Source organism: Micromonospora sp. R311 (genome assembly GCF_056780015.1).
Genome location: NZ_JBSWCE010000024.1, coordinates 56,242 through 113,458, shown reverse-complemented (window position 1 = coordinate 113,458; position 57,217 = coordinate 56,242). Strand labels below are relative to the sequence as shown.

Sequence of the window (57,217 nt, the reverse complement as noted above, 5' to 3'; positions counted from 1 at the left end):
GAGGAGTTGCGGCTCGCCCGGGCCACCAGTGGCATGTCCCAGGCCGCGCTGGCCGAGGCGCTGAGCTATTCGGGCGCCCTGGTCGCCAAGGTGGAGACGTGCGAGCGCCGGCCGAGCCTCGACTTCGCCCGCCGGTGCGACACCGTGTTCGGGGCGGACGGGCGGTTCGAGCGCATCCAGCGACGGATCAGCCGGGAGACCGTGGTGCCCTGGTTCCGCGACTGGGCCGGGATTGAGCAGGAGGCCACAGCGCTGCGCACGTTCGAGCCGTTGTGCGTGCCCGGCCTGTTGCAGACCGAGGGCTACGCCCGAGCGCTGCTGGCCGGCGGCGGGCTGTTCGCGCCGGACGAGATCGAGCAGCAGGTGGCGACCCGGATTGACCGCCAAGCGCTGCTCACCCGCGACCGACCTCCGCTGCTGACTGCCGTCGTTGACGAGTACGTGCTGCGTCGCCGCGTCGGCGGGCCGGGAGTGATGCGCGAGCAAATGGAGCACTTGGTGAAACTCGGGTCGGCGTTCCCCAGGGTTCGGATACAGGTCGTACCGATCCCCGCCGGTGCCTACGCTGGGCTCGGCGGACCCTTTGTGATCGCTACCTCGCCGCAGGGGGAGGACCTTGTCTACCTCGCCGGACAGCGCCACGGCCAGGTGATCGACCGCGCCGAGTACGTGCGGCAGATGGTCGAGGTGTGGGAGTCGATCCGTGGTGAGGCACTATCGCAGCAGCAATCCCTTGAGTTGATGGCGGAAGTGGCGGAGACATGGATCTGACCGGCGCCCGGTGGCGCAAGAGCACCCGCAGCAACGGCAGCGGCGGCAACTGCGTGGAGGTGGCCGACAATCTGCCCGGCGTGGTGGCCGTACGCGATTCCACGGACCCGGGCGGCCCGGCGCTGACCTTCGATCCCGCCGCGTGGCGGGCGTTCGTCGGCCGCGTCGCCCGGCGGTAGCGCGCCCACTCCGTCGCCTGCCGGTCCGACGCGGCCAGCCCGGAGGACGTAGCGGCGTCCACCCGGGAGGACGTATTCGCGTACCTCGCCGTGCTCGCCCCGCAGGTCGCTGGTCCGGGCGGCCGGCGGCGGAGCGGTCGCCGGTCAGCCGGCGATGAGCAGCCCGACGCCCGCCAGCAGGGTCGCGGCGAACACGGCGGCGAGAGTGGCGGCGCGACGGCGGGCGTGCGTGCCGCCGATCAGCTTCAGGGCGAGGGCGAGCGGGCCGATGGGCTGCATGGCGTGAGGTCCTTTCGGGCTGGTGGCGGCGATCCGGACGGCGGCGCCGAGGGTGCCCGCGGCGAGCCGCAGGGGTGACATGCCGAGGTCGGCGGCGCCGTGGACGTCCGCCTGCCACTGTTCGAGATGACGGGCGCGGGAGGCGGCGGGGAGCAGCGCCGCGGCGCAGCGCACGAGGGCGAGCGCGGCCCGGGTGGGGGTCATCGTGCCTCCCGCAGTCGGGCCGGGCGGTGGTGCGCCGCCCGGGCGTCGGCCTGGGCGCAGACCCGGCGGGCGGCCGGCGCGCCGTCGGCGGTGAGCTGGTACATCCGCCGCCGTGGGCCGCGGCGGTCGGTCTCGTCCTCCCAGTGCGAGGTCACCCAGCCGTTGCGCTCCAGCCGTTCCAGCAGGGGATAGACGCTGCCGGACGGGCGGCCGGTGGCCTTGATGATCTCCAACCCCCAGCGCGGCCGGTCGCTGTCGACCAGCACCCGCAGGACGTCGACCGTCGCCGCACCGATGCGTCCGAGTGGTTCCACGACGCTAAGGCTACCTATGTAGATTAAGCCTGTCCAGGGAACGGAGGGGCCCCGCCCCGGGCGGAAACTGACACGACAGGTGCGGACGCCGGTCGTAGGGTGGCCACGGCCTGTCGTACCCCCGGGGTAGGAAGGCCGTGGTGGACGGTGGCGACGGGGGTGATCGCGTGAGCGTGGCGCAACAGGCGCGGGAGCGGGCGCGACCAGCGCTGCCCCGGGTGCCGGCGCTCGCGGTGCTGGCGCACTACCTGGTGGGCTACCGGCGCACCTGGCGGGCGGGGGTCTTCTCGTCGTTCCTGCTGCCGGTGCTGACCGTGGTCGGCTTCGGGCTCGGCGTCGGGGCCTACATCGACCAGGGCGTCGGCGGGGTGCCCTACCTCGACTGGCTGGTGCCGGGGTTGCTCGCCTCGACCGCGTTGCAGGTGGCCATCGGCGAGTCGACCTGGCCGGTGTTCAGCAACTTCCAGTGGATCAAGACCTACTTCGCGCAGAGCGCGGCACCGCTGCGGGTGGCCGACATCCTCACCGGCCACCTGGCCTTCGTGCTGTTCCGGGTGCTCACCACGATCGCCGCGTTCCTGGTGGTCACGGCCCTGTTCGGGGCGCTGCGCTCGCCCTGGGCGCTGGTCGTGCCGGCGGTGGTGGCGCTGCTCGGCCTGGCGGTGGCCGCGCCGACCTTCGCGTACGCGTCGGCGGTGGGCACCGACAGTTGGCTGGCCATGCTGTTCCGCTTCGCGGTCATCCCGATGACGCTCTTCGCCGGGGTGTTCTTCCCGGTCGAGTCGCTGCCCGAGGCGCTGCGCTGGGTGGCGTACGCGACCCCGCTCTGGCACGGCGTCGACCTGTGCCGGGCCGCGACCCTCGGGGTGGCTCCGCAGTGGTCGGTCGCCGGCCACCTGCTCTACCTCGCGGCCTGGGCGCTCGGCGGCTGGCTGCTGGCCCACCGCGCGTTCCGCCGCAAGCTGGTCGTCTGAGGAAGGCTGTCGTGGTCACTCTCGTGCTGCCCCGGCTGGTCGACGTCTCCGCCGCCACCCGGCGGTCCGTGTCGGTCGCCGAGCGCAACGTCGCGGCGCTCAAGTCGGTCTACTGGCTGCTGCTCATCTCCGGCTTCGTCGAGCCGCTGCTCTACCTGCTCTCCATCGGGGTCGGGGTGGGCGCCCTGGTCGGCGACCTCACCCTGCCCGGCGGGCAGGTCGTCTCGTACGCGGCGTTCGTGGCCCCGGCGATGCTCGCCTCCTCGGCGATGACCGGCGCGCTGGCCGAGACCACCTTCAACTTCTTCGGGAAGATGAAGTACATGAAGCTGTACGACGGGGTGATCGCCACCCCGGTGCAGCCGTTCGAGATCGCCCTCGGCGAGCTGGGCTGGGCGATGCTGCGGGGCAGTGCCTACTCGGCCGCCTTCCTCGGCGTGATGTTGGCGATGGACCTCACCACCGCCGCGCGGGCGCTGGTCGCGTTCCCGGCCGCGGTGCTGGTCGGCTTCGCCTTCGGAGCGCTCGGTATGGCGATCTCCACCTGCATGCGCAGCTGGCAGGATTTCGACCTGATGGGATCGGCGCAGTTCACCCTCTTCCTCTTCTCCGGCACGTTCGTCCCGGCCGAGGCATACCCGGCGGTGCTGCGCTGGCTGGTCGAGGTGACCCCGCTCTACCGGGCGGTGCACCTGATCCGGGGCGTCACCGTCGGCACCTCCGGCTGGTCGTGGCTGCCCGACGTGCTCTACCTGCTCGCGGTGATGGCCGTCGGGTTGCTGGTGGCTTCGCGCCGGATGGGCAGGTTGCTCTACAAGTAGGCGGTTCACCGACGCCCGAGTCGACGCTCGCGGTGTGTCGTCCGTCATGCCCGCGCTAATTGCTTGACTGGTCAAGGACGACACATAATTGACGCGTCAAGTTTCGGCCGCGAGTTCGCCCCGCGCGTCCGGGAACTACTCACCCTGGAGGGCAGCCATGCCTGATCTCGAGTTCGGACTCGACACCTTCGGTGACGTCCCGCAGGACGACTCCGGTGCGCCAATCTCGTACGCCGCCGCGATCCGGCAGGTCGTCGACGAAGCGGTGCTGGCCGAGCAGGTCGGCGTCGACGTCATCGCCCTCGGCGAGCACCACCGGCCCGAGTACTCCGTCTCGACCCCGGAGACCGTGCTCGCCGGCATCGCCACCCGCACCTCCCGGATCCGTCTCGCCTCCGGGGTGACGGTGCTGAGCTCCGACGACCCGGTCCGGGTGTTCCAGCGCTTCGCCACCGTGGACGCGTTGTCGAACGGCCGCGCCGAGGTCATCCTCGGCCGTGGCTCGTTCACCGAGTCCTTCCCCCTGTTCGGCTACGACCTGAGCGACTACGACGTGTTGTTCGAGGAGAAGATCGACCTGTTCGTCAAGCTGCTCGACGAGAAGCCGGTGACCTGGAGCGGCACCAAGCGCGCCCCGCTCGAGAACGCCGACGTCTTCCCGAAGACGGAGTCGGGGCGCCTCACCACCTGGGTGGGCGTCGGCGGCACGCCGCAGTCGGTCGTCCGCACCGCCCACTACGGCCTGCCGCTCATGCTCGCCATCATCGGCGGCCAACCGGGACGCTTCGCCCCCTACATCGACCTGTACCGCCGCGCGAGCGCGCAGTTCGGCACGACAGCGCACCCGGTCGGCATGCACTCCCCGGGCTTCATCGCCGACACCGACGAGGAGGCCAAGGAGATCTACTGGCCGCACTACCGGATCATGCGCGACCGGATCGGCGCGCTCCGCGGCTGGCCGCCCATCCGCCGGGCGGAGTTCGACTCCGAGGTCGACCAGGGCTCCCTCTACATCGGTTCACCGGAGACCGTCGCCCGCAAGATCGCCCGCGCGGTCAGCACCCTCGGCGTCTCCCGGTTCGACCTCATCTACACCGCGGGCGCCCAGCCGATCAGCGCGCGGCTGCGGGCCGTCGAGCTCTACGGCACCAGGGTGATCCCCATGGTCCGCGACATCCTCGCCGGCTGACGCGCGCGACAGCATCCGGCAGTGGAGAAGGAAGACCCGGAGAAAGACATGAACGACGTCGTCCAGCAGGGCCCGCAGACCCTCGGCATCCTCGGCGCCGGCAAGGTGGGCACCGTGCTCGCCCGCCTCGCCCTGGCCGCCGGTTACCAGGTGCTCATCGCGGGCTCCGGCGACCCCGCGAAGATCGCCCTCACCGTCGACGTGCTCACGCCGGGAGCGGTCGCCGTCACCGCCGCCGAGGCCGCTGCCCGCGCGGACCTCGTCGTCCTCGCCCTTCCGCTCGGCAGGTACCGCACCGTCCCGGTGGACGCGCTGCACGGCAAGCTGGTCGTCGACGCGATGAACTACTGGTGGGAGGTCGACGGCATCCGCGACGACCTCACCGACCCGCGCACCTCGTCCAGCGAGACCGTCCAGGCCTTCCTGCCGGGGTCCCGGGTGGTCAAGGCGTTCAACCACATGGGCTACCACGACCTGGAGGATGAGGCCCGTCCCGCCGGCGCAGCCGGCCGCAAGGCCCTCGCAATCGCCGGTGACGACCCCGCCGACCTCGACACGGTCGCCGCGCTGGTCGACGCGCTCGGCTTCGATCCGGTCGTTGCCGGCCCCCTCGCGGCCGGCGTCAGTCTCGAACCGGGCACCGACCTCTTCGGCGCCAACGTCGACGCCGACGAGGTCCGCGCCAGACTCGACCGGTTTCCGCAGTCGGAACGCGGGCAACTCATCGCCCGCGCGCGTGCCTGAAGCCGGCACGCGCTGACCGGTCGCCGCCAGGTGGTTAACCGGCCCCTGCCTCGGGGCATGTCGGGGGATGACGCCGACGACGAGGGAGGGGCGATGGCCGCCGACGAATCTTCCGCCCGCGAGGGGCGGGACCGTGCCGGGCCGGTCGGGCCGGGCGACGGGCCGGAGAGCCCCGCCCAGCTGCCGGGCACGGGTTGGAAGGCGGCGCTGCGCCGCACGGTCCGGGAGTTCCGGGACGACAGCCTCATCGACTGGGCGGCCGCCCTGACCTACTACGGCGTGCTCTCCATCTTCCCGGGCCTGCTGGTGCTGGTTTCGATCCTGGGCCTGCTCGGCGATCGGGCCACCGAGGGCGTCCGGGACACGGTCACCCAGACGGTGCCGCAGGAGAACATCCGGGAGATCATCGAGAGCGCCATCGACCAGGCGACGCGGAGCGGCGGCTTCGCCGGCCTCGCGGCGATACTCGGTCTGCTGGCGGCGTTCTGGTCCGCCTCCGGCTACATCGCCGCGTTCATGCGCGCCTCGAACACCATCTACGACGTGCCGGAGGGGCGGCCGATCTGGAAGACGCTGCCGATCCGGATCGGCGTCACCGCGGTGATCGGGGTGATGCTGCTGGCCAGCGCGGTGATCGTGGTCTTCACCGGCGGCCTGGCCGAGACGGTCGGCGAGGCGATCGGGCTCGGTTCCACGGTGGTGACGGTCTGGAACATCGCCAAGTGGCCGGTGCTGCTGATCCTGGTGAGCCTGATGTTCGCCATCCTCTACTGGGCCTCGCCGAACGCCCGGCACGGCGGGTTCCGCTGGGTCAGCCCCGGTGGGGTGCTGGCCGTGGTGATCTGGCTGGTGGTCTCCGGCCTGTTCGCGCTCTACGTGAGCAACTTCGGCTCGTACAACAAGACGTACGGGGCGCTGGCCGGCGTGATCATCTTCCTGGTCTGGCTCTGGCTCAGCAACATCGCGATCCTGCTCGGCGCCGAGTTCGACGCCGAACTGGAGCGCAGCCGCGCGATCTCGGCCGGGCACTCGGCCGACGAGGAGCCGTACGTCGAGTTGCGCGACGACCGCAAGCTCCGCAAGAAGCGCAACGCCGGCCGCCGCTGACCCCCGGGGCGCCCATGTCGCCCCCGCACCGACTCCCTGCCCCGGCAGGTTGATGCCTCAGAGTCATCACAATGACTCTGAGGCATCAACCTTGTCTCCGCATCGCCCTCCGGGCCGCGCCCGGACGTCGGCTCGTCGCGGCGTCCCCGCCTCCGGAGGTTGACCGGCAGGTCGGGGCGGTGCGGACGCCCCTAGCCAACCGGCGCTTCTTTTCTTGATCCACTATTAGCTTTTGTTCGGACGGACAAAAGTTGGAGTCAGATTGGCCGAAGCTCTGGACACGTGGCACGGAACGCTCCTACTGTGTCGGACACAACACCTCGGCGTTACGCCGACGTGGACGAGCCCCTGAAGAGGTGAGCCCGGTGCGGTCCGTCGACCCCCTGCACGTACGGCTGTTGCGGTTGCTCCGCGACGAGGGGGCGGTGTCCCGGGCCGAGCTGGCCGACCGGTTGCAGATGCCCCGTCCCCGCCTGCTCGCCGAACTGGAACGCCTGGTCGGCCTCGGCTACGTCGCCGAGGCGGGGCTGGCCGCCTCCCGGGGCGGCCGCCGGTCCACTCTGGTCGAACTCAGCCCGCACCTGCGGTTCGCCGCGGTCGATCTGGGCGCCAGCTCGATCGACGTCGAGGTGGTCAACGGCCGGCTGGAACCGGTCGCCGCGTACGCCGAACCGGCCGACATCCGCTCCGGCCCGAAGCTGATCCTGCAGCGGGTCAACGAGCTGCTGCACAAGGCCAAGGTGGACGGCGCCTACGAACGCCTCGACGCGGTCGGCATCGGCGTGCCCGGGCCGGTCAGCTTCCGCGACGGCGTGCCGGTCTCGCCGCCGATCATGCCCGGCTGGGACCGCTTCCCGGTGCGCGAGCTGCTGACGCGCGAGCACGGCTGCCCGGCGGTGGTCGACAACGACGTGAACATCATGGCGATCGGGGAGCGGCACGGCGGAGTCGCGCACTCGGTGGACGACTTCCTCTTCGTCAAGATCGGCACCGGCATCGGCTGCGGGATCTACCTCAGCGGCGAGGTCTACCGGGGCACCGACGGCTGCGCCGGGGACATCGGCCACATCCAGGTCGACTCGCACGGCCCGATGTGCTCCTGCGGCAACGTCGGCTGCCTGGAGGCGCTGTTCAGCGGCGCCGCGCTGGCCAAGGACGCGACCGCCGCCGCGCGCAGCGGGGCCTCGCCCGCGCTGGCCGAGCGGCTGGCCGCCCGGGGTGAGGTGACCGCGCTGGACGTCGCCGAGGGCGCTGTCGAGGGGGACGTCACCTGCATCCAGTTGATCCGCGACGGCGGGCGGCGGGTCGGCGGGGTGCTGGCCGGGCTGGTCAGCTTCACCAACCCGTCGATGATCGTGATCGGCGGCGGCCTCGCCCAGCTCGGTCACATCCTGCTCGCCGAGATCCGCAGCGTGGTCTACCGCCGGTCGCTGCCGCTGGCCACCGGCAACCTCCCGGTCGTCCTGTCCGAGCTGGGGCCGCGCGCCGGGGTGGCCGGCGCCGCCGTCCTCGCCAGCGACGTGGCCTTCGGCGAGGCGTCATGAGCGAGCAGACCGAGCAACCCGAGGAGGCCGTGGTGACAGATGCTCCGCTGGTCGAGGCGCCCGCCGACGCCGTCGCGGGCGAGGTGGTGCTGCGCCTCACCGACGTGGTCAAGACGTTCCCGGGCGTACGGGCCCTGGACGGGGTGCAGCTGGAGGTGCGCGCCGGCGAGGTGCACTGCCTGCTCGGGCAGAACGGCGCCGGCAAGTCCACCCTGATCAAGGTGCTCGCCGGGGTGCACCGGCCCGACTCCGGTCAGGTCGAGTGGCGCGGCGAGCCGGCCACCTTCGCCAACCCGCAGGCCGCCATGCGTGCCGGCATCGCCACCATCTACCAGGAACTCGACCTGGTCGAGGACCTCTCGGTCGCGGAGAACACCTTCCTCGGCCACGAGCCGCGCCGGTTCGGCTTCGTCCGCCGCGGGCACATGGCCCGGCGTACCCGGCAGATCCTCGGCCGGCTCGGCCACGCCGAGATCCCGCCCGGGCGGATGGTCCGCGCCCTGCCGGCCGCCGGCAAGCAGGTGGTCAGCATGGCCCGCGCGCTCTCGCACGAGGCACGACTGATCATCATGGACGAGCCGAGCGCCGTGCTGGCGCACGACGAGGTGGGCAACCTCTTCCGGATCATCCGCGAGCTGACCGCCCAGGGCATCGCGGTCATCTACATCTCGCACCGGCTGGAGGAGATCCGCGAGATCGGCGACCGGGTCACCGTGCTCAAGGACGGCCGGACCACGGCGGCGAACCTGCCGGCCCGGGACACCCCGACCCGGGACCTGGTCAGCCGGATGACCGGCCGCACCATCGAGTACGTCTTCCCGGACCGCCCGGCCGCCGACAGCGCCGGCGAGGAACTGCTGCGGGTCGAGGGGCTGACCCGGGCGGGGGAGTTCGCCGACGTCTCGCTCACCGTCCGGGCCGGGGAGATCGTGGGCATCGCCGGGCTGGTCGGCTCAGGCCGCTCCGAGCTGCTGGAGACCATCTACGGCGCCCGCCGGGCCGAAGCCGGCACCGTCACCATGGCCGGCCGGGCGCTGCGTCCGGGCAGCGTCGGCGCGGCGGTACGGGCCGGCATGGGTATGGCCCCGGAGGAGCGCAAGAGCCAGGCCCTGCTGCTCGGCGAGCCGATCTACCGCAACGTCACGCTGGCCACCTTCGGCCGGTACGCCCGGTTCGGCTTCACCGACGTCGGGGCGGAGCGGGCCGAGGCGGACCGGATCGCGGCGAGCCTGGAGCTGCGGCCCCGCGACGTCCGCCGGCCGGTGCGCACCCTCTCCGGCGGCAACCAGCAGAAGGTGGTGGTCGGGCGCTGGCTGCTCGGCGACACCAGGCTGCTGCTGCTCGACGAACCGACCCGGGGCGTGGACGTGGGCGCCCGCTCCGAGCTGTACCAGGTCATCCGGGCCCTGGCGGCCCGCGGCGTCGGGGTGCTGCTGGTCTCCAGCGAGGTGCCCGAGGTGCTCGGTCTGGCCGACCGGGTGCTGGTCATGCGGGAGGGGCGGGTCGTCCGCGAAGCCCCGGCCGGCGAACTCGACGAGAACACCGTGCTCGACCTCGTCATGGCGGGGTCCCTGATGGAAGGCGCACCGGCATGAGCGATGTGACTCCCACTCCCACCGCGACGCCGGAGCGGGCGGCGCAGCTGCCGGCGCAGTCACCGCCGGTGGATCCGGCGGAGACCGCGGCGGTCGCCGGGAAGGCGACCACCGGCCGGCTCTCCTGGTGGCGCGGCGACGGCGGCGAGGGCGCCCGCCGCAACCTCGCGCTGATCGGGGTGCTGCTGGTGCTGATCGTGATCGGCGCGGTCACCCGCTCCGACCTCTACTCCAACCCCGACTGGGTGTGGGACAACGTCCTGAGCATCCTCAAGCTGGCCTCGGTGGTCGGCGTGGTCACCGTCGGGATGACCTTCGTGATCATCGGCGGCGGCATCGACCTCTCGGTCGGCGCGATCGTGGCGCTCGCCGGGGTCTGGTGCACCACGGTCGCCACGCAGAGCTACGGCGCCGGCGGCATGATCTTCAGCGCCCTCACCGTCGGGCTCGCGGTCGGCCTGGTCAACGGGCTGCTCATCTCGTACGGCCGGCTGGTGCCGTTCATCGCCACGCTGGCGATGCTGGTGGCCGCCCGCGGCCTGGCCGCCGAGATCTCCGACAAGCAGACCCAGGTCTCCGACAACACCTTCATCAACGGCCTGGCCAGCAACAGCCTGCTCGGCATCCCGCTGCTGGTCTACATCCTCGCCGCGGTGGTCGCCGCCGGCTGGGTGCTGCTCAACCGCACCACCTTCGGCCGGCGCACGGTCGCCGTCGGCGGCAACCCGGAGGCGGCCCGGCTCGCCGGCATCAACGTCAAGCGGCACACCCTGATGCTCTACGCGCTCTCCGGGCTCTGCTGCGGGATCGCCGCCATCATGCTCACCGCCCAGGCCAACTCCGCCCAGGCGGCGATGGCGAACCTCTACGAACTGGACGCGATCGCCGCCGCGATCATCGGCGGCACGCTGCTCAGCGGCGGGCGGGGCACCATCATCGGTTCCCTGCTCGGGGTGGTCATCTTCGCCACCATCACCAACCTCTTCGCCATCAACGGCCTCTCCACCGAGGCCCAGAACATGGTCAAGGGCGGCATCATCGTCGCGGCCGTCCTGGTCCAGCAGGTCAAGTTCCGCAGCCTCACCCAGTTCCTGGGCCGCAACCGGCCCACCACCACCTGACCCACCCCCGCACCACCGACCCACGCACCATCCGGGCCACCAGAGAGACGGTGGCCGGGCCCCGCACACCCTTTTTCCTGCACGCGAACCCCGTTCCCTCCACCACCGCGAACACAGGAGGTCGTCATGACCCAGCACAGTCGCGACCTGTCGCGCCGCCGACTGCTCTTCGGCGGGGCCGCCGTGGGCGCCGGCGTACTTCTCGCCGGGTGCACCAGCAACGAGGAACAGCCGACCGAGGCGCAGACCAAGGCGGCCGGCGCGCCCGGCGGCAACAGCGAGCCCGGCAAGCGGGTGACGATCGGCTTCTCCGCGCCGGCCGCGGACCACGGCTGGATCGCCGCCATCACCAACAACGCCAAGGCGCAGGCCGGGACGTACTCCGACGTGGAGTTCAAGACGGTCGAGGCCGGCGCGGACGCGGCGGCCCAGCGGGCGGCGCTGTCCACCCTGATCTCGCAGAAGCCGGACGTGATCGTGCTGCTGCCGCACGACGGCAAGGAGCTCAACGCCTTCGGCCTGGAGGCGATGAACGCCGGCATCCCGGTGGTCAACCTGGACCGGGCGTTCCCGGACGCGCGGGCCTACCGCCTGCAGATCAAGGGCGACAACTACGGCATGGGGGTGGCCGCCGCCACCTACATGATCGCGCAGTTCAAGGCGAAGGGCGTCAGCAACCCGGTGATCGCCGAGATCGCCGGCATCGACTCGCTGGAGCTGACCCAGGAGCGGTCGAAGGGCTTCGCCGACACCCTGACCGCGGCCGGCTTCCGGATCGCCAACCGCCGGGCGGCGGAGTTCACCGCCGACTCGGGGCAGCGGGAGGCGTCGCAGCTGCTCCAGGCGCTGCCGAAGATCGACGCGCTCTGGAACCACGACGACGACCAGGGCATCGGCGTGCTGGCCGCGATCAACCAGGCCAACCGCAAGGAGTTCTTCATGGTCGGCGGCGCCGGCTCGAAGAAGGCGATGGAGGACATCCAGGCGGACAACACCCCGCTCAAGGCGACGGTCACCTACAGCCCCTCGATGGCCTCGTCGGCCATCTCGCTGGCCCGGCTGATCGCCCAGGGCCGGGGCATGTCCGACCTGGTCGAGCTCCAGGTGCCCAAGGAAATCATCCTCGCCTCCGAGACGATCACCAAGGAGAACGCGAGCAACTACCTCAAGCTCGGGTTCTGACACACGGGGGGAGACCCACCTTGTCCACGACAGACAAGCAACTGCGGGTCGGCATGGTCGGCTACGCGTTCATGGGCGCCGCGCACTCACAGGCGTGGCGCACCGTGAACCGGGTGTACGACCTGCCGGCGCGGGCCCGGATGGCGCTGATCTGCGGCCGGGACACCGGGAAGGTGGCCGACGCCGCCGACCGGCTCGGCTGGGAGGCGTACACCACGGACTGGCGTGACCTGGTCAGCCGGGACGACATCGACGTGGTGGACGTCTGCACGCCGGGCGACAGCCATGCCGAGATCGCGCTCGCCGCGCTGGCCGCCGGCAAGCACGTGCTGTGCGAGAAGCCACTGGCCAACACGGTCTCCGAGGCCCGAGCGATGGCCGCCGCGGCGGCCACCGCCCAGGCCGCCGGGGTGCGGTCGATGTGCGGGTTCAACTACCGCCGGGTGCCCGCGGTCACCATGATGCGGCAGCTGATCGCCGACGGGCGGCTCGGGGTGATCCGGCACGTCCGGGCCACGTACCTGCAGGACTGGATCGTGGACCCGCAGTTCCCGCTGGTCTGGCGGTTGCAGAAGGACAGGGCGGGCTCCGGCGCGCTCGGCGACATCGGGGCGCACATCATCGACCTGACCCAGTTCGTCACCGGGCAGCGGATCACCGGGGTCAGCGCGGTCACCGAGACGTTCGTCAAGGAGCGGCCGTTGCCCGCCGGGTCGAGCGGGCTCGCGGCCAGCGTGGACGGCGCGGCCCCGGTCGACGGGCACGGCTCCGTCGACGGGCACGCCCCGGCCACCGGCCCGGTCACCGTCGACGACGCGGCGGTCTTCGTGGCCCGGCTCGACGGCGGCGCGCTGGCCACGTACGAGGCGAGCCGGTTCGCCACCGGCCGCAAGAACGCGCTCCGGGTGGAGATCAACGGTTCGCTCGGGACCGTGGTCTTCGACCTGGAGCGCCTCAACGAGCTGGAGTTCTACGACGCGACGCGACCCACCGCCGAGCAGGGCTTCACCCGCATCCTGGTGACCGAGGGCGAGCACCCGTACATGTCGGCGTGGTGGCCGCCCGGCCACATCATCGGCTACGAGCACTCGTTCACCCACCAGATGCGGGACTTCATCGAGGCGATCGCCACCGGGGTCGACCCGGCTCCCTCCTTCGCCGACGCGTTGCAGGTCCAGCTGGTGCTGGACGCGGTGACCCGGTCGGCGGAGCTCGGCTCCACGTGGGCCGAGGTGGAGCCGGCGCTGGCCCCGGTGGCCGCCTGAGCCACCTCCGGGACCGACCGGCGAGGGCCCGGCCGCGGTTTGCGCCCCGCGGCGGGGACGAGGTCGTTCCCGGAGGACGTGCAGCCGGGCCGCACGGCCCGGTGGCGCACGAGCAGGACGGTCGTCCGGTGCGGCCGGACCGGGATTCCCCGGCCGCACCGGAGGACCGCCACCAACCCGGCGATCCGGAGGACCAGATGGCACTCCCACCCGCTTCCGTCACCCCCGTCGACCGTTCCCGCCACCGCTGGCGGTCGGCACCCCGGGCATCGACCGTCCCGGCGGGCCGCGCCGGCTGAGACGTCCGGCCGGAGCGCGCCGTCGCTCCGACCGGCCGGATGCGGGGGAGGCAGGGTCGAGACGCCGACCGACCCTGCCTACCAGCCCCGTCCGTCCGGCCCGCACCGGGAACCGGTCCGGCGCCGTTGCCGCCGACTTCGACGCCGGCCGGTCAGCTCCACCCGAGGTGGACGGCCGGACGGGGCCATCCGCTCCGCCGCAATTCGATCTTCCGAAATAACAGAAATATCTATATAATTCGATGTACGGCCAGTTCCTCCTGATCCGGAGAGGAGCACCATGCGTACAGGTGTCTGGCTGGTGGGGGCGCGCGGCTCGGTCGCGACCACCAGCATCGTGGGGGCGCTCGCCCTGCGGGCCGGCCTGGCCGGCCCCACCGGCTGCGTCACCGATCTGGCCGAGCTGCGGGGCCCCGCCCTGCCGTCCTTCGCCGACCTGGTCTTCGGCGGTCACGACGTGGTCGCCACCCCGCTGGCCAAGCGCGCCGAGGCGCTGGCCGCCGCCGGGGTGCTGCCCGGGCGGCTGGTCGCCGCCCTCGCCGACGAGCTGGCCGGGGTCGAGCGGGACCTGCGCCCCGCCCCGGCCGGCGGCAGTCAGGCCGACCGGGCCGCCGCCACCGTCCGCGACCTCGAAGACTTCCGCCGCCGGCACGAGCTGGACCGGGTGGTGGTGGTCAACGTCTCGGCCACCGAACCGGTCGCCCGGCCGCACCCGGCGCACGCCGACCCGGCCGCCCTGCGGGCCGCGCTGGCCGGCCCCGACGAGGTGCTGCCGGCCAGCTCGCTCTACGCGTACGCGGCGGTGACGGCGGGCTGCCCGTACGTCGACTTCACCCCGTCCACCGGCCTGCGGCTGCCGGCGCTGCGCGCGCTGGCCGACGAGCGCGGCCTGCCGTACGCCGGGCACGACGGCAAGACCGGGGAAACCCTGGTCAAGTCGGTGCTCGCCCCGATGTTCGCGATGCGACACCTCGCGGTGCGCTCCTGGTCGGGGGTGAACCTGCTCGGCGGCGGCGACGGCGCCACGCTGGCCGACCCGGCCGCCAACGCCGCCAAGGTGGAGAGCAAGCAGCGGGTGCTCGGCGAGACCCTCGGCTACGAGCCGCAGGGCGGCACCCGGATCGAGTACGTCGAGGACCTCGGCGACTTCAAGACCGCGTGGGACCTGGTCACCTTCTCCGGTTTCCTGGGCACCGGGATGCGGCTGGAGTTCACCTGGCACGGCTGCGACTCCGCGCTGGCCGCGCCGCTGGTGCTCGACCTGGCCCGGCTCACCGCCGCCGCGCACGCCGCCGGGCACCGCGGGCCCCTGGCCGACCTGGCCTTCTTCTTCAAGGACCCGCTCGCCGCGCCCACCCACGCGCTGGCCGAGCAGTGGCACCGGCTGCGGGAGTTCACCCGCCGGCTGCACGCCGGAGGCAGCGATGCCCAGCCCGGCTGACCTGGCGGAGCTGGTCCGCGCGCCGGCCGCGCTCTCGGTCCCCGGGGACGTGCTCGCCGGGGCCGCGGCGGCCGGCACGCTGGGCCGGCGCACCCCCGCCCTGGCCGGCGCCTCGGTGCTGCTCTACTGGGCCGGCATGGCCGCCAACGACTGGGCTGACCGGCGGCTGGACGCGGTCGAGCGGCCGGAGCGGCCGATCCCCAGCGGCCGGGTCAGCCCGGCCGCCGCGTTCGGCCTCGCCGCCGGCCTCACCGCCGCCGGGCTCGCGCTGGCCACCGCCGCCGGCGGCCGGCGCGCCGCCGCGGTCGCGCTGCCGCTCGCGGCCACCGTCTGGGGATACGACCTGGCGGCCAAGAACACCGCCGCCGGGCCGGCCGTGATGGCCGCCTGCCGCGGGCTGGACGTGCTGCTCGGCGCGACGGGCGGGCGGCTGCGCCGGGCGGTGCCGGCGGCGGTCACCGTGGCCGCGCACACCTGGACGGTCACCGCGCTCTCCCGCCGCGAGGTCAGCGGCACCGACGCCCGGCTGCCGCTGCGGACGCTGGCCGGCACCGCCCTGGTCGCCGCCGCCGCCGGGGCCGGCCCGGCTCGTGGCCCGGAGCGGGACAGCCCGGGGACCGCCGGTCCGGCCCGGCGCGCCCGGGTTGCGGCGGCCCTGCCCGCCGTGCTCGCCGGCTGGTACGCCGCCCGCTACGGCCGGGCGCAGGCGCGGGTGGTCGCCGAACCCTCGGCCGGCCGGGTGCGCGCCGCGGTGGGCGCCGGGATCACCGGGCTGCCCGCGTTGCAGGGCGCGCTCGCCGCGCGCTCCGGCGCCGGGCTGCTCGGGCTGGCGGTGGCGGCGGCCGCGCCGCTGGGCCGCCGGCTGGCCCGGAAGGTCTCCCCGACATGACCGCCCGCCCCGATCCCGCCCCCGTGGCCCCGCCGCGCGCCACCGACCTGCGGTTCGGCTACGGCACCAACGGGTTCGCCAACCACCGGCTCGACGACGCGCTCGCGGTGATCGCCGACCTCGGCTACACCGGCGTCGCGCTCACCCTGGACCACGACCACCTCGACCCGTTCGCGCCCGGGCTGACCCGGCGGGTGGCCGCCGTCGGTCGCCGGCTGGCGGAACTCGGCCTCGCCGTGGTGATCGAGACCGGAGCGCGGTACCTGCTCGACCCCTGGCACAAGCACGCGCCCACGCTGCTGCACGACGACCCGACCCGGCGGGTGGAGTTCCTGCGCCGGGCCGTCCGGATCGGCGCCGACCTGGGCGCCGAGGCGGTCTCGTTCTGGGCCGGCGTACGCCCCGAACCGGTCGCCCCGGCCGCCGCCTGGGACCGGCTGGTCGCCGGCTGTGCGGTGGTGGTCGACGCCGCCGACGCGGCCGGGGTGCCGCTCGGCTTCGAGCCCGAGCCGGGCATGCTGGTCGAGGACATCGCCGGCTGGCGCCGGCTGCGCGACGCGCTCGGTGGGCCGGACGTCTTCGGCCTCACCCTCGACATCGGACACTGCCGCTGCCTGGAGCCCCGGCCGGTGCCGCAGTGCGTCCTCGACGTGGCCGAGCATCTGGTCAACGTGCAGATCGACGACATGCGCCGGGGCGCGCACGAGCACCTGGAGTTCGGCACCGGCGAGATCGACTTCCCGCCGGTGCTGCGCGCCCTCGCCGACGCCGGCTACCCCGGCCTGGTCGCCGTCGAGCTGCCCCGGCACTCGCACGCCGCACCCGCCGTCGCGGCCCGCTCGATCGACTTCCTGCGCGCCGCGGCCACGAGGGCCGTCCGGGCCGCCGGGAGCATCGGGGACGAGGTGCCAGCGCGGACCCTTCGCTCTGCTTCAACGGGCGCAATATCGGGCGGCGGTCGTACCCCTGGGCACATCGGGGACGAGGTGCCAGCGCGGACCCTTCGCTCTGCTTCAACGGGCGCAATATCGGGCGGCGGTCGTACCCCTGGGCACATCGGGGACGAGGTGCCAGCGCGGACCCTTTGCACTGCTTCAACGGACGCAACACCCGGCGTCCGCCACCCAGACACCGACCTGTGCGTGGAGTGAAGCAGAGCAAAGGGGCCGAGCGTGTGGTGGTCCGCGCAACAGCGCGAGGAAGGAGACGGCATGACACCGGATCGACTGCGGGCCGCGCTGCGCGAGGTGCCCGATCCCGACTGGCTGGCCGAGGCCCTGCGGCGGGTGGCCGCCGAGCCGGACAGCATCGGCCGCTGGTTCCCGGCGGCCGGCCGGCGCTGCGGCCGCCACGAGCTGGCCGACCTGCCCGGCTGGACCGCCGACGAGGCGGCCCGGGTGCTGCTGCTGACCACGCTGCCCACCCGCCACGCCGAGCACGCCGAGGCTCTCTACCGGCACGGCGACGCGGCCGAGAAGCGGGCCGTGCTGAAGGCGCTGCCGCTGCTGCCGATCGGCACGGCCGGGGTGCCGCTGCTGCACGACGCGATCCGCACCAACGACACCCGACTGGTCGCGGCCGCCCTCGGCCCGTACGCCCGGCACCTGGACCCGGCGACCTGGCGGCAGGCGGTGCTCAAGTGCGTCTTCACCGGCGTGCCGCTGGCCGTCGTGGCCGACCTCGACGGCCGCGCCGACGCCGAGCTGGCCGCGATGCTGGCCGCGCTGGCCGCCGAACGGCAGGCCGCCGGCCGGAGCATGCCGGCCGACGCCACCGACCTGCTCGACCGGCTCACCGCCGGCTCCGGCCGGCCCACCGCCAGGGAGGCGTGATGCGCATCTTCGACCCGCACATCCACATGACCTCGCGCACCACCGACGACTACGAACGGATGGCCGCGGCCGGGGTACGCGCGGTGGTCGAGCCGGCGTTCTGGCTGGGCCAGCCCCGCACCAGCGCCGACTCGTTCGCCGACTACTTCGACTCGCTGATCGGCTGGGAGCCGTTCCGGGCCGGCCAGTTCGGCGTCCGGCACCACGCCACGATGGCGCTCAACCCCAAGGAGGCCAACGACCCGCGCTGCCGCCCGGTGCTCGACCTGCTGCCGCGCTACCTGGAGAAGGACGGCGTGGTGGCGGTCGGCGAGATCGGCTACGACTCGATGACCCCGGAGGAGGACGACGCGTTCGCCGCCCAGCTCGCCCTCGCCGTCGCGCACGACCTGCCGGCGCTGGTGCACACCCCGCACCGGGACAAGGCCCGGGGCGTCGAGCGGAGCCTCGCGGTGGTCGCCGAGAGCGGCATCGAGCCGGGCCGGGTGGTGCTCGACCACCTCAACGAGGTGACCGTGAAGCTGGTCCGGGACACCGGCTGCTGGCTCGGCTTCTCCATCTACCCGGACACCAAGATGTCCCCGCCCCGGATGGTGGAGCTGCTGCGGTCGTACGGGACCGAGCGGATGCTGGTCAACTCGGCGGCCGACTGGGGCCGCTCCGACCCGCTGCTCACCCGGGCCACCGGCGAGGCGATGCTGCTCGCCGGGTTCAGCGCCGATGACGTCGACCGGGTGCTGTGGCGCAACCCGGTCGAGTTCTACGGCCAGTCCGGGCGGCTCGACCTGACCGACCTCGACCTCGCCGACGTCGACCCGCCCACCGGCACGTACGCCGGCAACTCGATCCTGCGCGGGGGCAGCTGATGCGGCTGCGGCACGCCGGCGGCACCACCGTCCACCTCGGCTACTGCACCAACGTGCATCCCGCCGAGGAGCTCGCCGGCGTCCTCGCCCAACTGGACCGCTACGCCCTGCCCGTCCGGGAGGCGCTCGGCGCCGACCTGCTCGGCCTCGGGTTGTGGCTGGCCGCCCCGGTCGCCGCCGAGCTGGCCGCCGATCCCGCGGCCCGCCGCCGGCTGCGCGCCGAACTGACCGCCCGCGGTCTGGAGGTGGTCACCCTCAACGGCTTCCCGTACGCGGCCTTCCAGGCCCCGGTGGTCAAGGGCGACGTCTACCACCCGGACTGGACCACCGGACGACGGCTCGGGTACACCCTCGACCTGGCCCGGGTGCTGGCCGACCTGCTGCCCGACGACGCGGCCCGGGGCTCGATCTCCACCCTGCCACTGGCCTGGCGGGCGCCCTGGGACGCCACCCGGGCGGACGCCGCCCGTCGCCGGCTCGACCAGCTCGCGGCCGGTCTCGCCGCCGTCGAGCGGAACACCGGCCGGCCGATCCGGGTCGGCTTCGAGCCGGAACCCGGCTGTCTGGTGGAGAGCACCGGGCAGGCGGTCGGGGTACTGTCCGGTATGGACACTGAGCGGCTCGGCGTCTGCCTCGACCTGGCACACCTCGCCTGTGCCTGGGAGGAGCCGGCCGCGGCGCTGGCCCGGCTCCGGGCCGCCGGCCTGCCGGTGGTGAAGGTGCAGGTGTCCGCCGCCATCGAGGCGCCGGCCGCGGCGACGTCCGCGCTGCGCCGCTGGGTGGAGCCGCGCTTCCTGCACCAGACCCGCGCCGCCGGCTGCGCGGGCGCGGCCGACCCGGCCCACCCGGCCCACGCCGCGGACGACCTGGACGCCGCCCTCGACGCCCGGCTGCCCGGGGCCTGGCGGGTGCACTATCACGTGCCGCTGCACGCCCCGCCCGAGGAGCCGCTGGGCTCGACCCTGCCGGTGCTGCGCGCCGCGCTGGCCGCGCTCTACGCCGGTCCGGAGGCCGGCTGCGACCACCTCGACGTCGAGACGTACACCTGGGGGGTGCTGCCCGAGGCGCGGCGGCCGCGCACCGACGCGGAGCTGGCCACCGGCATCGCCGCCGAGCTGGCCTTCGCCCGCGACGAGCTGCTCGCGCTCGGCCTCGCGCCACTGAAGAGCGAGGTGCCGGCATGAGCAGGCGACTGGTGGTGCTGGACGTGGTCGGGCTGACCCCGCGGCTGCTGGCGCACATGCCGCGGCTGCGCGCGGTCGCCGACGCCGGGTTCCGCGCCGAACTCGGCACGGTGCTGCCCGCGGTGACCTGCTCGGTGCAGTCGACCTTCCTCACCGGGGCGCTCCCGGCCGAGCACGGCATCGTCGGCAACGGCTGGTACTTCCGGGATCTCGGTGAGGTGCTGCTCTGGCGGCAGCACAACGCCCTGGTGGGCGGCGAGAAGCTCTGGCAGGCGGCCCGCCGGGCCGAGCCCGGCTACACGGTGGCCAACGTCTGCTGGTGGTACGCGATGGGCGCGGACGTGGACTGGACGGTCACCCCCCGCCCGGTCTACCACGCCGACGGGCGCAAGGACCCGGACTGCTACACCGACCCGCCGGAGCTGCACGACGCGTTGACGGAGCGGCTCGGCACCTTCCCGCTCTTCACCTACTGGGGCCCGGGGGCCGGGCTGGCCTCGTCGCGGTGGATCTGCCGGGCGGCCGAGCAGATCCTCGCCGACCAGGCCCCGGACCTCACCCTGGTGTACGTCCCGCACCTCGACTACGACCTGCAACGGTTCGGCCCCTCGTCGCCCCGGGCCGCCGCCGCGGCGGCCGAGCTGGACGCGGTGCTCGGGCCGCTGCTCGATGCCGCCGCGGCCCGGGACGCGACCGTGGTGGTGCTCTCCGAGTACGGCATCACCGACGTCTCCCGTCCGGTCGACGTCAACCGGCTGCTGCGTGCCGAGGGGTTGCTCCGGGTGCACACCCAGGCCGGGATGGAGTACCTCGACCCGTGGACCTCGCGGGCGTTCGCGGTCGCCGACCACCAGGTCGCGCACGTCTACGTCCGGGACCCGGCCGACGTGCCGGCGGTGGCGAAGCTCTGCGCCGGGCTGCCCGGGGTGGCCGAGGTGCTCGACGCCGACGGCAAGGCGGCGCACGGGCTGGACCACCCGCGCGCCGGCGAACTGGTGCTGGTGGCCGAGCCGGACGCCTGGTTCACGTACTACTACTGGCTCGACGACGACCGCGCGCCGGACTTCGCCCGGCTGGTGGAGATCCACCGGAAGCCGGGTTACGACCCGGCCGAGCTCTTCTTCGACCCGGCCGCCCCCGGGGCGGCGAAGCGGCGCGCCGCGGTGGCGCTGGCCCGCAAGAAGCTCGGCCTGCGCTACCTGATGAGCGTGGTCGGGCTGGACGCGGGCGCCCGGGCGGTGCGCGGCTCGCACGGGCGGCTGCCGGCCGACCCGGCGGACGCCCCCGTGTTCCTCTGCTCCGACCCGGCGGCGGCCCGGGACCGGATCGCCGCCACCGAGGTCAAGGCGCTGCTGCTGGAGCTGGCCGGGCTGTCGCCGGTCCGGTCGGCGGGCGAGCCGACGGGGGAGGCGCCGTGACGGTGACCGTGGCACCGACCGACACGAGCGGGCTGCGTGCCCGGTTCGACGCCGAGTTGGCCGCGTTCCTCGAACGGCAGGGCCCGGAGTGGCCGGACGGCGCGCCCCGCGGCGTCTTCACCGCGCTGCACCGGTTCGTGCTGGCCGGCGGGAAGCGGCTGCGCCCGCTCTTCTGCTACTGGGGTTGGCGCGGCGCCGGCGGCGCGGACGGCACCCCGATCGTGATGGCCGCCGCGGCGCTGGAGCTCTTCCACGCCTTCGCGCTGATCCACGACGACATCCTGGACGGCAGTGACCGGCGCCGCGGCGAGCCGTCGGTGCACCGGCTCTTCGCCGACCTGCACGCCCGCTCGTCCTGGCGCGGCGACCCCGAGGCGTACGGGCGCAACACGGCGCTGCTCTGCGGGGACCTCTGCGCCGCCTGGTCGGACCAGATGTTCCACGAGTGCGGGCTGAGCACCGAGCAGGTGCACCGGGGGTACGCGGTCTTCGCGCTGATGCGCACCGAAGTGATCGCGGGGGAGTACCTCGACCTGGTCTCCGGGGTGGGCGACGGGTCGGTGGCCAGCGCGCTGACGGTGATCCGGATGAAGGCGGCCCGCTACACGGTCACCCGGCCGTTGCAGATCGGCGCGGCGCTGGCCGGCGCCGGGCCGGAACTGCTCGCCGCGCTGGCCGAGTTCGGTGACCCGCTCGGGGACGCTTTCCAGCTCCGCGACGACGTGCTCGGGGTCTTCGGCGATCCGGCGGTCACCGGCAAGTCGGTTCTGGACGACCTGCGGGAGGGCAAGCCCACGGTGATGATGGCGCTGGCCCGCAGTGCCGCCGACCGAACGCAGACGGCCCGGCTGCGGGAACTGTTCGGCAATCCGGCGTTGGACGCCGACGGCGCGGCCGAGCTGCGCGGGATCATCGAGAGCACCGGCGCCCGAGAGCGGATCGAGCAGATGATCCGGGTCCGCGCCGACGCCGCGCTGACCGCGCTGGCGAGCGCCCCGCTGGACGGCGAGACCCGGGCCGCGCTCGAGGGCCTGGCCGGCCAGGCGGTGAACCGCCGGCTCTGAGCCCCGCGGGGGATCGAGCCGGGAGCCCGTTCTGGTCGGGCCCGGGGCCGGCCGGCCGGCGGCGGCGAGCCCACTTTCGCACGGATCGACGAAAGTCCATTCTGGATCCGCAGAAGGTATGGACACATCGACGTCCGCAATTTAATGTCGTGCCCAACACGAACCTGTTTCGTCGAGGTGAACCGGCGGCGCGGTAACCCATCGACTGGTGACCTCCGAGACGTGGCCCCACCGACCGGTGGTCACGGCCGGCCGGGATCGGCACCCGGCGGGCCGCCGCATCCCCCCGCTACGGCATCCGGCGCGACGGCGCGCGCCCCGCCCTGGCAGTCACTCGTCAGGAAGGGACAGCTCAACGATGTCCACCACGGACGGCTCCAACCACCGACCCCGACGATGGTTCTCCGCCGGCTCGGCACTGCTCCTGGTCGCCGCGGCCGGCACGGTCACCCTCGGCGCCGGCCCGGCCGCGCTCGGCGGCCCGGCTCCCGCGCAGGCCCACCCGATCAACGGCACCGACTTCCAGCAGGTCGAACTCGCCCGCGGCGTGGCCGAGATGGGCGAGCCGATGTCGCTGGCCGTGCTGCCGGACCGCTCGGTGCTGCACACCGCCCGCAACGGCACCCTGCGCCGCACCGACTCGGCCGGCACCACCTCGGTGATCGGCACGATCCCGGTCTACACCCACGACGAGGAGGGCCTGCAGGGCGTCGGGGTCGACCCGAACTTCGCCAGCAGCCGGCACATCTTCCTCTACTACGCGCCGCCGCTGTCCACCCCCGCCGGGGACGCCCCGGCCACCGGCAGCGACTTCTCCGCCTGGCAGGGCGTGAACCGGCTCTCCCGGTTCACCCTCAACGCGGACTTCACGCTCAACCAGGCCAGCAAGGTCGACGTGCTGGACGTACCGGCCGACCGCGGGCTCTGCTGCCACGTCGGCGGGGACATCGACTTCGACGCCGCCGGCAACCTCTACCTGTCCACCGGTGACGACACCAACCCGTTCGACTCCGCCGGGTACGCGCCGATCGACGAGCGCACCAACCGCAACCCCGGCTACGACGCGCAGCGCAGCGCAGCCAACACCAACGACCTGCGCGGCAAGATCCTGCGGATCAAGGTGAACGCGAACGGGACGTACTCGATCCCGGCCGGCAACATGTTCGTCGACTCCGACGCGCGGACCCGGCCGGAGATCTACGCGATGGGCTTCCGCAACCCGTTCCGGATGAGCGTGGACAAGGCCACCGGCATCGTCTACGTCGGCGACTACGGTCCGGACGCCGGCTCCACCAGCGCCACCCGCGGCCCCGCCGGCCAGGTCGAGTTCAACCGGGTCACCGGCCCGGGCAACTACGGCTGGCCGTACTGCACCGGGACGAACACCAGCAACGAGACCTACAACGAGTGGAACTTCGCCACCAACGCCACCGGCCCCAAGTTCAACTGCACCGGCGGGCCGACCAACAACTCGTTCCGCAACACCGGGCTGCCCACCCTGCCCGCGGCCAAGCCGTCCTGGATCCGGTACGGCGGCGACGCCGGCACCCCGCCCGAGTTCGGCGGCGGCTCCGAGTCGCCGATGGGTGGGCCGGTCTACCGGTACAACGCCGCGTCGACCTCGACCACGAAGTTCCCGCAGTCGTTCGACGGGCAGTTCTTCGCCACCGAGTTCGGCCGGGGCTGGATCAAGCCGATCCACGTCAACGCCGACGGCTCGCCGGGCACCATCGACGCCTTCCCGTGGACCGGCAAGCAGGTGATGGACTCGGCCTTCGGCCCGGACGGCGCCTACTACGTGCTCGACTACGGCACCGGCTACTTCAACGGCGACGCGAACTCCGCGCTCTACCGCTTCGACCACATCGGCGGCGGCAACCGGGCGCCGACGGCGGCGGCCAGCGCGAACCGGACCTCGGGCGCCGCCCCGCTGACCGTGACCTTCTCCTCGGCCGGCTCGTCCGACCCGGAGGGCGGCGCGCTGACGTACGCCTGGGCCTTCGGCGACGGCACCAGTTCCACGGCGGCCAACCCGACGAAGACGTACACGGCCAACGGGACGTACACCGCCACGCTGACCGTGCGCGATCCGCAGGGCGCCACCGGCAGCGCCAGCGTGGTGATCAACGTCGGCAACACCGCGCCCACGGTGAGCATCAACAGCCCCGGCAACGGGCGGCTCTTCTCCTACGGCGACACGGTGCCGTTCAACATCACCGTGACCGACCCGGAGGACGGCACGATCGACTGCACCAAGGTCAAGATGACCTACGTGCTCGGCCACGACCAGCACGGACACCAGATCACCTCGCAGAACGGCTGCTCCGGCGCGATCACCATCCCGGTCGACGGCGAGCACGACGAGGCGGCGAACATCTTCGCCATCTTCGACGCCGAGTACACCGACGCGGGCGGGCTGACCACGCACACCCAGCACACCCTCCAGCCCCGGCACCGGCAGGCCGAGCACTTCAAGACCTCGTCGGGGATCAACACCTTCGACAAGGCCACCGCCGAGGGCGGCAAGACCGTCGGTGACATCAACAACGGCGACTGGATCGCCTTCCAGCCGTACCAGCTCGGCAACGTCACCTCGTTCACCGCCCGGGTCTCCTCGGCCGGCGCGGGCGGCACCCTGCAGATCCGGGCCGGCTCGGCCACCGGCACGGTGCTCGGCTCGGCCACGGTGCCGGTGACCGGCGCGTGGGACACCTTCACCACGGTGACCGGGACGGTGGCCGGTGCGCCGGCCGGCACCACCACGCTCTACCTGACCTTCGCCGGCTCGGGCACCGGGGCGCTCTACGACGTGGACGCCTTCACCCTGAACACCGGCACCGGCAGCGGCGGCACCGGCCCCATCCGGGGGCTGGGCGGCAAGTGCCTGGACGTGCGCAACGCGGCCACCGCCGACGGTACGCAGATCCAGATCTACACCTGCAACGGCACCGCGGCGCAGACGTGGACGGTGACGCCGAACTCGACGGTCCGGGCGTTGGGTAAGTGTCTGGACGTCTCCGGTGGTGGTTCGGCGGACGGTACGAAGATCCAGTTGTGGACGTGCAACGGCACGGGTGCGCAGAACTGGTCCGCGCAGGCGGACGGGACGGTGCGTAATCCGCAGTCGGGCAAGTGCCTGGACGTCTCCGGCAACAACTCCGCCGACGGCACCGCGGTGCACCTGTGGACCTGCACGGCGGCCGCCAACCAGAAGTGGACCCTGCCCTGAGTTGACCGGAGGGGTCGCCCGTCCCGGCGTACGGTCGGTACCGGGGGCCCCTCCTGACCGGAATTGGGAGAGCGACATGCGCAGACTCCTCCGACCCGTCCTCGGCGCGGCCACCGCCGTCCTCGCCGCCCTCGCCTGCACCACCCCGGCCACCCCGGCCAGCGCCGCCGACGCCCCCTACGACGTGCTGGTCTTCTCGAAGACCGCCGGGTTCCGGCACGACTCCATCGCGGTCGGCACCCAGGCCATCCGCGACCTCGGCGCGGCGAACAACTTCACCGTCACCGCCACCGAGGACGCCGCCCAGTTCACCACCGCCAACCTCGCCCGGTTCGAGGCGGTGGTCTTCCTCAACACCACCGGCGACGTGCTCAACGCCAGCCAGCAGACCGCCTTCGAGTCGTACATCGGCTCCGGCGGCGGGTACGTCGGCGTGCACGCCGCCGCCGACACCGAGTACGGCTGGTCCTTCTACGGCAACCTGGTCGGGGCGTACTTCGCCTCGCACCCGCACATCCAGCAGGCCAACGTCAAGGCGGAGAACCGGGCGCACGCGGCCACCGCGCACCTGCCGCAGACCTGGACCCGCACCGACGAGTGGTACAACTACCAGACCAACGCCCGCTCCACCGCCCGGGTGCTGGCCACCCTGGACGAGTCGTCCTACTCGGGCGGCTCGATGGGCGCCGACCACCCGCACGCCTGGTGCAAGACCTACAGCGGCGGCCGGGCCTTCTACACCGGCGGCGGGCACACCCAGGCGTCGTACGCGGAGCCCGCGTTCCGCGCCCACCTGCTCGGCGGCATCCGGTACGCGGCCGGCCGGGCCAAGGCCGACTGCCGGCCCGAGACCGGCTACAGCACGCTCTACAACGGCTCGACCAGCGGCTGGTCCCAGGCCGGGCCGGGCAGCTTCAGCAACAGCGACGCCACCCTCACCTCCGTCGGTGGGATGGGTCTGTACTGGTACAGCGCGAAGCAGTTCACCAACTACTCCCTCAAGCTGGACTGGCGGCTCGCCGGCGACGACAACTCCGGCGTCTTCATCGGCTTCCCACCATCGAGCGACCCCTGGTCGGCGGTGAACAACGGCTACGAGATCCAGATCGACGCCACCGACGCGGTCGACCGGACCACCGGCGCGGTCTACACCTTCAAGTCCGCCGACATCGCCGCCCGGGACGCCGCGCTGAACCCGCCGGGGGAGTGGAACACCTACGAACTGCTCGTCGAGGGCGAGCGGCTCCAGGTCTTCCTGAACGGTGTGAAGATCAACGATTTCACCAACACCGATCCGGCCCGCTCGCTCGCCGGTCACATCGGCATCCAGAACCACGGCACCGGCGACGACGCCTCGTTCCGCAACATCCGGATCAAGGAGCTGGGCACCACCCCGCCGCCGACCGGCAACACCACCGTCCAGGCCGAGGCGTTCAGCTCGGCCAGCGGGGTCACCCCGTTCAGCAAGGCCGGGGCGAACGGCGGCCAGACGCTCGGCTACATCGACCCGGGCGACTGGGCGGCGTACAACGGGCTCGACCTGACCGGGGTGACCTCGTTCCGGGCGCGGATCGTCTCCGGCGGCCCGGGCGGCACCATCCAGGTGCGCACCGGCTCCACCACCGGCACGGTGCTCGGCTCGGTCGCGGTGCCGAACACCGGCAGCTGGACCACCTTCGCCGACGTCAGCACGAACCTCTCCGGCGTCCCGGCCGGCGCCCAGAACCTCTACCTGACCTTCACCGGCTCGGGCTCGGGGCTCTTCGACGTGGACGACTTCACCCTGGTGAAGTCCAGCGGCGGCGGCACCGGCACCGGGCCGATCCGGGGGCTGGGCGGCAAGTGCCTGGACGTGCGCAACGCGGCCACCGCCGACGGTACGCAGATCCAGATCTACACCTGCAACGGCACCGCGGCGCAGACGTGGACGGTGACGCCGAACTCGACGGTCCGGGCGTTGGGTAAGTGTCTGGACGTCTCCGGTGGTGGTTCGGCGGACGGTACGAAGATCCAGTTGTGGACGTGCAACGGCACGGGTGCGCAGAACTGGTCCGCGCAGGCGGACGGGACGGTGCGTAATCCGCAGTCGGGCAAGTGCCTGGACGTCTCCGGCAACAACTCCGCCGACGGCACGGTGGTGCACCTGTGGACCTGCACCGGCGCGGCGAACCAGCGGTGGACCCTGCCCTGATCCCTGCGCCAGATCGGGCCCCCTGCACTCCGCAGGGGGCCCGTCGCCGGCCTGCGGGTCGCCGCATCGGGCCGGGAGTTGACCGGCGGGGATAGCGGGTGGCGGTGACCGGACGCCACGGGTCGCGCTGTTCCGGAGGCTGATCCGGGCGGTGGCGCCGGGTGGTGGTGACCGGCCGCCACCGGCCGCGCTTTTGCGAGCGTGATGACTCAGCGGCATATTTATGACTCCGCGGTATCACGCGCAGCGGGATGTCCCCGCTCGGACCGCGACACGCCGGGCAGGTGTCCGCCCGACCCGGACCGCCGGGGTCGCCCGCCACCCGCTGCCGCCGTCCGCCACCCGCTACCCCCCGGCCGCCGACCGCGCCGCCCGTCCGCCGTCCGCCGTCCGCCCGTCCCCCGTCCCCCGTCCGCCGCCCGGCCGCCCGTCCGCCGCCAGGGTCCGGCCCGGCTCCGGCGGGGCCTTCCGTGCCGGTCGCGGCGGACCTAGAGTGAGGGCGGCGACCGTGGCGGTGGCCGGCGGCCCGGCGGGAGGCGCAACCCTCCGGGCCCAGGTGCGGCACGCACCCGCCGGCATCCCGCCGCGTCCGCCGTGCACCGCCGGTCACCCTCGCCCCGGTCCCGCAGGTACGGAATCCCCATCACGACAGGGGAGAAGGACAATGGCGCGACCCATCACGCTCTTCACCGGCCAGTGGGCCGACCTTCCGTTCGACGAGGTCTGCCGGCTCGCCTCCGAGTGGGGCTACGACGGGCTGGAGATCGCCTGCTGGGGCGACCACTTCGAGGTCGACAAGGCGCTGGCCGACGAGTCGTACGTCGACCGCAAGCGGGAGACCCTCGCCAAGCACAACCTGAAGGTGTACGCGATCTCCAACCACCTGGTCGGCCAGGCCGTCTGCGACCACCCGATCGACGAACGGCACCAGGGCATCCTGCCCGCCCGGATCTGGGGCGACGGCGAGCCGGAGGGAGTGCGCCAGCGGGCCGCCCAGGAGATCAAGGACACCGCCCGGGCCGCGGCGAAGCTCGGCGTGCAGACCGTCATCGGCTTCACCGGCTCGTCCATCTGGCACACCCTGGCGATGTTCCCGCCGGTGCCGCCGTCGATGATCGAGAAGGGCTACCAGGACTTCGCCGACCGGTGGAACCCGATCCTCGACGTCTTCGACGAGGTCGGGGTGCGCTTCGCCCACGAGGTGCACCCGAGCGAGATCGCCTACGACTACTGGACGACGAAGCGGACGCTGGAGGCGATCGGCCACCGGCCCGCGTTCGGGCTGAACTGGGACCCGTCGCACTTCGTCTGGCAGGAGCTGGACCCGGTGAACTTCATCTTCGACTTCGCCGACCGGATCTACCACGTCGACTGCAAGGACGCGAAGGTACGCACCGGGGACGGCCGGCGTGGCCGGCTCGCCTCCCACCTGCCCTGGGCGGACCTGCGGCGGGGTTGGGACTTCGTCTCCACCGGCCACGGTGACGTGCCCTGGGAGGACTGCTTCCGGGCGTTGAACGCGATCGGCTACGACGGCCCGATCTCCATCGAATGGGAGGACGCCGGCATGGACCGGCTGGTCGGCGCCCCCGAGGCGCTCCAGTTCGTCCGCCGGCTCGCCTTCGACGCCCCGGCCGCGGCTTTCGACGCCGCCTTCAGCAGCAAGGACTGACGCGTGACGCGAGGGGCCGCGCCCGGTGTTCCCGGACGCGGCCCCTGCTGCGGTGTCGGGTCCGTCAGCCCCGCAGACCCGACATGTGCTGGAAGCTGACCTCCGCGTAGCGCAGCGACCGGCCCGGGTCGGCGGCGCCGCCCGGCGCGTTGTCCTGCTCCCACATCGGGTTGTGGTAGCCCTTGGCGCCCATGTTGGCGAAGAAGTTCCCGTAGTCGATGTCGCCCTGGCCGAGCGGCACCATGTCGTACCCGGCGCTGCTGGCCGGGTTGAACGCGCCGTCCTTGGCGTGGAACAGCGGGAACCGGATGGGCTGGGCGGCGACCACGGCCAGCGGGTCGAAGATGCTGGTCTGGGTCACCCCGTCCGGGTCGGTGTAGCTGCGGAACCGGTGCTGGGCCACGTGCGCCCAGTAGATGTCCATCTCGAACCAGACCCACTCCGGGTTGGTGTGCGCGATGAAGTACTCCAGCTTGCGGACGCCCGAGGACCGGGTCGGCCGGCCCTGCGCGTCCAGCGGCCCGCTGTCGAGCAGGAAGTTGTACGCCGCGTCGTGGTTGTGCGTGTAGAGCTTCAGCCCGCGGGCGGCGGCCATCTCCCCGAAGGTGTTCCACCGGTCGACGGCGGCGTCCCAGTCGGCCTTGTAGTTGCTGCCGGTCGGGTCGCTGCCGGTGCCGATGTGGCTCATGCCGAGGATCTCGGCGGTGTCGAGCGTCCGCTCGAACGCGGCGATGGTGTCCGGCGTGACGGTGCCCGGGATCGAGGCGTGCGAGCCGTTGGCCCGCAGCCCGTTGTCGTCCAGGATCTTCCGGATCTCCGCCGGCGTGATCTGCCGGCCGAGGATGGAGGTGTGCTGGGTGTAGCCGGCGAACTCCACCTCCTTGTAGCCGATCTCGGCGAGCCGGGCGAGCACCCGCTCGAAGCCGTACGCCACTCCACTGGTGTCCGGTGCGGCGCCGATCCGGTCCCGGACGCTGTAGAGGATGATGCCGCGCTTGCCGGCGGGGACGAGCAGACCGTTGCCGTTGGCGCCGGCGGCGGAGGCCCAGCCGGTGGCTCCGACGGCGGCCGCGCCGGCGACGCCGGCGAGGGTGCCGAGCATCCGGCGACGGCTCATGCCGTGCTGACTGTCGTTCATGCTGCTGCCTTTCTCGGTGCTGGGACGGGGGCCCGGGCCGGGTCACCGTCGGTGACCCGGCGCACGGGTTGATCGGGATCTGCCGGGGCCGCCGGGTGACGGCCCGCGGTCACGGCGTCAGGGCGCGACGCCGATGCCCTGGCCGGCGAACTCGACCCAGTTCAGGTTGCCGAAGCCGCTGGCCGGGCCGCCGGGGACGGTGGTGAAGACGAGGTAGAGCCGGTGCGTGCCGCCCGGGTCGGTGATCGGCACGGTGGTGCTGGTGAAGGCGTTGTTGCCGGTGGTCGCGTTGACCGTGGCGGTGCCCAGCAGCGGGCCGCTGGGAGAGCCCAGCCGCAGCTGGACGGCGAACCGGGGCTGCCCGGCGGTGGCGGCGCTGCCCCCGGAGGTGCGCAGGGTGACCGACTGCATGTTGTGCAGGTTCACCGTGTTGTTGATCGCGATCCAGTCGCCCGGGTCGAGGCTGCCGCGTTGCTGCCCGCCGCCGGTGTCGGCGCTGGTGCCGACGGTGGTGCCGGACTGGTCCGTGGCGAACTCGACCTCCTGCCGCTTGGCCTGGATGATCTGCTGGTCCACCGTGGTCAGCGCCGGCTGGCCGTTCGCCCCCTGGTCGGTGTAGGACGCGCTGACCACGCCGTAGATGTAGCCGCCGTGCGACGCGTCGTCCGGGTCGGTGGGCAGGACGCCCGAGCAGCCGAACTGGTTGGCCTCACCGTGGCCGTGGCTGTCGTGGCCGAGGACGAAGGTCACCTCGACCTTGGCGCAGTCGACCGGGCCGTCCTCCGGGTCGGTGACCGTCACCGACCACGGGATCCCGTCGCCCCACTCGAAGAAGCCGCCCTCGATCGGGGTGTTGACGGTCACGGTGGGCGCGGTGTTGCCGACCGTGATCGTGGTGTTCGCCGACGCGCTCTTGCCGCTGGAGTCGGTCACCGTGAGCCGCGCGGTGTAGACGCCGTTGGCGGTGTAGGTGTGCGTCGGGTTCGGGTCGACCGAGTCGGTGCTGCCGTTGCCGTCGAAGTCCCAGGCGAACGAGATGGAGTCCGCCGGGTCCGGGTCCTTCGAGCCCTCGCTGCTGAACGACACGGTCAGCGGTGCGGTGCCGTTGGTCCGGTCGGCCGTGAGCACGGCGTTCGGCGCCCGCAGGCCCTTGACGTAGCTGAACTTCAGCATCGCCGCGTCCGGGTTGATGTTGAAGAACCCGTCGCCGTACGTCAGCAGGTAGAAGTTGCCGTCCGCGCCCCACTTCATGTCCATCGGGTTGTCGCAGAGGAACGGCTTCGCCGGCGTGGTCGGCGCCTGCCCGCAGTTGAGCACGTTGTTGATCTTCAGGATGTCGCCCTGGCCGTCGAGCCGGATCTCCTTGAGCGTGTCCCGGGTGAACTCACCGAAGAAGATCGCGCCGTCGAAGTACGCGGGGAACTTCGTCTCCGACCTCAGCTCCGGGTCGTAGTCGTAGCGCGCCGCGCCGTGCGGCCCGACGCCGCCCGTGCCCAGCTCCGGGAAGAGCACCGGGCAGGTCTGCGTCGGGGTGGACAGGTAGGACTCCGGGCACGGGGTCGGGGCCTGGAACGAGTACCAGAGCTCCGACCTCTCCACCGCCGGCAGGTCGGTCAGGCCGGTGTTGTGCCGGGAGGTGTTCCTCGGCGCCGCGCAGTCGAACGGCGCCACCGGAGAGATCGGGCTGGTGGTCCAGTTCATCTCGATGTACGGCAGGTTCGGCTGCACGCACATCGGCCAGCCGTAGTTGGCCGGCTTGTCGACCACCATCATCCGGCCGGTGCCCGCCGGTCCCCGGCCCACCGCGGCGGTCGAGGAGTCGGGGGAGTAGTCGGTGATGTACGCGACGTCGTTCTTGTCGAGGGTGATCCGGAACGGGTTCCGGAAGCCCATCGCGTAGATCTCCGGCCGGGTCCTGTCGCCCGGGTCCTGCGCCTCGGCGAACATGTTGCCCGCCGGCACCGTGTAGCTGCCGTCCGCCTGCACCGAGATGCGCAGGATCTTGCCCCGCAGGTCGTTGGTGTTGGCGGAGCTGCGCCGGGCGTCGACGAAGGGCGCCTGGTAGACGCCGGTGGCGCTCACCGAGTCGTTGTGCGGGGAGAAGCCGCCGGAGCCACCGCCGCCGGCCGGGGTGTCGTCGCCGGTGACCAGCCAGAGGTTGTTCTTCGAGTCGAAGGCGATGTCGCCGGCCACGTGGCAGCAGGCGCCCCGGTCCACCGGCACCTGGAGGATCTTCTGCTCGCTGGCCAGGTCGAGCGAGGGCGTGTCACCGTCGACGAACTTGAACCGGGACAGCTGGAAGTACCCCTTCCACCGGTCCCACGCGGTCGGGTCGGTGCTGGTGGTCGGCGCGCCACCGGTGGGGGTGTCCAGCGGGGGCGCGTAGTAGAGGTAGACCCAGCGGTTGGTGGCGAACTCGCGGTCGATCGCCGGGCCGTACATCCCGTCCTCGCTGTGGGTGTAGACCGGGATCTGGGCCAGCACGGTGGTCTCGTTGCTCCGCGGGTCGTGCAGGCGTACGCCGCCGCGCCGGTCGGTCTGGATCACCCGGCCGTCGGGCAGCACGTCGAAGCCGATCGGCTCGTTGACGTTGGGCTGCGCCCCGATGACCTCCATCTGGTAGTTGGCCAGCACGGTGGCGCCACAGTCGCCGTTCGTCACGCCGGACGCCCACTGGATCGCGCCGGCGAGGTGCGCCCGCAGGTCGGTGCTGCCGTAGCTCTCCGGCGTCGCGCCGAGCCCGGTGTAGAAGGAGCGGCCGCCCTGGTAGTCCTTGCACCAGGTGACCGGGTGGTCGAAGCCCATCGTCCCGCCGGCGTACGACTTCTCGTCCACCGTGGCCAGGACGTGCGAGACGCCCCGGACGTTGGCGGCGAAGTTGTACCACCGGTCGGTGTGGTTCCAGCGCTCCGGCAGGGCCGCGGAGGCCGGGTGCACCCGGTCGGCGACGGTGACCGTGGCCGGGGCCGCCGCCGACGCGGCGCCCACCGCCCGGGTGCCGAGCACGTTGTCCAGGAAGGACCAACCGGGCTCGGCCTCGATCGCGGAGTGCACGCCGACGAAGCCGCCGCCGTCGCGGTAGTACCGCTCGAACGCGGCCTGCTGGGCGTCGGTGAGGACGTCGCCGGAGGTGTTCAGGAACACCACCGCGCGGAACTGCTTGAGGTGCGGTTCGTCGAACTTGCGGGCGTCGTCGGTCACCTCGACCGTGAAGCGCCGGTCGTTGCCGAGCTGGCGGATCGCGTCCACCCCGGCGGCGGTGGCGGCGTGGTCGCCGCCGGCGGACCGGGTGAAGACGAGAACCTTGTACTCGATGCCGTTGCTGTTCGGTGCTGGCGCGGCGAGCGCCGGCGTGGGGTGCTGCTGGGCGGTCGCGACGAGCGTCGCGCCGACGAGGGTGAGAAGGCTGAGGAAGGTGGTGGCCCTTCGGCCGATCGGTCTGCGCATCGAACCTCGCTCTGGTCGGGCGGGTCCGCCCCAGCGGCTCGGGACGTCGCTGAGGAGGTCGCGGGGGGTACCAAAGAGCCTGGCCAGGTTCTACGCAGGACGATATTTGCGCCTAGGACTAAAGAGAAGAGGCTGACGGCAGAAGTTTTCGATGTTCGGGCCGAACTTTTGCTCCAAACAGGCGAAAGTGGTGAGCGGCGCCCGTCCGTACGGCCGTGACGTGCCCGGACACACGCGAGCGGGCCGATCGCCTGGTGGCGATCGGCCCGCTCGCGGATGAGCTCAGAGGGTGCTGCCGCTGGTGCCCGAACTCGACGGCTTGCGGGACGTGGCGCCGGCCGACGTCGACCCGGAGATCGAGCCGGTCGAACTCGAGCCCGAGCTCGACGAGCCGGAGCCGGACTTGGCGCCGACGGTGGCCGGCGTGCCGGCGAACGCGTCGTCGGCGGCGGTCAACTCCTGCTTGCTGCCGTTGCCGCTGAGCTTCTCGCCCAGCTTCGACTGGCCGAGCTTGTCCTTGCCCTCGCTGTAGAGCCGGGTCGCCTGGGCCTGCGCGACGCCCGCCGCCTCCTGCACGGTGGGGTGGTCGAGCACCTTGCGGCCCCGGATCACCAACTCCTCGTACTTCTCCCGGCCGGCACGGGCGCCCAGGACGAATCCCGCAGCCAGCCCGCCAAGAAACATGATCTTTCCGCGCATGGCGGCTCCTTCCGTACCTGACGCGCCGTCGTCCCGCCGGTTACCCGGCGGGAGTGACCAACTCGCGCCTGCGTCCTCTGTCCGCAGCTAACTACCCATCCTGCTCTCCGCTCATACCTCCTTGTGCCGCGATGACGATTTGTCCCTTTTATTCGCAGTCGACACGGCGAGTCCGGCACCCCGGATCGGTGGGTAACCCCCTCGACCAACACCCCCCGGAGTCCTGTACTCTTGTCCCGTCGCACGGCGAAGGAGAGATCCGGAAACCGGGCAACACGGTCCCCCGTAGCTCAATTGGCAGAGCAGCCGGCTGTTAACCGGCAGGTTTTTGGTTCGAGTCCAAACGGGGGAGCCACTCCACTCGACGCCCGTCGGCACCGCCGGCGGGCGTTCGTCGTTTCCGAGCGAGGGCCGCCCCCGCACGGGCGGGCCCGTCCCGTTTCGCCCACCCCGATCCCGCTCAGCCGGCAGGATGGTCGATGTCGACTTAGACTCCGGCTGCGTCGATTGGTGCGTCGATTGTTGGGTGAGGGCGAATGTCCGGACGGGGCGGCAGGGTCACGCTGATCGCGCTGGCGGTCGTGCTCGCGTGGCTGGTCGTCGGCGCGCTCGCCGGCCCCTACTCGGGCCGGCTCGGGGAGGTCGCCACCAACGACAACGCCGCCTTCCTGCCCGCCGACGCCGAGGCCACCCGGGCCCAGGAACTGTCCGAGCGGTTCGTCGAGCGGCCGAGCACCCCGGCCCTGGTGGTCTACGAACGCACCGCCGGCATCACCGACGCCGACCGGCAGCGGGTGGCCGCGGACGCCGCCCGGTTCGCCGAGGTGCCCGGCGTGATCGGCCCGCTGCCCCCGCCGGTCCCCAGCCAGGACGGGCAGGCGTTGCAGGTGGTGGTGCCGATCGACGACGCCGACGGTGAGCGGATCGGCGTGGTGGTCGAGCAGTTGCGCGACATCGCCCGCGACGACCGGGACGGGCTGACCGTCGACGTGACGGGGCCGGCCGGCCTGCTGGCCGACCTGATCGAGGTCTTCGCCGCCATCGACGGCACGCTGCTGCTGGTCACCCTCTGCGTGGTGCTGGTGATCCTGCTGGTCGTCTACCGCAGCCCGATCCTCTGGATCTTTCCGCTGCTCGCCGCCGGGATGTCGTACGCGCTGGCCGCCGTCTTCGTCTACCTGCTCGCCGACACCGGCGTCATCACGCTCAACGGGCAGGCGCAGGGCATCCTCACCGTGCTGGTCTTCGGCGCCGGCACCGACTACGCGCTGCTGCTGGTCGCCCGCTACCGGGAGGAACTGCACCGGCACGCCCGGCCCTGGGACGCGATGCGCACCGCCTGGAAGGGCGCCGCCCCGGCGATCATCGCCTCCGGCGGCACCGTCATCCTCAGCCTGCTCTGCCTGCTGCTGTCCAGCCTGAACTCCAACCGGGCGCTCGGCCCGGCCGCCGCCATCGGCATCGCCGCCACCCTGCTGGTGATGCTCACCTTCCTGCCCGCCCTGCTGGTGCTCGGCGGGCGCTGGGCGTTCTGGCCGCGCCGGCCCCGCCGAGACGAGGCCGAACCGCGGGCCGAGCACGGCCTCTGGCGCCGGATCGCCGGCTTCGTGGCCCGCCGGCCCCGACCGGTCTGGCTGGTCACCGCGGTGGCACTGGCCGCCCTGGCGCTCGGCCTGACCCAGCTCAACGCGACCATCCTCGGCCAGTCCGACCTGTTCACCCAGCGCACCGACTCGGTGGCCGGGCAGGAGGTGATCGCCCGGCACTACCCGGCCGGCACCGGCAGCCCGGCCACCATCGTCACCAAGCAGCAGACCGCCGGGCCGGTCGCCGAGGTGGCCCGGGGCGTGCCCGGGGTGGCCGCGGTGCGCCCGGTCACCGAGCAGCGGGCCGGCCGGCCGGCGGAGAACGCGCCGCCGAAGGTGGTCGACGGCATGGTGCGGCTGGAGGCGACGCTGGCCGACCCGCCGGACAGCGACGGCGCCGAGCGGACCATCCGCGACCTGCGCGCGGCCGTGCACCGGGTGCCCGGCGCCGACGCGGTGGTCGGCGGCTTCACCGCGATCAACGTGGACACCGCGGACGCCTCGACCCGCGACCAGAACGTCATCATCCCGGTGGTGCTGGTGGTGATCGCGATCATCCTGGCCCTGCTGCTGCGCGCGTTGCTCGCCCCGGTCCTGCTGATCGCCACCGTGCTGCTCTCGTTCGCCGCGACGCTCGGGCTCTGCGCGCTGATCTTCCGGTACGTCCTGGACTTCCCCGGGGTGGACGCCTCGTTCCCGCTGTTCGCCTTCGTCTTCCTGATCGCCCTCGGCATCGACTACAACATCTTCCTGATGAGCCGGGTGCGGGAGGAGTCCGTCCGGCGGGGCACCCGGGCCGGGGTGCTGGTCGGCCTCGCGGTCACCGGCGGCGTGATCACCTCGGCCGGCGTCGTGCTCGTCGCGACCTTCTCGGCGCTGGCCGTCCTTCCGCTGGTGGTGCTCGTCGAGCTGGGCGTGGCGGTCGCGGTGGGCGTGCTCATCGACACCATCGTGGTCCGCTCGCTGCTGGTCCCGGCCCTGGCGTACGACATCGGGCCACGGGTCTGGTGGCCTGGCCGGCTGGCCCGGGCGAACGGCGAGCGGGAGGCGCGCCGTGCTGGCTGAGACCGACGTGGTGATCGTCGGCGGCGGCCTGGCCGGCCTCGCCGCGGCCCGGCGGCTGCACCGTGCCGGCGTGCCCTGGCGGCTGCTCGAGGCCGGCGGCCGGCTCGGCGGCCGGATCGCCACCGACGCCGTCGACGGCTACCTGCTCGACCGGGGCTTCCAGGTGCTCAACACCGCCTACCCGCGGCTCGGCACGCTGCTCGACGTCGACCGGCTCCGGCTCGGCCGGTTCACTCCCGGCGTGCTGGTGCGTAAGGGTGACGCGCTGGTCCGGCTGGTCAACCCGCTGCGCCAGCCGACGGGCGGGCCGCGCACCGCGCTGGCCGGGATCGGCTCGCCACTCGACCGGCTGCGGTTCGCCGCGCTCGCCGCCGGCTGCGCCACCCTGCCGCCCGGGCGGCTGCTCGCCGCGCCGGAGACCACCACCGAGGCGGCGCTGCGCCGGGCCGGCCTCTCCGACGCGATCATCGAGGAACTGCTCCGGCCGTTCCTCTCCGGCGTCTTCGTCGAGCGGGAGCTGGAGACCTCCAGCCGGGTGTTCGCGATGGTGCTGCGCTCGTTCGCCCGCGGCCGGATCGGCCTGCCCGCCGAGGGGATGGCCGCGCTGCCCCGGGCGATCGCCGACCCGCTGCCCGCGGACCTGATCGAGCTGGACACCCCGGTCGCCCAGGTCGCGCCCGGCCGGGTCCGCACCCAGGCCGGCGACATCGGCTGCCGCGCCGTCGTGGTCGCCGTCGACCCGCCGGCCGCGGCCGCCCTGCTGCCGGCCCTGGCGACGGTACGCATGCACAGCTACACGACGTACTACCACAGCACCGCCGAACCGCCGCTTGACGAGCCGATCCTGCTCGTCGACGGCGACCGCCGCGAGACCGTCGCCAACACCGTGGTGGTCAGCCGGGCGGCGCCCACGTACGCGCCGGCGGGGCGGCACCTGGTGGCCACCTCGGTGGTCGGCCCAACGGCCCCGCCCGAGCCGGCCGTCCGGCTCGAACTGGCCCGGCTCTACGGACGGTCCACCGCCGACTGGACCCACCTGACCACCGTGTCGATCCCCGCCGCGCTGCCCGCCGCGCCGCCGCCGCAGGGGCGGCTGCGCAAGCCGGTCGCGCTCGGCGACGGCCTGTTCGTGGCCGGTGACCACCGGGACAGCCCGTCCGTCCAGGGGGCGCTGGCGAGCGGCTGGCGGGCCGCCGGGGCGGTGCTGGCCGAGCTGCGGTCCGGCTGAGAAAGCGGGGTCCCCGCGGGGTTGATGATCACTTATCATCCTCGCCATGCCTGCACCCCTCCCGCCGCCCAACTTCGACGCCGCGGCGGCGTACCCCCAGGTCAGCGCGGTGCGCGCGGCGCTCGCCGCGCGGGACTGGCCGGCCCTGCGCGCGCAACTGGCCGAGCCGGACTGGCACGGCCGCACGATGCTGGTCGGCGAGGTCGGGGAGACCACCGACATCGAGGAGTTCCTCCGCGGGGTGCTGGCCCAGCAGCCGGACGACCCGCTGGCCGGGACGCTGCTCGGCGCGTACCTGATCCGCGCCGGCTGGCGGATCCGCTCCGCCCGCCGCGCCCAGTACGTCAGCCGGGAGCAGTTCGCCCAGTTCTTCGACCACCTGCGCCGCGCCGAGCAGGTGCTGATCGAGGTGACCGCCCGGCACCCCGACGACGCGGCGGCCTGGACACAGCGGATCACCAACGCCCGGGGCCTGCAGCTCGGCCAGGCCGAGGCGCGCCGCCGCTACGACCAGCTCGCCAAGCACCACCCGCACCACCTGCCCGCGCAGGCGTCCCTGCTGCAGCAGTTCTGCCCGAAGTGGAGCGGCACCTGGGAGCGGGCACACGGCTTCGCCCGGGAGTGCGCCGAGGCCGCCCCGGCCGGCGCGCCGAACGCCGTGCTGGTCGTCGAGGCGCACCTGGAGCAGGCGCTGGACCAGGACACCCTCGGCAAGGCCGGCACCCACCTGCGCAGCCCGCAGGTCAGCCGGGAGATCCACGAGGCGGCGCAGCGGTCGGTCTGGCACCCCGACTTCCGCAACGGCTGGGGCTGGGTCTGGGTGCGCAGCACCTTCGCCATGGCGTTCTGCCTGATGGAGGAGTGGACGTCGGCCGCGCAGCAGTTCCAGGCGATGGGGCCGCTCGGCCACGAGTCGATGTTCGGCTACATCGACGGCGACGAGACGAAGCAGTTCCAGCGGTTCCGCGACAAGGCGTACGCGAAGGGCGGCGTGGCATGATCCAGCACCTGGACGTGGACGGGGTGCCCACGCTGCTCGCCCCGACCGGCGGGCCGATGCGCGCCGGGCTGACCTTCCGGGTCGGCACCGCCGACGAGACGCTGGCCCGCAGCGGCGTCACCCACCTGCTGGAACACCTGGCGCTCGCCCCGCTCGGGATGGCCGACTACCACTTCAACGGGGCCACCTCGCCGGTCTTCACCACCTTCCACATGCAGGGGTCCGAGCAGGACATCGCCACCTTCCTCACCGCCGTCTGCGCCAACCTGACCGACCTGCCGACCGGGCGGCTGGAGGTGGAGAAGGAGATCCTGCGCACCGAGTGGAGCAGCCGGGGCGGCTCGCCGGTCGAGGCGGTGCCGCTGTGGCGGCACGGCGCCCGGGACTTCGGCCTGACCAGCTACCCGGAGTGGGGGCTCGGCGCGCTCACCGGCGACGACCTGCGGCAGTGGGCCGCCCGGTGGTTCACCCGGGAGAACGCGGTGCTCTGGATCGCCGGCGACCGGGTGCCCGCCGGGCTGCGGCTGGCGCTGCCCGCCGGCGTACGGCAGCCCGTGCCGGCGGCGTCGTCGGCGCTGCCGCGCACCCCGGCGTACTTCGTCTCCGGCTCGCGGGCGGTGGTGCTCGACGCGGTGGTGCGGCGCCGGACCGCCGCGAGCCTCTTCGCCGACGTGCTGGAGCGCGAGCTGTTCCGGTCGCTGCGGCAGGAGGGCGGCCTCTCCTACACCACCACCGCCGGCTACGACCCGCGCGGTGACGGGTACGCCAGCCTGCGCGCGCTCGCCGACGCGCTGCCCGAGAAGCAGGACGCGGTGCTCGGCGGCTTCGTCGACACCCTCGCCAAGCTCCGGGTCGGCCGGATCGAGCAGGGCGACCTGGACGCCTGCGTGGCCAAGCGGGAGGACTTCCTCGGCACCGCCGAGGTGGACGCCGCCCGGCTGCCGGCGTACGCCTGCAACGTGCTCACCGGGGAGCGCAACCTCACCGTCGAGGAGCACCGGGCCGAGCTGAAGGCGGTGACCGTCGCCGACCTGCACGAGGTGGCCCGGGAGGTGGCGGGGTCGGCGCTGCTGATGGTGCCGGAGGGGAACACCGCCGACTGGGCCGGGTTCGTCGAGGCGCCCACCTGCTCGGAGCGGATCGTGGACGGCACCGCGTACCGGGAGAGGGAGGGCGACGGCGAGCTGCGGGTCGGCGTCGACGGGGTGAGCTACGTCGGCCCGGGCGGCCCGCTCACCGTCACGTACGCCGACTGCGCCGTGCTGCTCGCCTGGCCGGACGGCGCCCGGCAGCTGATCGGGCCCGACGCCATCTCGATGCGGATCGAGCCCACCCTGTTCGAGCTGCACCCCGGCGCGATCCGGGTGGTCGACTCGCAGGTGCCGGCGGAGCGGCAGGTGGTCATGCCGGCCCGCGACCCGGAGCGGATCCCGCAGCCCCGCGCGACCGCCGCGGCGGCGGCCCCTCGGGAGCCGGTCAAGCGCTCCTGGTGGGAGATCCCGCTGATGGTGGTCAGCGGCCTGGTCGCGCTGGCGGTCGGCGGGCTGACCTTCCTGCTCACCCTCGGCATGTTCATCACCGAGACGGCGGAAGGCGACGAGGGCTGGCTGTGGGGCGTCATCGTGGTGGGCTGGCTGCTGACTGTTATCCTCGCGTTGCCCATCGTGTTGCTGCGCCGACGACGCCGATGAGCGACGGTGCCGGTTCGTGCTGGCTCGTGATCGACCGGCCGGGATAAGATCCGGCCCGGTGCCGGGGCGGTAGCTCAGCCGGTTAGAGCAGGGGACTCATAATCCCTCGGTCGCGGGTTCGAGTCCCGCCCGCCCCACCACGCAAAACTACCGCTCAGCCATCCTTCAAGCCAGAGCGGAGCTCATCACCGACGTCGAGCCGGAGACGCGCCGCCCCGACCGGCCGGTGCCGCCGATGGCCGGTACCGCTGCGGTCGGGGCGGTTGGGCATCTGCCGGCCACCGCCATCGAGGAGGGCCGGGACCTGTCCTCGATGGGCGGCAACCTGGCCGACAGCTCCTATCGTCTGCTGCCGGCCTGACGGCCCGACCTCACTTCAGGTGCCGGGCGAAGAACCGGCTCCCGTCGTCCCCCTCGAACTGCGGGACGCCGGTGTGCCCGCCCATGTTGGCGTGCAGCGTCTTCTCCGTGGAGCCGAAGGCGTCGAACAGGTCCAGGGCCAACTGCCGGTCGTTTCCTTCGTCGTCCCACTGGAGCAGGACCTGCAACGGGATGGTGACCTGCCGGGCCTCCTCGAACATGGTGCGGGGCACGAAACTCCCGGCGAAGAGAAGGGCGGCCGAGATGCGCGGCTCGACCACCGCCAGCCGGACGCCGATGGCGATCACCCCTCCCGCGTACCCGACCGGGCCGCCGATCTCGGGCAGCGAAAGGAGGGCATCCAGGGCGGCCCGCCATTCCGGGACCGCCTTTTCGACCAGCGGGAGGACGAGCCGGTCGACGATCTCGTCGTCGACCGGCTCGCCGGCCTCCAGCGCCCGGCGCAGATCGGCGCGGGCCTCCTCGGCGGCGGCGGAACGTGGCCGGTCACCGCTGCCGGGGAGTTCGATGGTGGCCGCGGCGAAGCCCTCCGCCGCGGAGTGCCGGGCCCGGGCCACCAGTCGGGGGTACATCTTGTGCAGTCCGCCGGGGTGGCCGAGCAGGATCAGCGGAGCCGGTGCGGATGCGGATCCGGGCGTCCACAGGATGCCGGGGATCTCGTCGAGGGTGAATTCGCGCTCGAGGACGCCGTCGTCGAGGCGCTGTTCGGAAGTGAATCGCACGGTCGTGCCTTTCGGGAGTGCTCGTGAACGGCGCTCCCGGACGACCTATCGCCCGACCGTGACCCCGGAGGGAAGCACCCACGTCGATACGTTCACGGGTACCACCTCCTCGATCTCTCGCACGGCCTCCGGAAAAGTAGCAGCGGTCGCCGCGGTCCGCCAACCGGTTTGCCGGGGCTCCGTGGCCGGACACCGGCGGACAGTCGTCTTGATCCTTGCCGGGCGAGGGCCGGCGATCGCTTCCGGCCGTCGGCCGCGGCGACCACCCGGCGTGATTCCCAAGCTGACGGCTTGCCCTCGCATCACCCGGTCACCATGACCATGTCGACGGCGGTGAGGGACCGGGCGCGACGTCGTACCCGCCTGCTACGGTGCGCCGCAGTTGGCCGGTCAGAGCAACCCGAGGTGGGACAGCGCGGCTACGGGGGGCGGGCACTGGTAGGTCCCCGGAGTGATCCCGGGACTGAATGTCGGACACCGCGACCCGCCCCTCGCCACGCGCACCACGGGCCCGAGGTGAGCGGGGCCGAGGTGTGGATCGACGGCAGGCGGGACGGCAGCGAGTGAGCGGCCTGCTTCACCTGCCACCTGAAGAGTGAGTCACCACCCTGGGGTTGGAGCGGAGGGCGCATGTCTGGCGAGCGAATGACGAAGCCGAGGAGAAGAGTTCTTGTCGTAGTCGCGGTCGCCGTGGCCCTCCTGAGCGTCTTCGCGGCGGTGACCGCCATGCGTCGTGCGCAGGAGTTTGAGGTGTCGGTGAACTCCTACAACGCAAGCAGTGACCCCAGGGTCATCGATGCCCGCGTCGAGATGCATCCCGACTTTGAGATCGTGCGGACGGACGCTGACTACCAGGGTGATCGTGTGATCTTGCACGTGGTTGCCCGGCAGCCGACTCTGTGGTGGTCGGGCGCCGATTACGCGGAGGTGCGATGGGTGCGGGTGAGGCTTGACAGGCCGCTCGGTGATCGCCAGGTGCTGGATGCTGTCAGTGGCAGCTCTGTGCCACGAGACTGATCCGCCGGTCACGGGCCCGGCCCGGCTGTCGGGTGCGTCCACACCCGGTCCGCACGAGGCCGGCGGACAGTAGGGGTCCACCACAGAAAACCCCTGGTCAGCCATGCTGCCGGCGACTCGGTTGAACTGTGTCGAGATCCGAACCGACGCCTCGGTCCGCACTGGGTCGGCAGCAGCCGAGCCGCTGCCTGACCGAAGACCCGGCGTCGGTGAGCACCCTCGTTCACGGCGCTATCGTCGATCGTTCGCCGGAGCCGTCCCGTGCCGGTTGCAGTGCCTTGTGGACGGGGTCGTGCCCCGGGCGTGGGTCCTGGCGCTTGGTCGGTCGGACCTGCAGGACCGCGACGGAGGAGAGCACCAGGACCCCGCCGGCGAGCTGGACGGCGCTCAGGGATTCGCCGAGGGTGAGCGCGGCCAGTGCGGTGGTGACCACGGGTTCGAAGGTGGACAGGATGGCGGCGGTCGACGGGCCGGTCCGCTTCAGGCCCGCGAAGAAGGTGAGCATCGCCAGGACGGTGGAGACGACGGCGATGCAGGCCAGCCAGAACCAGCCCGCCAATCTGAAGTCGAGATCGACGCCGCCGGTGAACAGGGCGCGTGCGCCGAGGGTGCCGGCGGCGCCGGTCATCACCAGCGCGGAGAGCACCACCGGCGGCAGCCGGTGGACGACGGTGTCGGCGACGAGGATGTAGCCGGTGTAGGTGATCGCGGCGCCGAAGGCGAGCAGCGCCCCGAGGGGATGGAAGCTCACGCCGCCGGCGCCGAGGAGGACGAGCAGCGTTCCGCAGGACGCGGCCACCAGCGCCGCGCAGCGCCCGGGTGTCAGCCGGTCCCGGCCCAGCAGCACCGCCGCCACGGTGACCAGGACGGGGTAGGTGTAGAGGATCAGGGACAACAGCGACGCGTCCATCAGCCGCAGGGCGGAGAAGTACAGGCTGGCCTGAGCGGCGTACCCGACGGCGCCCAGGCCGACGGCGGTGGCCACCACGAAGCCGCGCGCAGTCGCCGGACGGCCGGTTGGCCCGCGGTGTGGTCCCGGTTCTCCTCGACGTAGCTCCTTGCGGACGAGCAGGAGTATCCCCAGCAGCGCGGCTGCCAGGCTGAAGCGCACCAGGAGCAGCGTCCCGGGCGAGACGCCGGCCTGGTAGGCGAGCTTCCCGAAGATTGCCATGGCGCCGAAGCACGCCGCGGAGACGAGACACAGTGCCGCACCCATGCGGTCCAGCATCGGCCAGCTGATTCAACAGGTCCAGTGACGATATGTGGAGCTGACTCGTTAGCATTCCTGCATGGTCGCGCTGGATCTTCGTCGCCTCCGCTTCCTTCGGGAGTTCGAGGAGCGGGGCACCCTCGCCGCGGTCGCCGCGGCCCTCGGCTACAGCCCGTCCGCGATCTCCCAGCAGCTGACCCTGCTGGAAAGGGAGGTCGGTACCCGGTTGTTCGAGAAGGCCGGGCGGGGCGTACGGCTGACCGATGCCGGGCAGGTCCTGGCCCAACACGCGCGGGTGTTGCTGACGGCGGCCGAGGCGGCAGAAGCGGATCTGGCCGCCCTGAGCGGTGAGGTTCGCGGCACCGTGCGGGCCGGTGGCCTGCAGTCGGCGGCTCGCCGCCTGCTGGTGCCGGCCGTGGCCCGGATGATGGTCGACCACCCACGGATCCGCGCGGAGATCTCCGAGCTCGAACTGGAGCAGGCGCTACCGGACCTGCGGGTTGGCGCGGTGGACCTGGTGATCGGCGACGAGTACGACGGTCATCCCCGGCCCCGGCCGGCAGGGCTACGCTTCGCGCTCCTGATCGAGGAGCCGCTGAAGGTGGTGTTGCCGGCGACCCACCCGCTGGCCGGGCCCGGAGGGCCGGTCTCGGTCGCCATGCTGCGATCCGATGTGTGGACCGCTTCCGACGAGGGGACCGGCCATCACGCCATGGTGGTCGGGACCTGCCGGTCCCTCGGCGGGTACGAGCCCGACCTGCGGCACCGCTCCAGCGACGCCGACGTACAACTCGAACTCGTCCGCGTCGCGGCGGCCGTCGCGTTGATGCCGGCACTGACCCTGCCGGCCGATGATCCCGCTCTCGCCGTCCGTGACGTCGCCGAAGCCACCCTGGGGCGCCGCCTGGTCGTGGTCACCCGAGACAGCCCGCCGGCGCCCGCACTGACGGCCTTCCTGGCGGCCGTGACGGACCAGGCGCAGATGCTCGACCGACCCGGGTCCGAGTCGACTGCCTAGGCATCTGCCACGAGGCCGGAGCGTTCGCGGGGAAATGATCCGATTCGGTCTCCCGTGATCAAACATAATCTTGACTGATTCCAGAAAGCACGCCAGACTACGCGGCGTGGCCACGCCCCTGGACTTCCAGCGGATGCTGCGCGGGGCCGCGTTGCGCGTGACCCGTGCCCGGGTGGCGGTGCTGAACGCGGTGCAGGCGCATCCGCACGCCGACACGCACTCGATCATCGCCGCCGTGCGCGTGGATCTCCCCGAGGTGTCCCACCAGACCGTGTACGACGCGCTGCACGCGCTGACGGCCGCCGGGCTGGTGCGGCGCATCGAGCCGCCCGGCTCGGTGGCTCGCTACGAGTTGCGGGTCGGGGACAACCACCACCACGTCGTGTGCCGGTCGTGCGGTCGCATCGCCGACGTCGACTGCGCCGTCGGCGAGGCGCCCTGCCTGACCGCGTCCGACGACAGCGGCTTCTCGATCGACGAGGCCGAGGTCGTCTACCGGGGCCTGTGCCCCGACTGTTCCACCGCTGGCAACTCCTGATCCCACTGTTCCGCACACCATGGAAGGAAAGCGTTGTCCGAGAACCCGATGTCCGAGCACCACGAGGCCGTCGTCCACGACCCGGAGGCGGGCAGCGAATCCCGCTGCCCGGTCGCGCACGGCCGCGCCCCCCACCCGACCCAGGGTGGCGGGAACCGCGGCTGGTGGCCGGAGAGCATCAACCTCAAGATCCTCGCCAAGAACCCCGCCGTGCGGAACCCCCTCGGCGAGGAGTTCGACTACGCCGAGGCGTTCCAGAGCCTCGACCTGGCCGCCGTGAAGCGGGACATCGCGGAGGTGCTGACGACCTCGCAGGAGTGGTGGCCGGCCGACTTCGGCCACTACGGCCCGCTCATGATTCGGATGGCGTGGCACAGCGCCGGCACGTACCGGATCAGCGACGGCCGTGGCGGCGCCGGCGCCGGCATGCAGCGCTTCGCGCCGCTTAACAGCTGGCCGGACAACGGGAACCTGGACAAGGCCCGCCGCCTGCTCTGGCCGGTCAAGAAGAAGTACGGCCAGAAGCTCTCGTGGGCCGACCTGATGATCCTCGCCGGCAACGTCGCGCTCGAGTCGATGGGCTTCAAGACGTTCGGCTTCGCCGGTGGCCGTCCGGACGTCTGGGAGCCCGACGAGGACGTCTACTGGGGTCCCGAGACCACCTGGCTCGGCGACGAGCGCTACACCGGCGACCGGGAGCTGGAGAACCCGCTCGCCGCGGTCCAGATGGGCCTCATCTACGTCAACCCGGAGGGCCCGAACGGCAACCCCGACCCGATCGCCTCGGCCCGCGACATCCGCGAGACGTTCCGCCGGATGGGGATGAACGACGAGGAGACGGTCGCGCTGATCGCCGGCGGCCACACCTTCGGCAAGACCCACGGCGCCGGCCCCGCGGACCACGTCGGCCCGGAGCCGGAGGCCGCCCCGATCGAGCAGCAGGGCCTGGGCTGGAAGAGCAGCTTCGGCACCGGCAAGGGCGCGGACACGATCACCAGCGGTCTCGAGGTGACCTGGACCTACCACCCGACCCGTTGGGACAACGAGTTCTTCCACATCCTGTTCGCGTACGAGTGGGAACTGGTGAAGTCGCCGGCGGGCGCACACCAGTGGCGCCCGAAGAACGGCGCGGGCAGCGACATGGTGCCGGACGCGCACGATCCGACGAAGCGCCGCGAGCCGCGGATGCTGACGAGCGACCTGGCGCTCCGGTTCGACCCGGTCTACGAGCAGATCTCGCGGCGCTTCCTCGAGCACCCGGACGAGTTCGCGGACGCCTTCGCCCGGGCGTGGTTCAAGCTGACCCACCGCGACATGGGCCCGATCCAGCGCTACCTCGGCCCGGAGGTCCCCGCCGAGATCCTGGTCTGGCAGGACCCGGTCCCGGCGGTGGACCACGAGCTGGTCGACGCCGACGACGTCGCCACCCTCAAGGCGCAGATTCTCGCCTCCGGGCTCTCGGTGCCCCAGCTCGTCTCCACCGCGTGGGCGTCGGCGTCGACGTTCCGTGGCGGCGACAAGCGCGGCGGTGCCAACGGCGCGCGCATCCGCCTCGAGCCGCAGAACAGCTGGGAGGTCAACAACCCCGACGAGCTGGCGCGGGTGCTGCACACCCTGGAGGGGATCCAGCAGGCGTTCAATGCCGCCCAGACCGGCGGCAAGAGGGTCTCGCTCGCCGACCTGATCGTGCTCGCCGGCGGCGTCGGCGTCGAGCAGGCCGCGCGGGACGCCGGTGTCGACGTCGAGGTCCCCTTCACGCCGGGGCGTACGGACGCGACCCAGGAGCAGACCGACGTGGAGTCCTTCGCCGCGATGGAGCCGACGGCGGACGGGTTCCGCAACTACCTCGGCAAGGGCAACCGCCTGCCGGCCGAGTTCCTCCTGCTCGACAAGGCGAACCTGCTGACCCTGAGCGCGCCCGAGATGACGGTCCTCGTCGGCGGTCTCCGCGTCCTGGGTGCCAATTACCAGCAGTCGCCGCTGGGCGTGTTCACCACGACCCCGGGGGCGTTGACCAACGACTTCTTCGTCAACCTGCTCGACCTGGGCACGACGTGGACGGCGACGTCCGAGGACGCGAACACCTTCGAGGCTCGTGACCCCGCCACGGGCGAGGTCAGGTGGACCGGCAGCCGGGTCGACCTCCTCTTCGGCTCGAACTCGGAACTGCGCGCGCTCGCGGAGGTCTACGCCAGCGACGACGCGCGGGAGAAGTTCGTGCGCGACTTCGTGGCGGCGTGGGTCAAGGTGATGAACCTCGACCGGTTCGACCTGGCCTGACGCGTGATCCTGACGTCCGGGCCGGCCCTGCGGGGCCGGCCCGGACGACCAGGGACGGGGTCGCCGACCCGTCCGGCTCGGATCGAGGCGAGGCAGTGGTGAGCGCGGCGACGGCCCCGAAGAGGGTGGGCAGTCCCGTATGGTTCGCCCATGGCGCACCAGGTCTGGGCCGACGGTGAGGCGTACGAGGCGTACGTGGGGCGGTGGAGTCGCCTCGTCGCGGCGGAGTTCCTGCGCTGGCTGGCCGTGCCACCCGGCCAGCGTTGGCTGGACGTGGGGTGCGGCACCGGCGCGCTGACGTCGACGGTGCTGGCGCTGGCCGACCCGAAGCAGGTCACCGGCATCGACACCTCCGAAGGGTTCGTCGCGCACGCCCGCAGCCGGGTCGGCGACCCACGGGCGGCGTTCCGCCTCGGCGACGCGCAGTCCCTGCCGCTGCCCGACCACGATGTCGACGTTGTCGTCAGCGGGCTGGCGCTGAACTTCGTGCCCGAGCCGGCGCGTGCCGTGGCCGAGTTCGCCCGGGTCGTCCGGCCCGGCGGCGTGGCCGCCGCGTACGTCTGGGACTACGCCGAGGGCATGGCGATGATGCGCCACTTCTGGGACGCGGCCGTCCAGCTCGATCCGGCGGTCGCCGAACTGGACGAGGCCCGCCGTTTCGCGCTCTGCGCCCCGGAGCCGCTCTGCGCACTGTGGACCGGCGCCGGCCTGCGAGCGGTGTCCGCCCGGCCCGTCGAGGTGCCGACGACCTTCGCCCGTTTCGACGAGCTGTGGGCCCCGTTCCTCGGCGGTCAGGGTGCCGCTCCGGCCTACCTGATGGCCCAGCCCGAGCGGCGTCGGGCCGCTCTGCGCGACCTGGTGGCCGCCCGGGTGCCGACCGAACCGGACGGCTCGATCCGGCTCACCGCCCGGGCCTGGGCCGTCAAGGGAACGGCAGCCGACTGACCTTCGCGGTCGGCGGCGTCGCGCGATTGACGTCGATCCGGCTGTCCAGTCCCGGACTCAGCCACCCGCGCCCTCGACGTCCTTCATAAGCCGGAGCGCACCAGCGGTCCCCGGCGCCCGGCGCTGCCTGCCGCTGAACATCGTCGAACCCTGGTGGGGGGTTCGCCGCCGGCGGGTCGACCGGAGCCGGATGGCCTTCCAGGAGGGTGATGACTCAGCGGTATTTTGATGACTCTGAGGTATCACGACTGTGCGGACGTTGCCCGCCCGGACACCACCCGGAGTCGATCTGTCCGATAGCTGACAGGACGCCGGGGGCCCTCGCGCAGCACTGTTGTAGCAGGTGAGAGGCGTAAGGATGGCGGGCCACATCCCATTCCTCGGGCCCGGCGGAGGCGGCACCGTCCCCGCCGACCCCGCCATCACCGAGCCCGGCCCCGCCGCGGCTCCGGCGTAGCGCAGCGCCGGCCCGCCCACGCACGTCGAGGCCGCGCCCGGTGGAGACCGTCCCGGGCGCCCGGGCGGCGTTCCACCCTCCGACACCGACGTCGCGACATCCGGCAGCCGTACGCCGACCGCGCCGACGCGGCCGCGCGCGGCCCGAGCAAGAGAGGAGGGGCCCCGCATGGCCGCTCCCACCGCGACCGCAACCCTGAACGCGTCGACGTACTCGCCCGGCGACCAGATGACCCTCACCGTCGCCTACTCCGACGCCGACACCCGACCGCTGACCGTCACCATCGTGGTCTCCGACGCGCAGGGCAACAGCACCGCCCCGGCGCGGGTCACCGCCGTCTTCGATCCGCTCACCGTCACCGTCGCCGACGACTCCGGCCGCACCTGGACCCGGGTCTCCGACAACGGGTCGGTGGCCGTCTACCGGGCGGTGGCGTGATGCCCCGGGTGACCGTGACGGTGCGTGACTCGGGCGGGCGCACCGCCACCGCGACCGCCGCCTACACCGTCGCCGCGCCGGTGCTCGGCGGCTACTACCTGTCCGGCGGGGCCGACCCGACGGCGGACATGGCGGGCGGCAACTTCCGCTCGCTCACCCAGTACCGCAGCTTCGCCGACGGCTACACGTTCCCCGGCTACAACAAGACCTGGCTGACCAGCCTCGGCAAGTCGGCGATCCAGATCAACATGGTGCTGGAGTTGAAGCACTACGGCGCGCCGAACACCGGGCCGCAGACCTTCACCGTGGACGGCGTGAGCTACACCATCCCGGCGCCCGCGATGACCATCCAGCAGCAACCGGGCACCACGTGGCCCAAGGCGTACGGCTACGGCCAGGTCCTCGCCGGGCAGTGCGACGGGCTCTTCGCCCGGGCGCTGGCGCAGTACCGCACGCTGGGCTTCGGGGTGAACATCCAGCTCGCCTCGGAGCTGGACACCGACCACGAGTACGGCACCACCGAGGCGGGCAGGGTGTACACCTGGGCGGAGTCGGACGCCCGGGCGGTTCAGGCGATGACGTACATCGTGAACTGGTTCAAGGCCCGCTCGCTGCCGGCCGGCACCACCTTCTCGGTCGGGGTGGGTGGCTTCGACCGGCCCTGCTTCCAGCGCACCCACCCGGAGGCGCTGATGGCGAAGCTCGACTTCCTCCAGTGGAACGTCTACGCGACCGCGCCCACCCACACCGCGCTGGCCCGCTTCCGCCGCACCAAGGACTGGGCGGTCGCCGACCTCGGTCCGGTCGCGCTCTCCCGCCCGGTGATCATCGCCGAGTGGGGGGTGCGGGTGGCGGAGATCCCGGACCAGGCGAAGTGGATCGGGACCGTGCCGGCGGCGATCGCCGCGCTCAACGCCGAGCGCGGGCCACGGATCGTCCGGACCAACTACTTCAACTCGGGGTGGGGCACCCTGTCGCCCAAGTCGACCGGCCTGGCCGCGCTGCGGGCCGCGTACGCCACCCGGCCGTACGTCTGAGGCGCCGGCGGTGCCGGGCCGGTCGCGGCCCGGCACCGCCCGGGTCAGGCGTCGAGGCGGGCGGCGTACGCGTCGCGCAGCTCGGCCCAGCCGAACTCCTTCGCCTCGGCGCCCCGGATCGGGCCGACCGGGTCGCCGTCGAGCAGGTGCTCGGCCACGTCCAGGCAGAGGTGCCAGCCCGCCGCCACCATCGGCGCGATGCCGCGCTCGGTGACGGTGTGCCGCAGGGTGAGCCGGGTGCCGGTGGCGGTGGGTGTCAACTCCCAGCGGAGCAGGTCATCGCCCCAGGTGTACTCCAGCAGGTGCGGCGCTTCGGCGCGGCGTACCGTCGCCGGAAGGTCCTCGGCGGTGTCGCCGTCGACCATGGTGAGCACGGCGGCGCCGGGGGAGCCGAGGTCGCGGTCGGCGAGGAACGGCGCCCACTCGCGCAGCCGCGCCGGCTCGGTCAGCGCCGCCCACACCGTCTCCGGCGGGTGCCGCAGATCGCGGACGAAGACCAGCGTGGCGCCGGTGTCGGCCGGCTCGCAGCCGACCTCGGCGGGCGGGCTGGGGCGGAAGCTGTCGCGCGGCATCACTGCTCCTGACTGTCGAGGTGTCGTTCCAGGGCGTCCAGGTGGGTCTCCCACAGCTGCCGGTAGGGGGCGAGCCAGTCGTCGACGGCCTGGAACGGGCGGACGTCGACCCGGTAGATGCGCTGCCGGGCCGCGGTGCGGCAGGTGACGAAGCCCGCGTCGCGGAGCACTCGCAGGTGCTTGGAGACCGCCGGCTGGCTGACCCCGAGGCTGTCCACCAGCTCGCCGACGCTGGACTCGGCCCGGCGGAGCTGGTCGAGGATGCGGCGCCGGCAGTCGGACCGCCTCCCTATGCTCGGGGCATGGAACTGCGGATCTTCACCGAACCCCAGCAGGGCGCCAGCTACGACGACCTGCTCGCCGTGGCCCGCTGCGCGGAGGAAACCGGCTACGGCGCGTTCTTCCGTTCCGACCACTACCTGAAGATGGGCTCGGTGAGCGGGGAGTCCGGCCCGACCGACGCCTGGACCACCCTGGCCGGCCTGGCCCGCGACACCCGCCGGATCCGGCTCGGCACGCTGATGACCGCCGCCACCTTCCGGCTGCCCGGCCCGCTGGCGATCACCGTCGCGCAGGTGGACCAGATGAGCGGCGGCCGGGTCGAGCTGGGCATCGGCGCCGGCTGGTTCGCCGAGGAGCACGCCGCGTACGGCATCCCGTTCCCGTCGGTGGGGGAGCGGTTCGACCGGCTGGAGGAGCAGCTCGCGGTCATCACCGGGCTGTGGGAGACCCCGCCGGGCGGGACGTTCGACTTCCCCGGGAAGTACTACCCGGTGAGCGGCTCGCCGGCGCTGCCGAAGCCGGTGCAGCAGCCGCGCCCGCCGATCCTGCTCGGCGGCCTGGGCCCGAAGCGCACCCCGCTGCTGGCCGCCCGGTACGCCGACGAGTTCAACCTGCCGTTCGTCTCCGTCGAGGACACCGCCGCCCAGATCGAGCGGGTGCGCGCGGCCTGCGCCGAGGTGGGCCGGGACCCGGCGGAGCTGCGCTGGTCCAACGCCCTGGTGCTGTGCTGCGGGCGGGGCGACGCCGAGGTGGCCCGCCGGGCCGCGGCGATCGGCCGGGAGCCGGACGAGCTGCGCGCCAACGGCCTCGCCGGCACCCCCGCCGAGGTGGTGGACAAGATCGGCCGGTACGCGGCGGCCGGCAGCCAGCGGATCTACCTCCAGGTGCTCGACCTGGCCGACCTGGACCATCTGGAGCTGGTCGCGTCCGAGGTGCTGCGGCAGGTCTGAGCCGCCCCGGTCCGCGGCGGCGGGCCGGGACTGGGCACCGGCGTGGGCGCCGGCGGCGGCGCGGGCGTCGGCTTCGGCCCCGGGCTGGTCCCGTCCGGCCGCCGGTACGCCCCGACCGGCGCGCTCGCCGGCTCGACGCCGGTGCCGGTCGGGTCGATCTCCTCCTCGGAGGGGAAGACGTCGCCGCGCGGGGCGGGATCACGGTAGGTGCTCATCGGCGTAGGGTTCCCCGACGACGCCGGTGGTAACCGCTGCCCGATCGTCCGGTGCTGGCCCGCGCTCCGGCGACGGATGATGCAGACCGGAAATCACGAACGGGGGTACGACGTGGAACTGCACCGCAACCGGGGGGCGTTGGTGCTGCCCCTGGTCTGCGTCCTGGGAGGCGCGGCACTGCTGGTGTTCGCCCGCGACGGTGCCGTGCTGCACCGGGTGGTCGGCGGGGGTGCCGTGCTGCTCGGCGGCATGGTGCTGGTCAGCCTGCTACGCCCGTTCCGGTTCGCCATCGGCGCCGACGGGCTCACCGTCCGGCTGCCGAAGCTGCGCCGGCTGATCCGCTGGGACGAGATCGAGGCGCTGGCCCTGGACCAGCCGCCGGCCGAGCAGGGGCGGCCCGCCTCGCCGCGGCTGCTGCTGGTGCCGGCCCCGGGCACGGAACTCGCCCTGCCCGCCACCGCGCACCATCCGCGCGACGGCCGGGCCGCGGTGGAACTGCTCGACCTCGACCGGGTCCGGGAGAAGCCCGCCGAGATCGCGGCGGCCCTGGCGCGGCACGCCGGGGACCGCTTCGTCGACGTGCTCGGGCTGCGCCGGGAGGCCTTCGGCGTTCCCGACTTCGCCATCGGGCTGCGCGGCTACCAGCCCGACCGGGTCGACGCGCTGATCCGGCGCGGCCAGGACGCCCTGGTCTGGGGCGGCACGCTGGAGCGGCAGGCGGCCCGCTCGGAGATCGAGCGGGTCCGGGCCGAGGGACTGCCGGTCGCCGGTCGCGGCTACAGCACGGTCCAGGTCGACGAGGCCCTGGCCGCGCTGAGCGGCGCGCTGACCGCCGACCCGTCCGCCGACCGGCGGCCGACCCCGTGACCCCGACCGACGGGGTGCCGCGCCGGAACTGGGCGGGCAACGTCCGTTACGCCGCCCGCGGCTACCACCGGCCCGCCTCGCTCGACGAGCTGCGTCGGCTGGTGGCCGGCAGCGACCGGATCCGGGTGGTCGGCACCGGCCACTCCTTCAACCGCCTCGGCGACACCACCGGGGACCTGGTCTCGCTGGCCGGCCTGCCGCCGACCGTACGGTTGGACCCCGAGCGGCGGACCGTGACCGTGTCGGCGGCCCTGCGCTACGGCGACCTGGCCGCCCGGCTGCACGAGCAGGGGTACGCGCTGGCCAATCTCGCCTCGCTGCCGCACATCTCGGTGGCCGGCGCGGTCGCCACCGGCACCCACGGCTCGGGCCCGACCGTCGGCAACCTGGCCACCGCCGTCGCCGGGCTGGACCTGGTCACCGCCGAGGGCGACCTGCTGACCGTGGACCGGGCGGGCGACAGCTTCGCCGGGATGGTGGTCGGGCTGGGTGCGCTCGGCGTCGTCACCCATCTCACCCTGGACGTGGTGCCCACCTTCGACCTCCGCCAGTACGTCCGGCTCGACCTGCCCCGGGAGGCGCTGGACGAGGCGTTCGACTCGGCGTACAGCGTCAGCGTCTTCACCGACTGGCGGTCGCCGCGGCTGCGCGAGGTCTGGCGCAAGCAGCGCGCCGAACAGCCGCCGCCCCCGGCGGACTGGCTCGGCACGACGGCGGCCGACCGGCCCCGGCACCCGGTGCCCGGCATGCCGGCGGAGAACTGCACCCCGCAGCTCGGGGTCCCCGGCCCGTGGCACGAGCGGCTGCCGCACTTCCGCCTCGGCTTCACCCCGAGCAGCGGGGAGGAGTTGCAGTCGGAGTACCACCTGCCGCGCGCGTCGGCGGCCGGGGCGCTGGCCGCGCTGGACGAGGTGGCGCACCTGATCGCCCCGGTGCTCCAGGTCTGCGAGCTGCGGACGGTGGCCGCCGACGACCTGTGGCTCAGCCCGAACTACGGCCGGGACAGCCTCGCCGTGCACTTCACCTGGATCGCCGACGCGGCGGCGGTGCTGCCGGTGGTGGCCGCCGTGGAGGAGCGGCTCGCGCCGTTCGCACCCCGCCCGCACTGGGGCAAGGTGTTCGAGCTGGCACCGGCCGCGGTCGCCGCCGCCCACCCCCGGTACGCCGACTTCACCGCCCTGCTCACCCGCCTCGACCCGACCGGCACGTTCCGCACCGACCTCCTGGACCGCTACTTCCCCCGCTGAGCGGGCTCTGGGCCGGGCGGGTGGGTCAGCGACGGGCGAGGTCGTCGCGCATGCTGCCGCGCTGCACGGCCCGGCTGATGTCGCTGGGGGAGACGATGCCGACCAGGCGGCCCTCGGTGACCACCAGCGCCCGGCCGTCGGCGCACTCGCTGAGCCGGGGAAGCAGGTCGTTGAGCTGCTCGTCGGGGGCGGCGAGGACCAGCTCGTCGGCCCGGCAGGAGACCTCGCCCAGCGTGGTGGCGGCCCGCCGGTCGGCCGGGATGCCGCGTACCCGGTCGAGGGTGACCAGCCCGACCGGCCGGCCCTCCTCGGTCAGCGGCAGCGCCGAGTGCCGGTACGCGAAGAGGTAGTGGTCCACGAAGTCGGCCACCGTCATCTCCCCCGACGCGGTCTGCGGCTGCGGCGTCATCACGTCGGCGACCCGGATCCCGCGCAGCGCGCTGCCCAGCCGGGCCTGTCGCTCCTCCATGCCGGCCGCGCCGATCAGGAACCAGCCGATCAGGGCCAGCCAGAGCCCGCCGAACCCGACGCCGGCCAGGAACTGCCACAGCCCCAGGCCGATCAGCAGCGCGCCGAGCACCCAGCCGGCCCGGGCGGCCACCACCGACGCCTTCGTCCGGTCACCGGTGGCCTTCCAGACCGCCGCCCGCAGCAGCCGCCCGCCGTCCAGCGGCGCGGCCGGCAGCACGTTGAACACGGCCAGCAGCACGTTGATCCCGGCCAGCCAGGCCATCACGCCGAGCAGCAGGCCCTCCTGCCCGGCCAGCACGAGCAGCATGGCGATGGCGCCGAAGAAGAGCCCGATCACCAGGCTGACCAGCGGGCCGACCCCGGAGATGCGCAGCTCCGCGCCGGGGTCCTTCGCCTCGCCCTTCAGCTCGGCCACCCCGCCGAAGAGCCAGAGCGTGATCCCCTGGACCGCCAGCCCGTTGCGCTTGGCGACGATCGCGTGGGACACCTCGTGGGCGAGCAGGCCGAGGAAGAAGACCACCGCTGCGGCGAGCCCGGCCAGCACGTACGCGGCCACCGGCTCGTCGGGGTAGGCCCGGGGGAACTGGTTGGCCGACAGCCCCCAGGCGATCAGCAGGAAGATGACCAGGACGCTCCAGTTGACGCCGACGGGTACACCCGCGATCCGGCCAAGCCGGAAGCTCGCCCTCATGTGTCCGTCATACCCCCGAAAGCCGTCCCCATGCCAGAACCGGACCCGGGCCGCCTCATGCCGTAACGGCGCTCGGCGCCGGCCGGCCTGGTTCCTACCGCCGCGCACCGAGCCGGTGACCGAGCCGGTGACCGGGCCGGGCCACCGGCTCGGCGCGCGGCGGCTACCGGTCAGGTCAGCTGGGCGCGCGGGTCCGGGACCGCCTGCTCGGCGGCGCGGCTCACCTCTTCCCAGTCGGCCCAGGTCGCCATCCGCCGCTTCGAGATGTCGAAGGCGACGTCGTAGACCATGCTGCCGAGCAGGAGCCGCAGCGGCGGGTCGTCGCTGGCCACCAGCTTCATCAGCGCCTCGGCGGCCAGCCGCGGCTCGCTGTCGACCGAACCCTCCGCCCACTGCTCGGCCAACTCCGTGCGCAGCGCGTCGTAGGCGGGGTTCGGGGCGGTCGCCGTGCTGCTGGTGTAGAGGTCGGTCCAGTAGCCGCCCGGCTGGACGATGGTGACCTTGACGCCGAACCGGGCGGCCTCGGCCGCCAGGGCCTCGCTCATGCCCTCCAGCGCGAACTTGCTCGCGCTGTAGAGCCCCGTGCTCGGGAAGCCGCCGAGCGCCCCGATGCTGGAGATCTGCACGAGGTGCCCGCCGCCCTGGGCCCG

General features: G+C 72.9%; 49 protein-coding genes and 2 tRNA genes (2 of these 51 running past the window's edge). 40 read left to right on the top strand and 11 right to left on the bottom strand.

Going from position 1 to position 57,217, the window contains the following annotated elements; genetic code table 11:
- Positions 1–771, top strand: the 3' portion of a protein-coding gene (locus AC1WTP_RS21160) for a helix-turn-helix domain-containing protein (protein ID WP_481650987.1). Its footprint begins 18 nt before the window's first position; only the last 771 of its 789 coding nucleotides appear in the window; the start codon falls outside the window, past its left edge; its stop codon occupies positions 769–771.
- Entirely contained in the window at positions 762–950 is a 189-nt protein-coding gene (locus AC1WTP_RS21155; protein ID WP_481650986.1) for a DUF397 domain-containing protein, read from the top strand. The genes AC1WTP_RS21160 and AC1WTP_RS21155 overlap by 10 nt, the downstream gene beginning before the upstream one ends.
- A gap of 144 nt (positions 951–1,094) precedes the next feature.
- Here the strand turns inward: AC1WTP_RS21155 and AC1WTP_RS21150 are convergent, their stop codons facing one another.
- Both AC1WTP_RS21150 and AC1WTP_RS21145 read right to left on the bottom strand, forming a co-directional pair.
- The gene (locus tag AC1WTP_RS21150) at positions 1,095–1,433 is read right to left on the bottom strand and encodes a hypothetical protein (protein ID WP_481650985.1); all 339 of its coding nucleotides are present in this window, start codon (positions 1,431–1,433) and stop codon (positions 1,095–1,097) included.
- Positions 1,430–1,747: a PadR family transcriptional regulator gene (locus AC1WTP_RS21145; protein WP_481650984.1), complete on the bottom strand. Its 318-nt coding sequence runs from the start codon at positions 1,745–1,747 to the stop codon at positions 1,430–1,432. Before AC1WTP_RS21145 ends, AC1WTP_RS21150 begins: the two co-directional genes overlap by 4 nt.
- A 173-nt stretch (positions 1,748–1,920) precedes the next feature.
- On the opposite strand from AC1WTP_RS21145, the gene AC1WTP_RS21140 reads away from it, so the two are divergent.
- From AC1WTP_RS21140 to AC1WTP_RS21040, 21 genes are all read left to right on the top strand, one after another.
- Positions 1,921–2,721, top strand: a complete 801-nt coding sequence (locus AC1WTP_RS21140) for an ABC transporter permease (protein ID WP_481651009.1) — start codon at positions 1,921–1,923, stop codon at positions 2,719–2,721.
- A gap of 11 nt (positions 2,722–2,732) precedes the next feature.
- Positions 2,733–3,542, top strand: a complete 810-nt coding sequence (locus AC1WTP_RS21135; protein WP_481650983.1) for an ABC transporter permease — start codon at positions 2,733–2,735, stop codon at positions 3,540–3,542.
- Between the two features lie 157 nt (positions 3,543–3,699).
- Positions 3,700–4,731 (top strand): LLM class flavin-dependent oxidoreductase, encoded by a 1,032-nt coding sequence (locus AC1WTP_RS21130; protein ID WP_481650982.1) that lies wholly within the window; start codon positions 3,700–3,702, stop codon positions 4,729–4,731.
- A gap of 21 nt (positions 4,732–4,752) precedes the next feature.
- The gene (locus AC1WTP_RS21125) at positions 4,753–5,475 is read left to right on the top strand and encodes an NADPH-dependent F420 reductase (RefSeq protein ID WP_481650981.1); all 723 of its coding nucleotides are present in this window, start codon (positions 4,753–4,755) and stop codon (positions 5,473–5,475) included.
- Positions 5,476–5,568: 93 nt separating this feature from the next.
- Positions 5,569–6,582 carry a YihY/virulence factor BrkB family protein gene (locus tag AC1WTP_RS21120; protein ID WP_481650980.1) on the top strand — a complete coding sequence of 338 codons (1,014 nt, stop codon included), beginning with the start codon at positions 5,569–5,571 and terminating at the stop codon, positions 6,580–6,582.
- Positions 6,583–6,947: 365 nt separating this feature from the next.
- The gene (locus tag AC1WTP_RS21115; RefSeq protein ID WP_088997469.1) at positions 6,948–8,126 is read left to right on the top strand and encodes an ROK family protein; all 1,179 of its coding nucleotides are present in this window, start codon (positions 6,948–6,950) and stop codon (positions 8,124–8,126) included.
- The gene (locus AC1WTP_RS21110; protein ID WP_481650979.1) at positions 8,123–9,721 is read left to right on the top strand and encodes a sugar ABC transporter ATP-binding protein; all 1,599 of its coding nucleotides are present in this window, start codon (positions 8,123–8,125) and stop codon (positions 9,719–9,721) included. Before AC1WTP_RS21115 ends, AC1WTP_RS21110 begins: the two co-directional genes overlap by 4 nt.
- Entirely contained in the window at positions 9,718–10,842 is a 1,125-nt protein-coding gene (locus tag AC1WTP_RS21105) for an ABC transporter permease (protein ID WP_481650978.1), read from the top strand. The genes AC1WTP_RS21110 and AC1WTP_RS21105 overlap by 4 nt, the downstream gene beginning before the upstream one ends.
- A 126-nt stretch (positions 10,843–10,968) precedes the next feature.
- A complete protein-coding gene (locus AC1WTP_RS21100; protein ID WP_481650977.1) occupies positions 10,969–12,024 on the top strand; it encodes a substrate-binding domain-containing protein in 1,056 nt (351 codons plus the stop codon).
- A 53-nt stretch (positions 12,025–12,077) separates the two neighbouring features.
- Positions 12,078–13,289 (top strand): Gfo/Idh/MocA family protein, encoded by a 1,212-nt coding sequence (locus AC1WTP_RS21095; RefSeq protein WP_481651008.1) that lies wholly within the window; start codon positions 12,078–12,080, stop codon positions 13,287–13,289.
- 579 nt (positions 13,290–13,868) lie between these two features.
- A complete protein-coding gene (locus AC1WTP_RS21090) occupies positions 13,869–15,029 on the top strand; it encodes an inositol-3-phosphate synthase (RefSeq protein WP_481650976.1) in 1,161 nt (386 codons plus the stop codon).
- Positions 15,013–15,918 (top strand): SCO3242 family prenyltransferase, encoded by a 906-nt coding sequence (locus tag AC1WTP_RS21085; protein WP_481650975.1) that lies wholly within the window; start codon positions 15,013–15,015, stop codon positions 15,916–15,918. The genes AC1WTP_RS21090 and AC1WTP_RS21085 overlap by 17 nt, the downstream gene beginning before the upstream one ends.
- A complete protein-coding gene (locus tag AC1WTP_RS21080) occupies positions 15,915–17,069 on the top strand; it encodes a sugar phosphate isomerase/epimerase family protein (RefSeq protein WP_481650974.1) in 1,155 nt (384 codons plus the stop codon). Before AC1WTP_RS21085 ends, AC1WTP_RS21080 begins: the two co-directional genes overlap by 4 nt.
- Before the next feature lie 60 nt (positions 17,070–17,129).
- Positions 17,130–17,750, top strand: a complete 621-nt coding sequence (locus AC1WTP_RS21075; protein WP_481650973.1) for an EboA domain-containing protein — start codon at positions 17,130–17,132, stop codon at positions 17,748–17,750.
- Entirely contained in the window at positions 17,750–18,616 is an 867-nt protein-coding gene (locus AC1WTP_RS21070; protein WP_447139510.1) for a TatD family hydrolase, read from the top strand. Before AC1WTP_RS21075 ends, AC1WTP_RS21070 begins: the two co-directional genes overlap by 1 nt.
- On the top strand, positions 18,616–19,800 hold the full coding sequence (gene eboE, locus AC1WTP_RS21065; protein ID WP_481650972.1) for a metabolite traffic protein EboE: 1,185 nt from the start codon (positions 18,616–18,618) through the stop codon (positions 19,798–19,800). Before AC1WTP_RS21070 ends, eboE begins: the two co-directional genes overlap by 1 nt.
- Positions 19,797–21,218, top strand: a complete 1,422-nt coding sequence (locus AC1WTP_RS21060; RefSeq protein WP_481650971.1) for an alkaline phosphatase family protein — start codon at positions 19,797–19,799, stop codon at positions 21,216–21,218. The genes eboE and AC1WTP_RS21060 overlap by 4 nt, the downstream gene beginning before the upstream one ends.
- Complete coding sequence (locus AC1WTP_RS21055) at positions 21,215–22,282, top strand: polyprenyl synthetase family protein (protein ID WP_481650970.1); 1,068 nt, start codon at positions 21,215–21,217, stop codon at positions 22,280–22,282. Before AC1WTP_RS21060 ends, AC1WTP_RS21055 begins: the two co-directional genes overlap by 4 nt.
- Before the next feature lie 358 nt (positions 22,283–22,640).
- Positions 22,641–25,511: a PQQ-dependent sugar dehydrogenase gene (locus tag AC1WTP_RS21050; RefSeq protein WP_481650969.1), complete on the top strand. Its 2,871-nt coding sequence runs from the start codon at positions 22,641–22,643 to the stop codon at positions 25,509–25,511.
- 76 nt (positions 25,512–25,587) lie between these two features.
- Positions 25,588–27,702 (top strand): lectin, encoded by a 2,115-nt coding sequence (locus AC1WTP_RS21045; RefSeq protein WP_481650968.1) that lies wholly within the window; start codon positions 25,588–25,590, stop codon positions 27,700–27,702.
- Positions 27,703–28,366: 664 nt separating this feature from the next.
- On the top strand, positions 28,367–29,374 hold the full coding sequence (locus tag AC1WTP_RS21040) for a sugar phosphate isomerase/epimerase family protein (RefSeq protein WP_481650967.1): 1,008 nt from the start codon (positions 28,367–28,369) through the stop codon (positions 29,372–29,374).
- 64 nt (positions 29,375–29,438) lie between these two features.
- On the opposite strand, the gene AC1WTP_RS21035 is transcribed toward AC1WTP_RS21040, so the two are convergent.
- The 3 genes from AC1WTP_RS21035 to AC1WTP_RS21025 all read right to left on the bottom strand — a co-directional run bounded on the left by AC1WTP_RS21035 (position 29,439) and on the right by AC1WTP_RS21025 (position 34,658).
- Complete coding sequence (locus tag AC1WTP_RS21035) at positions 29,439–30,512, bottom strand: sugar phosphate isomerase/epimerase family protein (protein ID WP_447139503.1); 1,074 nt, start codon at positions 30,510–30,512, stop codon at positions 29,439–29,441.
- A gap of 117 nt (positions 30,513–30,629) precedes the next feature.
- Positions 30,630–33,959, bottom strand: a complete 3,330-nt coding sequence (locus AC1WTP_RS21030) for a ThuA domain-containing protein (protein ID WP_481650966.1) — start codon at positions 33,957–33,959, stop codon at positions 30,630–30,632.
- A 282-nt stretch (positions 33,960–34,241) separates the two neighbouring features.
- A complete protein-coding gene (locus AC1WTP_RS21025; RefSeq protein ID WP_447139501.1) occupies positions 34,242–34,658 on the bottom strand; it encodes a hypothetical protein in 417 nt (138 codons plus the stop codon).
- Positions 34,659–34,937: 279 nt separating this feature from the next.
- Here AC1WTP_RS21025 and AC1WTP_RS21020 point away from each other — a divergent pair.
- From AC1WTP_RS21020 to AC1WTP_RS20990, 7 genes are all read left to right on the top strand, one after another.
- Positions 34,938–35,013 (top strand) — tRNA-Asn (locus AC1WTP_RS21020).
- 181 nt (positions 35,014–35,194) lie between these two features.
- The gene (locus tag AC1WTP_RS21015; RefSeq protein WP_481650965.1) at positions 35,195–37,309 is read left to right on the top strand and encodes an MMPL family transporter; all 2,115 of its coding nucleotides are present in this window, start codon (positions 35,195–35,197) and stop codon (positions 37,307–37,309) included.
- A complete protein-coding gene (locus AC1WTP_RS21010) occupies positions 37,299–38,537 on the top strand; it encodes an FAD-dependent oxidoreductase (RefSeq protein ID WP_481650964.1) in 1,239 nt (412 codons plus the stop codon). The genes AC1WTP_RS21015 and AC1WTP_RS21010 overlap by 11 nt, the downstream gene beginning before the upstream one ends.
- 46 nt (positions 38,538–38,583) lie before the next feature.
- A complete protein-coding gene (locus AC1WTP_RS21005) occupies positions 38,584–39,537 on the top strand; it encodes a hypothetical protein (protein ID WP_481650963.1) in 954 nt (317 codons plus the stop codon).
- Complete coding sequence (locus tag AC1WTP_RS21000; protein ID WP_481650962.1) at positions 39,534–41,228, top strand: M16 family metallopeptidase; 1,695 nt, start codon at positions 39,534–39,536, stop codon at positions 41,226–41,228. Before AC1WTP_RS21005 ends, AC1WTP_RS21000 begins: the two co-directional genes overlap by 4 nt.
- Before the next feature lie 63 nt (positions 41,229–41,291).
- Positions 41,292–41,368 (top strand) — tRNA-Ile (locus AC1WTP_RS20995).
- 95 nt (positions 41,369–41,463) lie between these two features.
- Complete coding sequence (locus tag AC1WTP_RS20990; protein ID WP_481650961.1) at positions 41,464–41,589, top strand: hypothetical protein; 126 nt, start codon at positions 41,464–41,466, stop codon at positions 41,587–41,589.
- Positions 41,590–41,599: 10 nt separating this feature from the next.
- Here the strand turns inward: AC1WTP_RS20990 and AC1WTP_RS20985 are convergent, their stop codons facing one another.
- Complete coding sequence (locus tag AC1WTP_RS20985; protein ID WP_481650960.1) at positions 41,600–42,331, bottom strand: alpha/beta hydrolase family protein; 732 nt, start codon at positions 42,329–42,331, stop codon at positions 41,600–41,602.
- Positions 42,332–42,961: 630 nt separating this feature from the next.
- Between AC1WTP_RS20985 and AC1WTP_RS20980 the strand changes: the two genes are divergently transcribed.
- Positions 42,962–43,348: a hypothetical protein gene (locus AC1WTP_RS20980; protein WP_481650959.1), complete on the top strand. Its 387-nt coding sequence runs from the start codon at positions 42,962–42,964 to the stop codon at positions 43,346–43,348.
- Between the two features lie 223 nt (positions 43,349–43,571).
- Here the strand turns inward: AC1WTP_RS20980 and AC1WTP_RS20975 are convergent, their stop codons facing one another.
- Complete coding sequence (locus AC1WTP_RS20975; protein WP_481650958.1) at positions 43,572–44,564, bottom strand: DMT family transporter; 993 nt, start codon at positions 44,562–44,564, stop codon at positions 43,572–43,574.
- A 73-nt stretch (positions 44,565–44,637) separates the two neighbouring features.
- Here AC1WTP_RS20975 and AC1WTP_RS20970 point away from each other — a divergent pair, with 73 nt between their 5' ends.
- From AC1WTP_RS20970 to AC1WTP_RS20945, 6 genes are all read left to right on the top strand, one after another.
- Positions 44,638–45,576 (top strand): LysR family transcriptional regulator, encoded by a 939-nt coding sequence (locus AC1WTP_RS20970; RefSeq protein ID WP_481650957.1) that lies wholly within the window; start codon positions 44,638–44,640, stop codon positions 45,574–45,576.
- A 133-nt stretch (positions 45,577–45,709) separates the two neighbouring features.
- Positions 45,710–46,114, top strand: a complete 405-nt coding sequence (locus AC1WTP_RS20965) for a Fur family transcriptional regulator (RefSeq protein ID WP_481651007.1) — start codon at positions 45,710–45,712, stop codon at positions 46,112–46,114.
- Between the two features lie 48 nt (positions 46,115–46,162).
- Complete coding sequence (gene katG, locus AC1WTP_RS20960) at positions 46,163–48,394, top strand: catalase/peroxidase HPI (protein ID WP_481651006.1); 2,232 nt, start codon at positions 46,163–46,165, stop codon at positions 48,392–48,394.
- A 150-nt stretch (positions 48,395–48,544) separates the two neighbouring features.
- Positions 48,545–49,339: a class I SAM-dependent methyltransferase gene (locus tag AC1WTP_RS20955; RefSeq protein ID WP_481650956.1), complete on the top strand. Its 795-nt coding sequence runs from the start codon at positions 48,545–48,547 to the stop codon at positions 49,337–49,339.
- Between the two features lie 625 nt (positions 49,340–49,964).
- A complete protein-coding gene (locus AC1WTP_RS20950; protein WP_481650955.1) occupies positions 49,965–50,234 on the top strand; it encodes a hypothetical protein in 270 nt (89 codons plus the stop codon).
- Positions 50,234–51,271 (top strand): hypothetical protein, encoded by a 1,038-nt coding sequence (locus AC1WTP_RS20945; RefSeq protein WP_481650954.1) that lies wholly within the window; start codon positions 50,234–50,236, stop codon positions 51,269–51,271. The genes AC1WTP_RS20950 and AC1WTP_RS20945 overlap by 1 nt, the downstream gene beginning before the upstream one ends.
- A 44-nt stretch (positions 51,272–51,315) precedes the next feature.
- Here the strand turns inward: AC1WTP_RS20945 and AC1WTP_RS20940 are convergent, their stop codons facing one another.
- Both AC1WTP_RS20940 and AC1WTP_RS20935 read right to left on the bottom strand, forming a co-directional pair.
- The gene (locus AC1WTP_RS20940; RefSeq protein WP_481650953.1) at positions 51,316–51,843 is read right to left on the bottom strand and encodes an SRPBCC family protein; all 528 of its coding nucleotides are present in this window, start codon (positions 51,841–51,843) and stop codon (positions 51,316–51,318) included.
- Entirely contained in the window at positions 51,843–52,259 is a 417-nt protein-coding gene (locus AC1WTP_RS20935; RefSeq protein WP_481650952.1) for an ArsR/SmtB family transcription factor, read from the bottom strand. The genes AC1WTP_RS20940 and AC1WTP_RS20935 overlap by 1 nt, the downstream gene beginning before the upstream one ends.
- Here AC1WTP_RS20935 and AC1WTP_RS20930 point away from each other — a divergent pair.
- The 3 genes from AC1WTP_RS20930 (at position 52,146) to AC1WTP_RS20920 (ending at position 55,405) form a co-directional block, all read left to right on the top strand.
- The gene (locus tag AC1WTP_RS20930; RefSeq protein WP_481650951.1) at positions 52,146–53,075 is read left to right on the top strand and encodes an LLM class F420-dependent oxidoreductase; all 930 of its coding nucleotides are present in this window, start codon (positions 52,146–52,148) and stop codon (positions 53,073–53,075) included. The two genes, AC1WTP_RS20935 and AC1WTP_RS20930, sit on opposite strands and share 114 nt — an antisense overlap.
- Positions 53,076–53,369: 294 nt before the next feature.
- Positions 53,370–54,158, top strand: a complete 789-nt coding sequence (locus tag AC1WTP_RS20925) for a hypothetical protein (RefSeq protein ID WP_481650950.1) — start codon at positions 53,370–53,372, stop codon at positions 54,156–54,158.
- Positions 54,159–54,172: 14 nt separating this feature from the next.
- Positions 54,173–55,405, top strand: a complete 1,233-nt coding sequence (locus AC1WTP_RS20920; RefSeq protein ID WP_481651005.1) for an FAD-binding protein — start codon at positions 54,173–54,175, stop codon at positions 55,403–55,405.
- Between the two features lie 25 nt (positions 55,406–55,430).
- Here AC1WTP_RS20920 and AC1WTP_RS20915 read toward each other — a convergent pair whose 3' ends face one another.
- Together AC1WTP_RS20915 and AC1WTP_RS20910 are read right to left on the bottom strand one after the other, a co-directional pair.
- Positions 55,431–56,567: a site-2 protease family protein gene (locus tag AC1WTP_RS20915; RefSeq protein WP_481650949.1), complete on the bottom strand. Its 1,137-nt coding sequence runs from the start codon at positions 56,565–56,567 to the stop codon at positions 55,431–55,433.
- A 170-nt stretch (positions 56,568–56,737) separates the two neighbouring features.
- On the bottom strand, positions 56,738–57,217 hold the 3' portion of the coding sequence (locus AC1WTP_RS20910) for an SDR family oxidoreductase (RefSeq protein ID WP_481650948.1). 387 nt of this gene lie beyond the right edge of the window; the window shows 480 of its 867 coding nt (coding positions 388–867); its start codon lies beyond the right edge, outside the window; its stop codon occupies positions 56,738–56,740.

Coding starts and splice junctions, on each gene's coding strand:
- AC1WTP_RS21155 (WP_481650986.1), top strand. CDS start 762: ATGGATCTGACCGGCGCCCGGTGGCGCAAGAGCACCCGCAGCAACGGC.
- AC1WTP_RS21150 (WP_481650985.1), bottom strand. CDS start 1,433: ATGACCCCCACCCGGGCCGCGCTCGCCCTCGTGCGCTGCGCCGCGGCG.
- AC1WTP_RS21130 (WP_481650982.1), top strand. CDS start 3,700: ATGCCTGATCTCGAGTTCGGACTCGACACCTTCGGTGACGTCCCGCAG.
- AC1WTP_RS21120 (WP_481650980.1), top strand. CDS start 5,569: ATGGCCGCCGACGAATCTTCCGCCCGCGAGGGGCGGGACCGTGCCGGG.
- AC1WTP_RS21110 (WP_481650979.1), top strand. CDS start 8,123: ATGAGCGAGCAGACCGAGCAACCCGAGGAGGCCGTGGTGACAGATGCT.
- AC1WTP_RS21105 (WP_481650978.1), top strand. CDS start 9,718: ATGAGCGATGTGACTCCCACTCCCACCGCGACGCCGGAGCGGGCGGCG.
- AC1WTP_RS21100 (WP_481650977.1), top strand. CDS start 10,969: ATGACCCAGCACAGTCGCGACCTGTCGCGCCGCCGACTGCTCTTCGGC.
- AC1WTP_RS21095 (WP_481651008.1), top strand. CDS start 12,078: ATGGTCGGCTACGCGTTCATGGGCGCCGCGCACTCACAGGCGTGGCGC.
- AC1WTP_RS21090 (WP_481650976.1), top strand. CDS start 13,869: ATGCGTACAGGTGTCTGGCTGGTGGGGGCGCGCGGCTCGGTCGCGACC.
- AC1WTP_RS21085 (WP_481650975.1), top strand. CDS start 15,013: ATGCCCAGCCCGGCTGACCTGGCGGAGCTGGTCCGCGCGCCGGCCGCG.
- AC1WTP_RS21080 (WP_481650974.1), top strand. CDS start 15,915: ATGACCGCCCGCCCCGATCCCGCCCCCGTGGCCCCGCCGCGCGCCACC.
- AC1WTP_RS21075 (WP_481650973.1), top strand. CDS start 17,130: ATGACACCGGATCGACTGCGGGCCGCGCTGCGCGAGGTGCCCGATCCC.
- AC1WTP_RS21070 (WP_447139510.1), top strand. CDS start 17,750: ATGCGCATCTTCGACCCGCACATCCACATGACCTCGCGCACCACCGAC.
- eboE (WP_481650972.1), top strand. CDS start 18,616: ATGCGGCTGCGGCACGCCGGCGGCACCACCGTCCACCTCGGCTACTGC.
- AC1WTP_RS21060 (WP_481650971.1), top strand. CDS start 19,797: ATGAGCAGGCGACTGGTGGTGCTGGACGTGGTCGGGCTGACCCCGCGG.
- AC1WTP_RS21050 (WP_481650969.1), top strand. CDS start 22,641: ATGTCCACCACGGACGGCTCCAACCACCGACCCCGACGATGGTTCTCC.
- AC1WTP_RS21045 (WP_481650968.1), top strand. CDS start 25,588: ATGCGCAGACTCCTCCGACCCGTCCTCGGCGCGGCCACCGCCGTCCTC.
- AC1WTP_RS21040 (WP_481650967.1), top strand. CDS start 28,367: ATGGCGCGACCCATCACGCTCTTCACCGGCCAGTGGGCCGACCTTCCG.
- AC1WTP_RS21035 (WP_447139503.1), bottom strand. CDS start 30,512: ATGAACGACAGTCAGCACGGCATGAGCCGTCGCCGGATGCTCGGCACC.
- AC1WTP_RS21030 (WP_481650966.1), bottom strand. CDS start 33,959: ATGCGCAGACCGATCGGCCGAAGGGCCACCACCTTCCTCAGCCTTCTC.
- AC1WTP_RS21025 (WP_447139501.1), bottom strand. CDS start 34,658: ATGCGCGGAAAGATCATGTTTCTTGGCGGGCTGGCTGCGGGATTCGTC.
- AC1WTP_RS21015 (WP_481650965.1), top strand. CDS start 35,195: ATGTCCGGACGGGGCGGCAGGGTCACGCTGATCGCGCTGGCGGTCGTG.
- AC1WTP_RS21005 (WP_481650963.1), top strand. CDS start 38,584: ATGCCTGCACCCCTCCCGCCGCCCAACTTCGACGCCGCGGCGGCGTAC.
- AC1WTP_RS21000 (WP_481650962.1), top strand. CDS start 39,534: ATGATCCAGCACCTGGACGTGGACGGGGTGCCCACGCTGCTCGCCCCG.
- AC1WTP_RS20990 (WP_481650961.1), top strand. CDS start 41,464: ATGGCCGGTACCGCTGCGGTCGGGGCGGTTGGGCATCTGCCGGCCACC.
- AC1WTP_RS20980 (WP_481650959.1), top strand. CDS start 42,962: ATGTCTGGCGAGCGAATGACGAAGCCGAGGAGAAGAGTTCTTGTCGTA.
- AC1WTP_RS20975 (WP_481650958.1), bottom strand. CDS start 44,564: ATGGGTGCGGCACTGTGTCTCGTCTCCGCGGCGTGCTTCGGCGCCATG.
- AC1WTP_RS20970 (WP_481650957.1), top strand. CDS start 44,638: ATGGTCGCGCTGGATCTTCGTCGCCTCCGCTTCCTTCGGGAGTTCGAG.
- AC1WTP_RS20965 (WP_481651007.1), top strand. CDS start 45,710: ATGCTGCGCGGGGCCGCGTTGCGCGTGACCCGTGCCCGGGTGGCGGTG.
- katG (WP_481651006.1), top strand. CDS start 46,163: ATGTCCGAGCACCACGAGGCCGTCGTCCACGACCCGGAGGCGGGCAGC.
- AC1WTP_RS20955 (WP_481650956.1), top strand. CDS start 48,545: ATGGCGCACCAGGTCTGGGCCGACGGTGAGGCGTACGAGGCGTACGTG.
- AC1WTP_RS20950 (WP_481650955.1), top strand. CDS start 49,965: ATGGCCGCTCCCACCGCGACCGCAACCCTGAACGCGTCGACGTACTCG.
- AC1WTP_RS20945 (WP_481650954.1), top strand. CDS start 50,234: ATGCCCCGGGTGACCGTGACGGTGCGTGACTCGGGCGGGCGCACCGCC.
- AC1WTP_RS20940 (WP_481650953.1), bottom strand. CDS start 51,843: ATGCCGCGCGACAGCTTCCGCCCCAGCCCGCCCGCCGAGGTCGGCTGC.
- AC1WTP_RS20930 (WP_481650951.1), top strand. CDS start 52,146: ATGGAACTGCGGATCTTCACCGAACCCCAGCAGGGCGCCAGCTACGAC.
- AC1WTP_RS20925 (WP_481650950.1), top strand. CDS start 53,370: ATGCAGACCGGAAATCACGAACGGGGGTACGACGTGGAACTGCACCGC.
- AC1WTP_RS20915 (WP_481650949.1), bottom strand. CDS start 56,567: ATGAGGGCGAGCTTCCGGCTTGGCCGGATCGCGGGTGTACCCGTCGGC.